44 protein-coding genes (2 of these 44 cut by a window edge) are annotated in these 57671 nt (G+C 58.2%); 38 read left to right on the forward strand and 6 right to left on the reverse strand.

What is annotated here, in order from left to right:
- The 5 genes from GT003_RS21955 to GT003_RS21975 all read left to right on the forward strand — a co-directional run.
- Positions 1 to 1101, forward strand: the 3' portion of a protein-coding gene (locus tag GT003_RS21955) for a DEAD/DEAH box helicase (protein ID WP_161701870.1). It extends 417 nt beyond the left edge of the window; the window shows 1101 of its 1518 coding nt (coding positions 418-1518); its start codon lies off the left edge, out of view; its stop codon occupies positions 1099 to 1101.
- A 358-nt stretch (positions 1102 to 1459) separates the two neighbouring features.
- On the forward strand, positions 1460 to 2527 hold the full coding sequence (locus GT003_RS21960; protein ID WP_161701872.1) for a Gfo/Idh/MocA family protein: 1068 nt from the start codon (positions 1460 to 1462) through the stop codon (positions 2525 to 2527).
- Between the two features lie 208 nt (positions 2528 to 2735).
- Positions 2736 to 3977: an S-layer homology domain-containing protein gene (locus tag GT003_RS21965; protein ID WP_161701874.1), complete on the forward strand. Its 1242-nt coding sequence runs from the start codon at positions 2736 to 2738 to the stop codon at positions 3975 to 3977.
- A 249-nt stretch (positions 3978 to 4226) separates the two neighbouring features.
- A complete protein-coding gene (locus GT003_RS21970; RefSeq protein WP_161701876.1) occupies positions 4227 to 4997 on the forward strand; it encodes an ABC transporter ATP-binding protein in 771 nt (256 codons plus the stop codon).
- Positions 4981 to 6225, forward strand: coding sequence for an ABC transporter permease (locus GT003_RS21975; RefSeq protein WP_161701878.1), 1245 nt, complete (start codon positions 4981 to 4983; stop codon positions 6223 to 6225). Before GT003_RS21970 ends, GT003_RS21975 begins: the two co-directional genes overlap by 17 nt.
- A gap of 1283 nt (positions 6226 to 7508) precedes the next feature.
- Here GT003_RS21975 and GT003_RS21980 read toward each other — a convergent pair.
- Positions 7509 to 8030, reverse strand: a complete 522-nt coding sequence (locus tag GT003_RS21980) for a GNAT family N-acetyltransferase (protein ID WP_161701880.1) — start codon at positions 8028 to 8030, stop codon at positions 7509 to 7511.
- A 390-nt stretch (positions 8031 to 8420) separates the two neighbouring features.
- Between GT003_RS21980 and GT003_RS21985 the strand changes: the two genes are divergently transcribed.
- From GT003_RS21985 to GT003_RS22030, 10 genes are all read left to right on the forward strand, one after another.
- Positions 8421 to 9299: a LysR family transcriptional regulator gene (locus tag GT003_RS21985; RefSeq protein WP_161701882.1), complete on the forward strand. Its 879-nt coding sequence runs from the start codon at positions 8421 to 8423 to the stop codon at positions 9297 to 9299.
- 380 nt (positions 9300 to 9679) lie between these two features.
- Positions 9680 to 10549: a transporter substrate-binding domain-containing protein gene (locus tag GT003_RS21990; protein WP_161701884.1), complete on the forward strand. Its 870-nt coding sequence runs from the start codon at positions 9680 to 9682 to the stop codon at positions 10547 to 10549.
- 21 nt (positions 10550 to 10570) lie between these two features.
- Complete coding sequence (locus tag GT003_RS21995; protein ID WP_161701886.1) at positions 10571 to 11359, forward strand: amino acid ABC transporter permease; 789 nt, start codon at positions 10571 to 10573, stop codon at positions 11357 to 11359.
- 1 nt (position 11360) lies between these two features.
- Positions 11361 to 12071, forward strand: coding sequence for an amino acid ABC transporter permease (locus GT003_RS22000; RefSeq protein WP_161701888.1), 711 nt, complete (start codon positions 11361 to 11363; stop codon positions 12069 to 12071).
- A complete protein-coding gene (locus GT003_RS22005; protein ID WP_161701890.1) occupies positions 12068 to 12820 on the forward strand; it encodes an amino acid ABC transporter ATP-binding protein in 753 nt (250 codons plus the stop codon). The genes GT003_RS22000 and GT003_RS22005 overlap by 4 nt, the downstream gene beginning before the upstream one ends.
- 69 nt (positions 12821 to 12889) lie before the next feature.
- On the forward strand, positions 12890 to 14041 hold the full coding sequence (locus GT003_RS22010; RefSeq protein ID WP_161701892.1) for an LLM class flavin-dependent oxidoreductase: 1152 nt from the start codon (positions 12890 to 12892) through the stop codon (positions 14039 to 14041).
- 18 nt (positions 14042 to 14059) lie between these two features.
- On the forward strand, positions 14060 to 15226 hold the full coding sequence (locus tag GT003_RS22015; RefSeq protein WP_161701894.1) for an amidohydrolase: 1167 nt from the start codon (positions 14060 to 14062) through the stop codon (positions 15224 to 15226).
- 160 nt (positions 15227 to 15386) lie between these two features.
- On the forward strand, positions 15387 to 15866 hold the full coding sequence (locus GT003_RS22020) for a DinB family protein (RefSeq protein ID WP_161701896.1): 480 nt from the start codon (positions 15387 to 15389) through the stop codon (positions 15864 to 15866).
- 38 nt (positions 15867 to 15904) lie between these two features.
- The gene (locus GT003_RS22025; RefSeq protein ID WP_161701898.1) at positions 15905 to 17236 is read left to right on the forward strand and encodes an LLM class flavin-dependent oxidoreductase; all 1332 of its coding nucleotides are present in this window, start codon (positions 15905 to 15907) and stop codon (positions 17234 to 17236) included.
- Between the two features lie 260 nt (positions 17237 to 17496).
- A complete protein-coding gene (locus tag GT003_RS22030) occupies positions 17497 to 18795 on the forward strand; it encodes an acyltransferase (protein ID WP_161701900.1) in 1299 nt (432 codons plus the stop codon).
- A 142-nt stretch (positions 18796 to 18937) separates the two neighbouring features.
- Here GT003_RS22030 and GT003_RS22035 read toward each other — a convergent pair whose 3' ends face one another.
- A complete protein-coding gene (locus GT003_RS22035; protein ID WP_161701902.1) occupies positions 18938 to 20242 on the reverse strand; it encodes an aminotransferase class I/II-fold pyridoxal phosphate-dependent enzyme in 1305 nt (434 codons plus the stop codon).
- Positions 20243 to 20471: 229 nt separating this feature from the next.
- On the opposite strand from GT003_RS22035, the gene GT003_RS22040 reads away from it, so the two are divergent.
- The gene (locus GT003_RS22040; protein WP_161701905.1) at positions 20472 to 21257 is read left to right on the forward strand and encodes a helix-turn-helix domain-containing protein; all 786 of its coding nucleotides are present in this window, start codon (positions 20472 to 20474) and stop codon (positions 21255 to 21257) included.
- Between the two features lie 43 nt (positions 21258 to 21300).
- Positions 21301 to 22227, forward strand: a complete 927-nt coding sequence (locus GT003_RS22045) for a glycoside hydrolase family 43 protein (protein WP_161701907.1) — start codon at positions 21301 to 21303, stop codon at positions 22225 to 22227.
- An 82-nt stretch (positions 22228 to 22309) separates the two neighbouring features.
- Here the strand turns inward: GT003_RS22045 and GT003_RS22050 are convergent, their stop codons facing one another.
- Entirely contained in the window at positions 22310 to 22942 is a 633-nt protein-coding gene (locus GT003_RS22050; RefSeq protein ID WP_161701909.1) for a pyridoxamine 5'-phosphate oxidase family protein, read from the reverse strand.
- 133 nt (positions 22943 to 23075) lie between these two features.
- Between GT003_RS22050 and pdxR the strand changes: the two genes are divergently transcribed.
- Together pdxR and GT003_RS22060 are read left to right on the forward strand one after the other, a co-directional pair.
- A complete protein-coding gene (gene pdxR, locus GT003_RS22055; protein WP_161701911.1) occupies positions 23076 to 24575 on the forward strand; it encodes a MocR-like pyridoxine biosynthesis transcription factor PdxR in 1500 nt (499 codons plus the stop codon).
- Positions 24576 to 24734: 159 nt separating this feature from the next.
- Positions 24735 to 25130 carry a hypothetical protein gene (locus tag GT003_RS22060; protein ID WP_161701913.1) on the forward strand — a complete coding sequence of 132 codons (396 nt, stop codon included), beginning with the start codon at positions 24735 to 24737 and terminating at the stop codon, positions 25128 to 25130.
- Positions 25131 to 25266: 136 nt separating this feature from the next.
- Here GT003_RS22060 and GT003_RS22065 read toward each other — a convergent pair whose 3' ends face one another.
- Complete coding sequence (locus GT003_RS22065) at positions 25267 to 26055, reverse strand: phosphatidylserine decarboxylase (protein ID WP_161701915.1); 789 nt, start codon at positions 26053 to 26055, stop codon at positions 25267 to 25269.
- Positions 26056 to 26202: 147 nt separating this feature from the next.
- Here GT003_RS22065 and GT003_RS22070 point away from each other — a divergent pair, with 147 nt between their 5' ends.
- From GT003_RS22070 to GT003_RS22095, 6 genes are all read left to right on the forward strand, one after another.
- Positions 26203 to 26493 (forward strand): hypothetical protein, encoded by a 291-nt coding sequence (locus GT003_RS22070; RefSeq protein ID WP_161701917.1) that lies wholly within the window; start codon positions 26203 to 26205, stop codon positions 26491 to 26493.
- Positions 26494 to 26601: 108 nt separating this feature from the next.
- Positions 26602 to 27753, forward strand: a complete 1152-nt coding sequence (locus GT003_RS22075) for a glycosyltransferase family 4 protein (protein ID WP_161701919.1) — start codon at positions 26602 to 26604, stop codon at positions 27751 to 27753.
- Positions 27754 to 28073: 320 nt separating this feature from the next.
- A complete protein-coding gene (locus GT003_RS22080) occupies positions 28074 to 29018 on the forward strand; it encodes a copper amine oxidase N-terminal domain-containing protein (RefSeq protein WP_161701920.1) in 945 nt (314 codons plus the stop codon).
- A 902-nt stretch (positions 29019 to 29920) separates the two neighbouring features.
- Entirely contained in the window at positions 29921 to 35938 is a 6018-nt protein-coding gene (locus GT003_RS22085; protein WP_161701922.1) for a glycoside hydrolase family 78 protein, read from the forward strand.
- Between the two features lie 174 nt (positions 35939 to 36112).
- Positions 36113 to 42052 (forward strand): WIAG-tail domain, encoded by a 5940-nt coding sequence (locus tag GT003_RS22090; protein ID WP_161701924.1) that lies wholly within the window; start codon positions 36113 to 36115, stop codon positions 42050 to 42052.
- A gap of 134 nt (positions 42053 to 42186) precedes the next feature.
- Positions 42187 to 43449 carry a stalk domain-containing protein gene (locus GT003_RS22095; protein WP_161701926.1) on the forward strand — a complete coding sequence of 421 codons (1263 nt, stop codon included), beginning with the start codon at positions 42187 to 42189 and terminating at the stop codon, positions 43447 to 43449.
- A 701-nt stretch (positions 43450 to 44150) separates the two neighbouring features.
- Here GT003_RS22095 and GT003_RS32160 read toward each other — a convergent pair.
- Positions 44151 to 44519, reverse strand: coding sequence for a hypothetical protein (locus GT003_RS32160; RefSeq protein WP_170312303.1), 369 nt, complete (start codon positions 44517 to 44519; stop codon positions 44151 to 44153).
- Between the two features lie 208 nt (positions 44520 to 44727).
- On the opposite strand from GT003_RS32160, the gene GT003_RS22100 reads away from it, so the two are divergent.
- From GT003_RS22100 to GT003_RS22145, 10 genes are all read left to right on the forward strand, one after another.
- A complete protein-coding gene (locus tag GT003_RS22100) occupies positions 44728 to 45429 on the forward strand; it encodes a glycosyltransferase family 2 protein (RefSeq protein WP_239565942.1) in 702 nt (233 codons plus the stop codon).
- Positions 45430 to 45433: 4 nt separating this feature from the next.
- Entirely contained in the window at positions 45434 to 46528 is a 1095-nt protein-coding gene (locus GT003_RS22105) for a glycosyltransferase (protein WP_161701929.1), read from the forward strand.
- A complete protein-coding gene (locus GT003_RS22110; RefSeq protein ID WP_161701931.1) occupies positions 46525 to 47274 on the forward strand; it encodes a glycosyltransferase family 2 protein in 750 nt (249 codons plus the stop codon). The genes GT003_RS22105 and GT003_RS22110 overlap by 4 nt, the downstream gene beginning before the upstream one ends.
- Before the next feature lie 19 nt (positions 47275 to 47293).
- A complete protein-coding gene (locus GT003_RS22115) occupies positions 47294 to 48016 on the forward strand; it encodes a sugar phosphate nucleotidyltransferase (RefSeq protein ID WP_161701933.1) in 723 nt (240 codons plus the stop codon).
- Positions 48013 to 49233 (forward strand): GT-D fold domain-containing protein, encoded by a 1221-nt coding sequence (locus GT003_RS22120; RefSeq protein WP_161701935.1) that lies wholly within the window; start codon positions 48013 to 48015, stop codon positions 49231 to 49233. Before GT003_RS22115 ends, GT003_RS22120 begins: the two co-directional genes overlap by 4 nt.
- Before the next feature lie 48 nt (positions 49234 to 49281).
- Complete coding sequence (locus tag GT003_RS22125; protein WP_239565935.1) at positions 49282 to 50625, forward strand: glycosyltransferase family 2 protein; 1344 nt, start codon at positions 49282 to 49284, stop codon at positions 50623 to 50625.
- A gap of 221 nt (positions 50626 to 50846) precedes the next feature.
- Complete coding sequence (locus tag GT003_RS22130) at positions 50847 to 51134, forward strand: nucleoside-diphosphate sugar epimerase (RefSeq protein ID WP_161701938.1); 288 nt, start codon at positions 50847 to 50849, stop codon at positions 51132 to 51134.
- Between the two features lie 24 nt (positions 51135 to 51158).
- On the forward strand, positions 51159 to 51497 hold the full coding sequence (locus GT003_RS22135) for an alpha-helical endospore appendage domain-containing protein (protein WP_161701940.1): 339 nt from the start codon (positions 51159 to 51161) through the stop codon (positions 51495 to 51497).
- Positions 51497 to 51844, forward strand: a complete 348-nt coding sequence (locus tag GT003_RS22140) for a hypothetical protein (protein WP_161701942.1) — start codon at positions 51497 to 51499, stop codon at positions 51842 to 51844. The genes GT003_RS22135 and GT003_RS22140 overlap by 1 nt, the downstream gene beginning before the upstream one ends.
- Entirely contained in the window at positions 51816 to 52088 is a 273-nt protein-coding gene (locus tag GT003_RS22145) for a hypothetical protein (protein WP_161701944.1), read from the forward strand. The genes GT003_RS22140 and GT003_RS22145 overlap by 29 nt, the downstream gene beginning before the upstream one ends.
- Positions 52089 to 52305: 217 nt before the next feature.
- Here the strand turns inward: GT003_RS22145 and GT003_RS22150 are convergent, their stop codons facing one another.
- Positions 52306 to 52518, reverse strand: coding sequence for a cold-shock protein (locus GT003_RS22150; RefSeq protein ID WP_170312305.1), 213 nt, complete (start codon positions 52516 to 52518; stop codon positions 52306 to 52308).
- 1259 nt (positions 52519 to 53777) lie between these two features.
- On the opposite strand from GT003_RS22150, the gene GT003_RS22155 reads away from it, so the two are divergent.
- The 3 genes from GT003_RS22155 to GT003_RS22165 form a co-directional block, all read left to right on the forward strand.
- Positions 53778 to 54878 (forward strand): CgeB family protein, encoded by a 1101-nt coding sequence (locus GT003_RS22155; protein WP_338046039.1) that lies wholly within the window; start codon positions 53778 to 53780, stop codon positions 54876 to 54878.
- Positions 54879 to 54895: 17 nt separating this feature from the next.
- A complete protein-coding gene (locus GT003_RS22160) occupies positions 54896 to 56023 on the forward strand; it encodes a CgeB family protein (RefSeq protein WP_161701946.1) in 1128 nt (375 codons plus the stop codon).
- Between the two features lie 186 nt (positions 56024 to 56209).
- Positions 56210 to 57671, forward strand: partial view of a glycosyltransferase family 4 protein gene (locus tag GT003_RS22165; protein WP_161701948.1) — the 5' portion only. The gene runs 74 nt beyond the window's last position; the window shows 1462 of its 1536 coding nt (coding positions 1-1462); it begins with the start codon at positions 56210 to 56212; its stop codon lies off the right edge, out of view.

Raw genomic sequence — 57671 nt, forward strand, 5'->3', positions numbered from 1 at the left:
AAGCTGAAGCTGCAGGGCATCCGATTCGTCATTATCGACGAAGCGGACCAAGTGTTCAATTTGGGTTCGACGGTCGAAGTGGAAGTGCTGCTCAAAGGCATGCTTCGCGACCGGCAGATCGCGTTCTTCTCGGCGACGAGGCCGCAGGCGATGGCCGAAGTAGAGGAGCGCTGGATGCGGGAGCCGAAGCAGGTGAACGTCACTCCCGACGCGCAGGCGAGCAGCAGAGTGGCGCATTATTTTGTCGTATGCGAGAAGCGGGACAAGGCGGACACCGCAAGAAGGCTCATCCATCTGCTGAAGCCGGCATCGGCGCTCATGTTTATTAACGAGACGGACGAAATCGCGAATTACGAGGCGAAGCTGAAGTACGAAGGCTTCTCCGTGGAGACGCTGTACGGCGATGCGGACAAGCAGCGGCGCTCGGCCACGCTGGCTCGTTTCAGGGAAGGACGCCTTCAAATTCTGCTGGCGACGGACGTGGCGGCCAGGGGACTCGATATCGCGGATTTGCCGCTCGTCGTTCACTTGGATCCGGCGCTGGATGCGGACCACTACGTTCACCGCTCCGGCCGTACGGGCCGGATGGGCAAATCGGGTACGGTCGTATCCGTCGTGACGCGCAACCAGCTGTTCATCATGGATAAATTCCGCAAGCAGCTCGGCATTCCGCTTCAGGAGAAGACGATGTACAAAGGCCAGCTGTGGACGCCGGGCGAAGAGCCGGGCGGACGGGCGGATGAAGGCTTGCGTCGCGGGAATGCGCCGCGGCGCGCGGAGACCGGAGCTGGCGCCGAGAAGTCCGGCACCCGTCAGGCGGACAGGCAGACGGAGAAGCGCCCAAGCGCTCGGCAGGCTTCATCCGGCGAAGCTGGAGCGGCGGCACCGATTGCGGTGCGACGGGCAGCGGAAGGACCATTCGGACGAACAGCGCGCGCGTCGGCCGGCCAAGGAGGAAGCGGCAGTGCGGGGGCGTCCCGCGCGGCCGATCCGCAGCGGTCAGCGAAGCCGGGGAAATCCAAGAAGGAACTAGAGCGGGAACGGAAAAACAAAGGGGCGCCGAAATGGCTGAAAGCCAAGCGCGACGGCGAACCGCAATAACAGGGAATCGAAGGACCGGAATGAGCCTGGAGCTCATTTCGGTCTATTTTACGTTTTTTACGTATTTTGCGTGTCTGAGAATGGTTAGATGAATGGCCGCATAAACGCGCGGGTTGGTTTCATTCATCCTTTTTCGAGCGAATTCATTAGTTGCCAAATTCAAGGCATTAAAGGTATGATAGCGTTTTCAGGACGATTTTCTCTCTTATGCTTGGGATGGAAAATTACCTGCACCATAATTACTCTCAGAAGCTGGACGAATCGCATTCATGCTCGGGTATCGGGCGGACGAGCTGTTGCCTAGCAGCCGCAGTCATGTACCGCTTCAACGAAATCAATGAGAGAGGGAGTTGTTGGCATGGCAGAAAAGTTGAAAATCGGGGTAATCGGAGCGGGGGGCATCTTCCAATGGGCGCACTCCGCGCCGCTGAAAGCACATCCGGAGGTTGAGATCGTCGCGATCTGCGACATCGATCTGGAGAAAGCGACGGCTGCTGCCGCGCAGCACGGCATACCGCAAGCGTTCAGCGACTACCGCGACGTTATCGCGCTCCCGGATATCGATATCATCGACATTTGCACGCCGAACCTGTTTCATTCGGAAATCGCCGTAGCCGCGCTGGAAGCGGGGAAGCATGTCTTCTGCGAGAAGCCGGACGCGGTGAACCCGGGCGAAGTGCTTCGCATGAAGGAAGCATCCGAGAAAAGCGGCAAAGTGCTGATGGTCATGCGCAACAACCGTTTCCGACCGGCTTCTCGTTACCTGAAACAGTGGATCGAACAGGGAAATCTGGGCCAAGCTTATGCTGGCCGCTGCGGCTGGACGCGCCGCCGGGGCATCCCGGGCAAAGGCGGATGGTTCACGACCAAAGAACTATCGGGCGGCGGTCCGCTGATCGACCTGGGTGTTCATTTTATCGATTTGGCCATGTGGTTCATGGGCAATCCGAAGCCGGTATCGGTCACCGGCGCGACGTATACCAAGTTCGCCGACGGTCCGGATATCGCAGGTTCGGAGCACAGCAAATTCGGCGAGAAAGCGGAAGGCGAAGGCATCTTCGACGTGGAGGACCTGGCGATCGGCTTTATTCGTTTCGACAACGGCGCTTCGCTGCAAATCGAATTCAGCTGGGCCTCGAACATCGAAGAAGAGGAGAATTTCGTCGAGCTGCGCGGCACGAAAGCCGGGTTTAAATTCAGCAACGGCAAGCTGGGCATCTTCGGCGAAAACAACGGCGTCGTTACCGACTTGGTCCCTCGTCTCGGGAAGGATACGGGCGGTCACGGCGAGAATTTGGCTCATTTTATCGACGTCGTGAAGGGCCGCGAAAAACCGATTTTCACCATCGACCAAGGCATCGATATGATCAAGGTGCTGTCCGCCATTTACGAGTCGGCCCGAACCGGCTCCGAGGTCAAGCTATAACGGCAGCTTCGCCATTTGTCGCCTCTCCGGGATGGCAGATGGCTCTTTTTTGCTGCCCGCGGTTATCGCCGACGGCATTCTGTCCGTATAGGTATGATATGACAAGTTTTTTCCGACGCTACCCCCTGAAAGCCTTTGCACTCTCCCGAACGATATGAGCGAACGTAAAAAGCGGCCTGGACCGCATCGCGAGGAGAGTGGCATCACCATGAAAAAAGCCATGTTGAAGAAGGCAGCAGTTACATCGATGGCGTTACTGACCCTAGCAGGAGGCGCCGGAAGCGCATTTGCCGACGGCAAGGGAAACGGACATAACGAACGCGACAATCACGGCGGCAAGAACGACGATAAATCCTACACGAGCAACGACAAGAATGGCGGAAAAGGCAACGGTTCCGGCATCAACCTTCACTTCAAAGACGAGCAGGACCTTAAGTGGGCGCTTGAATATATCGTTCGTTTGGCTTCGAAAGGCGTATTCAACGGCTATGAAGACGGCACGTTCAAGCCGCAGCAGAAAATTACGCGCATCGAGTCCATCGTGGCGGCCGTCCGCCTGATGGGCTTGAAGGACCAAGCGGAATCGCAAGCCGAAATGGGCACGAAGCTGAATTTCAAAGACGCGGATCAGCTGAAGAAGAAATATCCGTGGGCCGTCGGTTACGTGGCCGTCGCGCTGGAGAAGGATTTGTTCTCCGAGTCGGAAGACACGATCCAGGCTGACAAGCCGGCGACGCGCCTGTTCGCGGCGACGCTGCTCGTGAAGGCGCTGGGTCTCGAAGCCGAAGCGAAGGCAAAGGCGAACTCGACGCTTAACTTCCGCGACGCGGACAAAATTCCGGCGGGCTCTGTCGGCTACGTGCAAGTCGCGCTGGAGAAGAACCTGATCACCGGTTACCAGGACAACACGTTCCGTCCGAATCAACCAGTGACGCGCGCCGAGCTGGCTGCCCTGCTTGACCGCACGGACACGCAGCTCCCCGATCACGACGCTGCGGCCATCACGGGCAAGCTGAAAGCCGCTTCGGCGAACGGTTCGATCACGGTCGTGAAAGCGGACAACAGCGAAGTCGCGCTGGCGCTTGACCCGAACGTGTTCATCTTCCGCGATAATGTCAAAGCTTCCGTATCCGCGCTGAAAGCGGGCGACGAGGTGCTCGTGCGCACGTATCAGAACAAAGTCGTCTTCATCGAAGTGACGAAGAAGGCGCCGGAAGCTCCGCAGGCGACGACGCAAATCGGCGCATTCAGCTCGATGAAACTGAACGCGCAAGGCAGAATTTCCACGATTACGATCCTGAAGGCAGTCAATGGCGGCACGCAGGCTTCCGAATTGAACGTTTCCCCTGACGTTACGGTCATCGGCGAAGCGGCGCTGCTGGAATACGGGCATGCCGTAGAACTGACGGTTCTGAACGGTATCGTCGTTTCGATTAAAGTCGTTTCTTAATTAGCGGATCGGCCTTTTCAGTAGACCGCAATATTCGGCAGGTCAACGTACCTGTGCTGCAGGCGCGCTTCCCTTCTTCCATCGCGGACGAAGGGAAGCGCGCTATTTGTTATGCTGCGGCCGGTAGCTGAGTCTCTTCGGTCTTAACCTGGAGTGAAGGGAGAGCAGGGGAGCGGAAGAGCGGCAGGGCGGCGGCTTTTCGCATAAACCTTTTTTTCGGTATAATGGAAGGACGAGGTGAGTTATGCGATGAAGCCAATATTAGAAGTCAAAGGGCTGACGGGCGGATACAGTCCCAGGCGGCCCGTGCTGCATGATTTGAATTTTGAAGTCGCCGCAGGCGAAATGGTAGGCCTGATCGGCTTGAACGGCGCCGGCAAGAGTACCGCCATTAAGCATATTCTCGGGCTAATGCAGGCGCATGCGGGCGAGATCCGCATCGACGGCCATACGCTTGCGGAACAGCCGGAGAACTATCGGCAGGCGCTCGCTTACGTGCCGGAATCGCCGCTGCTCTTCGACGAACTGACGGTGGAGGAGCATCTGCGTTTGACGGGCATGGCTTACGGCGTCGAGGAACCGCTCTACGAGAAGCGCAGCGAAAGCCTGCTGGATGAGTTCTACATGACCCCGAAGCGCGGCGCATTCGCTTCGCATCTCTCGAAGGGGATGCGGCAGAAGGTCATGATCATGAATGCTCTTCTGGCGCGGCCGGCGCTGTACGTCATCGACGAACCGTTTCTGGGCTTGGACCCGCTCGGTATCCGATCGCTGCTGGATAAGCTGGTCGAGGTGACGAAGGAAGGCTCGTCCGTGTTCATGAGCTCGCACATTCTGTCCACGGTAGAGTCGTATTGCAGCCGCTTCATCGTGCTGCACCAGGGCGTCATCGTCGCGCAGGGAACGCTGGCCGACGTCTGCGAGACGGCGGGCATGACGCGCGACACCGGCGCTGGTTCGCTGGAGGAAGCCTTCTACCGCCTGGTGGCAAATGGGGGATCGCATGGATCGTTCCGTTGATGCGCTGTGGCGCAAGCGCGCCAAAGACTTTCGGCGCGGAAGCAGCCCGTACCTGCGCGACATGGCCCAAAGCGGGCTGCCCGGCGTCACGATCATGCTGCTCCTCGCCGGAATCGCAGGGTATGGCCTGCTGCTGCGCGACATGCCGGTGAATTTCCCGTTCACGCTTGTCGGCGTCGTTCTGTTGACGCCATTCATGAGTTGGAGCCCGCTGCGCACCTGGCTTCGGGAGGCGGATATCGTCTTCTTGGTGCCGCGCGAAGCGGAGATGCCCGCTTATCTTCGGCGCTCGTTCCGTTATAATACCTTTGCCTGCGCGGCTGCGGTCCTTATCGTTTGCTTGGTTTACTTACCGCTTTATCTGGCAGGGCCGGCTGCGACGCCGCCCGTCCTCATCGTTATCTTCGCGCTGCTGCTGAAGCTGATGAACACGGCCGGCGCCTGGCGCGAACGCCAGCTTGCGGGACGCGGACCGCGGCGCTTGATCCGGTTGCTCCGCTGGGGCGCGACCGCCGTCGCGGCTGGTGCGCTGCTGCAGACGGAGCTGTGGAAAACCGTGCTCTACCTGGTTGTGATCGCGGGCTTGTTTTGGCTGCTGTACGCGCGTTTGCCGCGTTATCCGCTGCCTTGGCTGACCTTGATCGCCGAAGAGCAAGTGACGCGCCGGCGGTATATGGCCTTCTTCAGCGCCTTTGCCGACGTGCCGACGGAGTCGGCAGCCGTCCGGTCACGGCCGTATATTTCGTGGCTGGCGCGATTTGTCCCGTATGGCAAACGAAACGCGTTTACGTATTTGTACGCGTATACGCTTGTTCGGACTGAACTTGGCGGCATTATTTTGCGGCTGGCGGGCCTCGGCATCGTCTCCGGCATGCTGTCCGCTTACGCCGGCTTGCTCCAGGGCTGGGGCTCGGCCTGCGTCTGTCTGCTGTTCGTTTGGCTCAGCGGCATTCAGCTGGGCTCGCTCGCGCACTCGCATCGGCATTCCGTCTGGCGGCTCGTCTATCCGCTGCCGGAGCAGACGCGCCGCGATGCCGTGCTGCGCGTCGATCGGATCACCGCGCTGCTCTGCGCCTTTGCGATCTGGCTGCCGCATGGCATTCTGCTGCCGGGGCAGGGCATGACCGTGCCCGCTCTGGCTGCGCTCGCGCTGTCTGTGCTGTATGTGCTGGCGCTCCGGCCGGCGCGGATGAAGAAGCTGTTGACGTTTGATCCGGACGACGATTAGAGGCTCGGTATTGCGATGGATGCTCTCGTGGTGCTCCGGTATTGCGATGGATGCTCCCGTGGTGCTCCGGTATTGCGATGGATGCGCTCGTGGTGCTCCGGTATTGCGATGGATGCGCTCGTGGCGCTCCGGTTTTGCGATGGATGCTCCCGTGGTGCTCCGCACCAAAGTCGCATCCATTCGCAAAACCTACGCACCAAAGTCATGTCCATTCGCCAAAACCTTCGCACCAAAGTCACGTCCGTTCGCAAAACCTTCGCACCAAAGTCACGTCCATTCGCAAAACCTACGCACCAAAGTCGCGTCCGTTCGCAAACCTTCGCTTGCAGTGTTTTTTGAGGGCCGGGGCTCCGAGGATTAGTGCTCCGGCTTTGTTCTAGGCGCTCCCGTGGTGCTCCGCACCAAAGTCGCATCCATTCGCAAAACCTACGCAGCAAAGTCACGTCCATTCGCAAAACCTACGCACCAAAGTCACGCCCGTTCCCAAAACCTTCGTTTGCGGTGTTTTTTGAGGGCCGGGGCTCCGAGGGTTGGGGCTCCGGCTTTGTTCTAGGCGCTCCCGTGGTGCTTTGCACCAAAGTCGCTCCCAGCTCAAAACCTTCGTTTGGTTTGTATGGAATTGGATAGATCGAAATAAGTGCAAATATGCACTTAATTCCGGCTAAAAGGTGGATTTGAGCGAAATAAGTGCAAATATGCACTTATTTCTTTACGTACACCCAAATGGATGATTTTTTGTGCGAAATAAGTGCTGATATGCACTTATTTCGAAAATCGTCGGGAAAATTGAGGAATTAGTTGCATATTTGCACTTATTTCCTCTTTAGCCCCTAATTGGATGGGGACGTTTCTTGTCTCATCATGCCAGATACATTTTGTAAAGCCGCAGGCCCGGGTAACCGTTATTTGTATGGTTGTGCTCTCTACTCGCCAAGCGGTGTCCAGCTGCGGGCACGCGATTTGCGAAACGGCGCCACGTGTGCCGAGAACGCAATCGCGAAACGGCACCACGCCTGCCGAGAACGTAATCGCGAAGCGGCACCATTCCTACCGGGCACGCAATTTGCAAAGCGGCGCCACGCCTTCCGCATTGCTGCCTGTGCATGAAATGCTACCTTTGTTCACTATGGGATCGCGGGAGTTCTATATCGCTCTTAACGACCTCATGCGCAGCTAATCAAAAAAGCACCGGCAACGCCTCATGCAGACGATTGCCGGTGCTCTTTTCTATGAATACATACGCCGGTGCTTCTTTTCTAGGCAACAAGCTGCCAAATGCCATGCTAGAGCAAGGCCGTTTGCCGCTTCAAATCCAGCCGATAGCCTTTGACCAGCGTCTCGCCGTTCATGATATCGGTATTGAATGCGCGCTCGAAGCCGAGGCGTTCGTAGAGGCTGACGGCGGACGCCATCATGTCGGACGTGTGCAGGTTCAGCCACTCGGCGCCCAGCAGGACGGATCTGGAGACGGCTTCGCGGATGAGCGCCGTCGCGATGCCTTTGCCCCGATGCGCGGGCGGCACGGCAAGCAGCCGGATGATCGGGTTCGTAATGCCGAGCTGGGGCGCTCCGTAGGCGGCTGCCGAGTCCATGAAGAGCTGGGCGGAGCCGACGATGCGGCCGTCCTCCTCCGCGACGATTTTTGCCGCGACTCCTTCGTTGTCGAAGGAAGCGAGAATAGAGTCGCGGTATGCCTCCCATCGGTCCGCGGACAAGGTTTCCGAGTACTGCGAATAAGCATCGATGCTGACCTGAATGACCGCGTCGCGGTCTGCGTCCGTCGCATCCCGAATGATGATTGTCATCGAATATTCCTCCCTATCGGCTGACGCCCGCCGGGCGCCTTCAAGTAAAACTCATTATACTCCGTAATTCCGACTGGATAAATAGGATATATAATAATTCAATATGCCAATAGAAGATATCGATAGAAGATAGGATTGAATTCATGATTGAACATAAGATTGAATTCATGATTGAATTCACTATTGAAATCAAAGATTGAAAGATAGTTAGTTAAGATTCGATAAAGGTTCCGATGCAGGAGGGTTTCTTTAGAAAACCAATTCCTTTCCATTCTCCCTCTGCAAGCTGCCGAAAGCAAGCCTCATTGACGCCGCGCGGGCAAAAGCTATAGAATACATATAATTCCCAGTTTGTTGATGCGAATAATAAAATATAAGGCGGTGCCGGATATGAACATCGAGAATATCGAGGCTTTTGTCTACGTGAATCATTACGGAAGCTTCAACAAGGCGGCCGAGGTACTGTTCCTTTCCCAGCCGTCGGTAACGGCCCGTATCCAAACGCTGGAACGCGAGCTCGACTGCAAAGTGTTCGACCGGCTGGGCAAGCAAATCGCGCTGACCGAGAAGGGCAAGCAGTTCCTCCCCTACGCGCAGCAGATCATGCAGACGTTTCAGAAAGGCAAGCTGCACATGCAGCAGCGCAAAACGGTTCCGCACGAGCTGCGGATCGGCGCGACGGTGTCCGTCTCGAATTATCTCATTCCGAGCCTGCTGCCCCGGCTAAAGCAGCGATACCCGGAAATCCATATCAAGCTGACGACCTCGAGCACGGACGATCTGGTAAACAAGCTGCTTAACAAGGAAATCGATCTCGCATTCGTGCGCAAGGTGGTGCATCCTTCCCTGATCTCTTATAAATTTTACGAGGATCCGATCAAACTATACGTGTACGAAGGGCATCCATTCACGCAGAAGAGCAGCGTGTCCATCGAAGAAATTGGCTTCCAGCCGCTCGTCTTCTTCGAATGCGGTTCGCTTGACTGGATGCGGGTGCACCGGGTGTTCGACAGCCTGGACCGTCAGCCGAACATCGAATACTTCGTCGACAATTCCGAGTCGGCCAAGAAGCTCGTGCTGGAGCGCGCCGGCATCTGTTTCCTGCCGGGGCTGTGCGTGGAGGAGGAAGTGCGGGAGGAGAAACTCTTTCCGATCGATTTCGAGGAAGTGAACGGCATCACGCTGCAGACGAACCTGATTGCCCGGAACGGCGAGCATGCCATGTTCGCGGAATCGCTGATGGAGATCGGTGAGTCGCTGTTCGGCTAATTCCAGGCATGCGAGATATTCGGAGTATGCGATGTTTGAGTGGTGCGTACATGCCGAGTTCGGCTGTGAATCGGCGGTATTACGCATTCCCTCTATGCTTGGTATGGATCGGCTCGTTTCTCCTCCGCATCGCCAGCAACTTAAACGCCCTCCCAGGCGACAGATCGAATCTCTCCATCGACGTATAGAAAATCTCTATCGAAAAGCGGATTGACCGATAACGGCCTCGGATGATAAATTAGTTTCAATCCAATTCCGATTAAAACGATTGGAATTATAAAATTTAGATTTGGCGACGATCTACCATTCCTGTGGAGGTCCGAAGGCACAGCCTTGGCCGGTACGGCAAAGGGAACATCACACAGCGGAGGTAGAGGGGTATGAAAAAGACAATGATCGGTACGGCAGGCTTGGCGTTGGTGGCATTAACGGTGGTTGCGACGGGGTGCAGCTCGAAGAACGAAACGAACGAGGCCAGCGCGAACGCTTCCGGCAATGCGAAGACGAATGATGCGGCAAGCGCAAACGCGGCGGCGGACGTGAAGAAGATCATCGTCGGCACCGGTACGCAATTTCCGAAGGTATGCTTCTTGGACGAAAACGGCAAGCTGACCGGCTTCGACGTCGAACTCGTGAAAGAGATCGACAAGCGCCTGCCGGGTTACGAATTCGAGTTCCAAACGCTCGATTTCTCCAACCTGCTGCTCAGCCTCGAAACGAAGAAGATCGACTTCGTAGCGCATGAGATGGAGCAGAACCCGGACCGCGCGGCCAAATATTTGTTCAACAAGGAAGCATACGCCCACTGGAAAACGAAGATCATCGTTCCGAAGGATAAAGGCGCCGCCTATAAAAACCTGGACGACCTGAAAGGCAAGAAGGTGCTGACGACCGCGACGAGCGCCGAGGCGACGCTGCTGGAAACCTATAATAAATCGCATGACGACGCGATCAAGATCGTCTATACGAACGGCGCGGCCAACGATACCGTCAGCCAATTGACTTCTGGCCGGGTGGATGCCACGCTCGGGGCGGATTTCACGCTTTCCCTGATCGATCCGCAAGCGAAGCTGGCGTCGGTCGGCGATACGCTGGAAGAAGCCGACGTGCAATTCGTGTTCCGCAAGGACGACCCGGACGGACAGAAGCTGGCCGATGCGGTGGACGGCGCCATCAAGGAAATCAAAGCGGACGGCACGCTGGGCAAGCTGAGCGTTCAATGGCTCGGCGAGGATTACACGCAGGAATAAGGCCGAAGGAGGGATAGGATAATGGGAGAAAAGTTCGACATCGGTTATGTCTTCACGTTTTTCCCCAAGCTCGCGGGCACGCTTCAGACAACGCTCATCATCGTGGGCGGAGCGCTGCTGACCAGCCTGATCGTCGGATTTCTCGTGGCGCTTCCCCGCCTCTATAAAGTACCTGTCCTGCAGCGGCTGTCCCAGCTCTATGCTTCGTTCTTCCGGGGAACGCCGATTCTGATTCAGCTCTTCCTGTTCTACTACGGACTGCCGGAGATCCTGAAGCTCGTCAACATCGACGTCAGCCGGGCGCCCGTGCTCGTATTCGTCATCCTGACCTACGGCCTGCATACAGGCGCCTACGTCTCGGAGACGATTCGATCGGCCGTCGCCTCCGTGGACCGGGGCCAAGTGGAAGCCGCCTACTCGGTCGGGATGTCCGGTTACCAAGCGTTCACGCGTATCGTGATGCCGCAGGCGCTCGCGATCGCGGTGCCGGTCCTCTCCAACGTCATTCTGGCGCTGCTGAAGGATACGTCGCTTGCCTTCTCGCTCGGCGTCATGGAGATGACGGGCAAGTCGCAGACGCTGGCGGCGCTGACGAATCATTTCGTCGAAAGCTATATCTCGCTCGCGCTGATCTATCTGGTCATCAGCATGGTGCTGGAACGGCTGCTCATTATTCTGGAGCGGAGACTGCTGCGGCACGAGAGCCGCGCAGCCGACCCGTTCCCGGTCTTCCGCCGCGAGCGGTTCCGCCGAATTCGCCAATGGTTCACCCGCGAACGCAGCGTTCGCCTTAGAGAGGAGGCGCAGTAGCATGAAGCTGGATCCATCGTTCATCTGGGAAGCCTTAGTCAAGCTGCTGCCCGTCATACCGACCTCGCTGCTCATCACGGCGGTGTCCGTGCTCTGCGGTTTCGTCATCGGTACAGTCGCTGCTTTCATCCGCATTTACAAGGTGCCGGTGCTTCATCCGATTGCCTCCGCCTACGTCACGTTCATCCGGGGCACGCCGATGCTGACGCATCTGCTCATCATCTATTTCGGATTGCCGCTGATGATCGATGCCTTAAGCTCGCAGCTTGGACTCGGATTTCGTTCGGCATCGATTCCGATGATCGATTTCGCGTTCATCGCGTTCTCGCTTACGGCCGGCGGTTACATGTCGGAGGTCGTTCGTTCCGGTCTGCTTACCGTGAACCGGGGCCAGATCGAAGCCGCCTACGCGGTCGGCATGACGACGCCTCAGGCGATCCGGCGCATCGTGTTCCCGCAGGCGATGGCCGCGAGCATTCCGAATTTGTCCAACGCGGTCATCGGGATGCTGCATGCGTCGACGCTCGCTTTTACCGTGTCGGTCGTGGAGCTGTTCGCCAAAGCGCAGATCGTCGCGTCGACCAACTGGAAATTCTTCGAGGCTTACTTGGCCGCCGCCATTATTTTCTGGGGACTCACGGTTCTGATCGAGCGCGTAGCCGTTTTCTTGGAGAAACGGGTCAATTCTTACAATCGGGGTGGGGTCGCATGATCAAGCTGACGGGCATTACCAAATCATTCGGCAGGCAGCAGGTGCTGCAAGGGATCGATCTTCAGGTGGAGAAAGGCGAGGTCGTCGTCATTTTGGGTCCGAGCGGCTCCGGCAAAACGACGCTCCTGCGCTGCATCAATTACCTGGAACGTCCGAACGAAGGACGAATCGAGATCGGGGATTTCGAGGTCGACTGCGGCCGCGCAAGCAAGAAGGATATCTACGCGCTGCGGGGCAAGACGGCGATGGTGTTCCAGCATTACAATCTCTTCAAGCACAAGACCGTGCTGGAGAACGTCATGGAAGGCCTCGTCATCGTGCAGAAGATGCCCAAGGAAACGGCGCGCCGCCGCAGCGTCGAGGTGCTGGAGAAAGTCGGGCTCGGCGAGAAGCTGGACGCTTATCCGAGCATGCTCTCCGGCGGTCAGCAGCAGCGCGTCGGCATCGCCCGGGCGCTGGCGCTGAATCCGGAGGTTATCCTGTTCGACGAACCGACCTCGGCGCTCGATCCCGAGCTCGTCGGCGAGGTGCTGGCGGTCATTCGCCGGATCGCGAAGGAAGGGATCACGATGATCGTGGTCACGCACGAGATGGGCTTTGCCCGCGACGTGGCGAACCACGTGGTGTTCATGGACGGCGGCGTCATCGTCGAAGAAGGCGCGCCGAGGGATATCTTCAACAAACCGCGGGAAGAGCGGACGAAGCAGTTTTTCAAGCGGATCATGCCGGAGCCGGCCTATTCCATCTAATTTCATGCCAGTTCAAGCCGATTTCACGCAATCAATCCAACCCAATTCAAGCTACCAGGAGGGAAAGCAATGGGAATTATTCTTAGCATCTTGGATCAAACGCCGATTTATCCGGGGGAGACGGCGTCGGAGGCTTTTCGCCATACGGTGGCGCTGGCGCAGCGGGTCGAGGCGCTCGGCTACAGGCGACTGTGGGTATCGGAGCATCACGATTCCGAGCATGTCGGGGGATCGTCCCCGGAGGTGCTGATCTCGCATCTGCTTGCCAAGACGGAACGGATTACGATCGGCTCGGGCGGCATCATGCTGCAGCATTACAGCCCGTATAAAGTCGCGGAGAACTTCAACGTGCTTTCGTCGCTGGCCCCGGGACGCGTCGATCTTGGCATCGGACGCGCGCCGGGCGGGCTGCCCCGTTCCACGCAGGCGCTGCAGCGCGGCATTCAGGATCCCCCGTCCTTGACCGATAAAATCGTCGAGCTGGAGAAATTCATTCACGGCAAGCTGGAGGAAGATCATCCGCTTGCGGGACTGAAAGCTTCGCCGTCGCCGGAAACGGCGCCGGAACTGTACGTGCTCGGCACGAGCGTGGGCAGCGCCGAGATCGCGGCTTCGCTAGGTCTGCCTTACGTGTTCTCGCAATTCATCAACAGCGACGAAGCGGTCGCGCTGGCTGCTTTCGCGGCGTACCGCGGGCAGTTCAATTACGAGAGCGGCCGGCAGCCGCAGGCGATCTTCGCGCTTGCCGCGATCGTGGCCGACAGCGACGAGGAAGCCGAAGGACTCGCGGGAAATCACCAGCTGGTCAAGATTCATCTCGAGAGCGGACGGACGCTGACGGTCGGCACGATCGAGCAAGCGGAGGAGTACGGCAGGCAGTCCAACGAGAAATATCGCATCGAGGTCAAAGCGCCCGAGATCACGAAGGGCTCCAAAGAGACGGTGCGCGCCAAGTTTTTGGAATTGCAGGAGAAGTTCGGCGTGGAAGAGTTCATCGTGACGACGAACGTGCCTCATTTCGAGAAACGGCTGCGCTCGTTCGAACTGCTGAAAGAAGCCTTCGCCGCGGAACTGGTCGCTCCGGACTGGGCCTCGACGAATACGGAGAACTCGGCGGACGCGCCGGACACGGCGAAATCGGCGGCAGCGAGGGCTGTCGATGCGCAATCGTTCGAGTCCGATCACGCATCATCGAATCCGTCGGTATCGGCGGCGGTCTAATAGCAGGAGGGAAACGACATGGTGGAACGTATTGCGGAAGCCGGCTTGCCCGGACTGGAAGAGAAGCTGGTTGGCATCCGCCGCGAGCTGCACCGGAATCCGGAGTTGTCGCTCGAAGAGTTCGAGACGACGGCGGCAATTCGGCGCTGGCTTGCGGAAGCCGGCATTCGGACCGTGGATTACGGTCTGCGGACCGGCGTGATCGCGGAAATCGGCGGTCTGCGGCCCGGCCCGATCGTGGCCGTGCGCGCGGACATCGACGCGCTGCCGATCCAGGAAGAGACGGGTCTGGCCTTCGCGTCGCGAACGCCGGGGCGGATGCATGCGTGCGGCCATGATTTTCATACCGCGGCGGTAATCGGTACGGCGCTGCTGTTGAAGGCGCGCGAGCATGAACTGCGCGGCACGGTGCGGCTGCTGTTCCAGCCCGCGGAGGAGAAGGCGAAGGGCGCGCAGCAGCTGATCGCCGCCGGCGCGCTGGACGGCGTAAGCGCGGTGTTCGGCATGCACAACAAGCCCGACCTGCCCGTTGGCACGGTCGGCATCAAGGAAGGGCCGCTCATGGCGGCCGCGGACGGCTTCGTCGTCGAAGTCGCGGGGCTGGGCTCGCATGCCGCGGTGCCCGAAGCGGGCATCGATCCGATCGTGGCGTCCGCCCATATCATCACGGCGCTGCAGACGATCGTAAGCCGAAGCGTCGGGCCCTTACAAAGCGCGGTCGTCAGCGTCACGAAGCTGCACGGCGGCACGGCCTGGAACGTCATTCCGGACAAAGCGGTGCTCGACGGCACGATCCGCACGTTCGACGAAGAGGTCCGGCAGCATGTGCTGCGCCGGTTCCGCAAAGTGGTCGACGGCGTCGCGGCGGCATGCGGCACGACGGCGGAGATTCGCTGGATACAAGGGCCGCCGCCCGTGACGAACGCTTCGTCGCTCGTGCCGCTGGCGCGGCGCGCCGCATCGGATGCCGGGCTTCAGGCTATCGTGCCGACGCCTTCGCCCGCAGGAGAGGATTTCGCGTTCTACCAACGGGAAGTGCCGGGACTCTTCGTCTTCATGGGTACGTCCGGGAACAGGGAATGGCATCACCCGGGCTTCGATATCGACGAGGGGGCGCTGCTGCCGAGCGCGAAGTTTTTCGCAAGCTTGGCCGAATCGGCGCTGCTGGAACTGACGGCAAATTGATATGAGAATGATTAATTTAAAGACGAATTGATATAAGACGGATTGAAATAAAGACGAATTGATATAAGACGGATTGATATAGCGGCTGATTGCGATGACCGCTCTGCTTGACCCTATATAGCTTTGGCTCTGCCCAAAAACGCAAACGGAGGAATACGCCATGACCGCGAACCAGATTGCTACGCTCTTATTCGATTATGCGGAGCTGCACCGGCAGTTGAAACAGAAGATCAACAACCTGAACGAGGATCAATTGACGTGGAAGGCCGCGACCGGCGTCTGGAGCGTGACGGAGGTGCTGTCGCATTTGGCGGATCACGCAATCGTAGTGGGCTTCCGGATACGCGAGATTCTGGCGGAGTCGCAGGCGAAGCTTCCGGCATTCAACCAGAATGCTTGGGTGGAGTCCTCGTCCGCGAGCAAAGGCTCGGTCGACGATATTCTGGCGTTCTATGATGCTTACTTAACGTACAATCTGCAGCTTCTGAAGCGAATCGCCGCGGAGGATTGGGAGAAGACCGGCGTTAATTTCAAAGACGAGACCGTCACGCTTCGCGATGTCGTCTGGGGCTTCGTCAAACACGTGAATCATCACGTCGGGCAGATCGAACGCATCACGGCCGCGTACGTCGTCGTCTAAGACGAGAAGCAGCCGCAAACTTGAAGGAGGAGATCTTCATGGGCAAATCCCGCAAACAATTAAAACTCGGAGCGCTGCTGCACGGCGTCGGGGGGAATCCCGCCATGTGGCGCCATCCCGACACGCAGCCGGACGCCAGCGTGAACTTCGGGCTCTATAAACAATGGGTGCAGAAGGCGGAAGAAGGCAAGCTGGACTTGATCTTCATCGCGGACGGCCTGTATATCAACGAGAAATCGATTCCGCATTTTCAAAACCGTTTCGAACCGATCTCGCTGCTCAGCGCGCTCGCTTCGGTCAGCAGTCATATCGGGCTTGTCGGCACGCTGTCCACGTCCTACAGCGAACCGTTCACGGTCGCGCGCCAATTCGGCTCGCTGGACGTGCTGAGCGGCGGCCGCGCCGGCTGGAACGTCGTGACGTCGCCGCTGGAAGGTTCGGCGCTGAACTACGGGAAGAAAGAGCATCCGGAGCATGATCTGCGGTATCGGATCGCGACGGAATACCTCGAAGTCACGCGCGGCCTATGGGATTCCTGGGAGGATGACGCGTTCGTGCGGGACAAAGAATCCGGCGTATTCTTCGATCCGGAGAAAGTGCATCCGCTGAACCACGAGGGCGAGTTCTTCTCGGTGAAAGGACCGCTTAACATCGCGCGTTCCAAGCAGGGACGGCCGGTTATTTTCCAAGCGGGCATGTCCGAGGTAGGGAAGAATTACGCGGCGAAGGAAGCGGATGCGATCTTCACGGGGCATGAGAATGTCGAAGACGGAATCGCATTCTACCAGGACGTGAAAGCACGGGCGGCGTCGTTCGGCCGTTCGGCGGACGAGGTGCTCATCTTCCCTGGCATCGGGCCGATCATCGGGGCAACGGAAGAAGAAGCGGAACGCAAGTATCAAGAAGTCGCCAATCTCATCACCATCGAGACGGCGCTTAACTATCTCGGCCGTTTCTTCGAGCATCACGATTTTGCCCAATACCCGCTCGATGAACCGTTCCCGGAGCTTGGCGACCTGGGGCGCAACAGCTTCCAGAGCGGCACGGACAAAATCAAGAGGGACGCGAAGGAGCGCAATCTGACGCTCCGCCAAGTCGCGATCCAAGCGGCGACGCCGAGAAGCCGGTTCATCGGCACGCCGGAGAAGGTCGCGGACGTCATCGAGGAATGGTTCGTGCGCGGCGCGGCCGACGGCTTCATGCTGGCCGAGGCCGTACCGAACGGGCTTAACGACTTCGTCGACCACGTCGTGCCGATCCTGCAGCAGCGCGGCTTATTCCGCACGGAATACGAGAGCGACACGCTCCGCGGTAATTTGGGGTTGGCAATTCCTGCCAACCGCCATTCGCTCGCGAAAGCGTCCATATAAACCGAGGAGGGGTACGCGTGAAGCAGCTTCGAAAGGCCGAAAGGCCTGCCGGAGCTGCTTCTTTTGGCGTTCAGCCGTATTGGCAGCCGCATTCGGCCGCCTCTCTATCATCGCTTGAACCGGCACTCCGAGTAGGAGGACGAATTGAAAGTACGGTAATCCGGCCGCGGCTCATAGTTTCAAATCATTTGGAAAACAGTATTAATATATATCAGATGGTCTCGGCAAACACGCTATAAAGGGAGGCGGCTAAACTTCAAATGACAACGACTACGATTGTCCCTGCGAGCGTGAAGCATAAAGAACGGGTACCGGAGCTTGAAATGCTGCGCGGCATCGCGATTCTAGGCGTACTGATGGTGCATGCCACTTCGTCTGCCGTCGTGACGGTGCAAAATTCATGGGTCCGGGACGCGTACACCATGCTCAATGCGTTCTCGCTGTTTTGCGTGCCGGCGTTTATTTTTCTATCGGGCTTCGTGCTGTTCTACAATTATTTCGATCGTCCGCTGACGGTATCCGGGCTCCGAACGTTCTATGGCAAACGGCTTAAAGGACTTATTCTTCCGTACGTCTTGGTGTCGCTCGGCTATGAGCTGGTGAAGCATATGCTGAACCATCGGGCGTGGGACCCCGCGGCGATGCTGAGGCTGTTCGGGGAGCACTTGCTGGCCGGCAATGCATATCCGCATTTATATTATATTCTGATCACGATTCAGCTTTATCTGCTGTTTCCCTTGCTGCTGCTGTTGTTTCGAAAGGTGCGCGGCTCGGTCGAATGGGCCATTCCGCTCGGCTTCGTCATCCAGTGGGCATTCTATCTGTTGAACCGGAATGTCTGGCATATGGGGGATAAAGGAAGCTGGTCGCTTACGTATTTCTCGGCCTTCCTGCTCGGCGCCTATCTGGGCATGCGCTTCGAGACATTCAGAAGATGGATGCTGGCCACCCAGGTTGAAAGCGCCTCGAGACGACCAGTACGATCGGCAGGAGCAGTTAGAGAACTACCAGCAACTCGAACAATACGAACCGTTCGAACCGTACAGGCAAGACGATCAATTCTGGCAGTGGTACTACTGTCGGCATGGCTGGCAGTGACGGTCGGCTTTATTTGGATGCATGTCGCGAATCGCAGCGGCGCGGCCGTCCCTGATGGATATTGGTTCGAAATCGGGTACAATCTATTTACGCTGTTTACCACGCTGCTCCTGTTGAAAGCCTGCGTATGGATCAGACGGCGAAAGGCGGCACGTCTGCTCTCGTCTATGCTCGCAGATTTGGGCGCATTATCATTCGGTATCTATCTCATTCATCCGATCTTCCTGCTCCTCTACCATCGCCATCCGCCGGCTTCCGCGCAGCCGGTCGTTTATCATTTGTGGACGGCAGGCGGCTACCTGTTTGCCCTGGCGGCATCGCTGCTCGTGTTGATTGCGGCGCATCGCTATATCCGCGGGGCTTGGATTCTCTTCGGTCCGACGCCATCCAGATTTCAGGCACAACCAGCAAACGAGCCGCAAGCAGCCATAGAGCTGGTCCTCGCGAAAGCAGGAAAATAGGTCGTGGGGGTCGGATGTGATTTGGTTATGGCAGGAAGTGGGCTATGAATTGGCCATGAACGAATTTGGAAAACGAACAAGAGGCAGCTCCGAACGACATGTTCGGGGCTGCCTCTTGTTGATGGTTACGCAAGTGCATGCTTTATTTGGCGGCGACTGCCACTTCCTGGACGGCTTTATAGATCGTGTCGAACAGCTCTTCGAGGTTCGCTTCCTCGATGCAGGAGAAAGCGACGCGCAGATCGGTCGAGCCAAGCGCGATCGTGCCGATTCCATATTCGTCGAGCAGGCGCGTCCGCACGGTTTCGGCGTCCGCGGCGTTCAGCTTCAGGCACATGAAGTAGCCGGAGTTGAACGGGTAGTAGGACCAAACGTCGCCGTAGCGGCCGCTGTCGAGCAGATCCTTCACCTTGTTGGCGCGGCCCTTCATGATGGCGAATTTCTCTTCCTTCTGCGCCTCGAAGTCAGGCGATTGCAGCGCCTTCAGGACGAAGGTCTGCGAAGGATGCGGGCCGCTGGAGATCGTCGCGCGGATGATGCCGAGCGTCTTCTGCTCCAGCGCGCTTAAGGTAGCATCGGAGCCGCCTGCGTAGGTGATAAAGCCGACGCGGAAGCCCCATACGTACTCTTCCTTCGTGGCGCCGTCGACCTTGATCGGCAGAATGCGCGGATGCAGGCCAGCCATCTGGCCGAACAGCGATTCCTGCAAGGAGCCTTCGAAGAACAGACCGAAGTAAGCGTCATCCGTGACGGTCACGACATTGATGCCGGCTTCCGCCGCATCGACGAGCGCCGCGAGGATCTCGGCGCCTTCCTCCTTGCCGGGCGTGTAGCCGGTCGGGTTGTTCGGGAAGTTCAGGACGACGATCGCCTTGCCTTTGCTCTTCTGTGCCAGCAGCGCTTCGCGCAGGCCTTGGCTGTTAAAACGGTTTTCGCTGTCGTACAGCGGATATTCAACGATTTCCGCCCCGCGGCGCACGCCGAAGGTCAGCTCGTAATTTTCCCAGTTCTTGTTCGGAATGATGACGGCGTCCCCTGCATCGGCGAACAGATCCGCCACGATGCTGAGGCCATGCGTAAGCGCATTGGTCACGACCGGATTGCCGTACGCCTTGTTCGCGAGCGACGGATTTTCCTTGAGCATTTTGGTACGCCATGCGGTACGCAGCTCGGGCTTGCCGGCTGGAGGCGCATACTCGTACAGATCCTTCGGATTGTACGCGGAGAGCGTATCCTGGATGACCTTCAGATGCATCGGCTGACCGTTCTCGATTGCAATGCCGATCGTTGCGTTGTATTTCTTCGCCTTCGCTTTTGCTTCGGCCGATTGGCTCAAAATGCCTTCCTTCGGGAAATAAATGGCTTTACCGAGTGCGGATAACATTTGGAAAACGTGGACGTTCTCGCGCTCAATCGTCGCGTTCAATTGCTGGGCAAGTGGGTTCATGGACTTTATTCATCCCTTCAGTGGTTCAGTCTCGTATTTGTTGATTTCCCATCGGAAACCGATTAGTCGATATTATACCACTTTAGAGGAGCGAAAGACTACGGCTGCCCCGTCACTTTTCAAACAATAATCGAAAAAATGGATCTCCGATGCATGTCACGTTGGCAAAGGATTCACAGTATTGTATGATGGCTTCGACATTGTTTTTGCTTGGGGGAGGAATCCGAGGATGCTGCACTGTTCGCCGTCATCGTTTCAATTGAAGCCCGCCTTCGCTAAAATCGTCTGCGAGCCTGGATGGAAATGGCAAAAACGCGAAAAGCCCTTGTCGAATTACGATCTATTCTATGTATGGAGCGGCAGCGGGGAAGTCATGCTGAACGGCGTGCCGGTTCCCGTAAGCAAGGGCAGCTGCTTCCTGTTTCGGCCGGGCGACTTCACAAGCGCGACGCATGATCCGCAGCGGCCGCTCGTTTTGACGTACATCCATTTCGACGTTACGGAACCGGTCGACATGATCCCGGAATCGTACCGGACGCTGGAAGAGACGGTCGACTTCGAATACTTGCTGGTTCGGTATGTCAGACTGTTCCTGGTCAAGACATACGCGGCAGAGGAAGAAGCGCAGCTGATCCTGAAGCAGCTGATCATCCATCTGCTTCGTGCGGACCGGGAAGCTCCCGTGGAACGCAAGTCGAGCAATCAGCTGACGGAAGCGATTCACGAGATCGCCAACTTCATCCGCCAGAATCCCGGCATCGCGCACCGCGTCGAGGATTTGGCGCTGCGCGCTCAGCTGTCGCCGCGGTATTTCTCGATCAAATTCAAAGAGATGATCGGTTCCTCGGTCCAATCTTATTTGATTCGGACTCGGATCGAACGGGCGCAGCATCTGCTGATGCATGCCGGGATGAACGTGACGGAGGTTGCGGACGCGCTCGGGTACCGGGATATTTTCTTCTTCAGCAGGCAGTTCAAGCAGTATACGGGCAAGAGCCCGTCGGAGATCCGATAGGGCGGCTCGACCTGAATTCGTACATCCAAGGAGGACGCAGCGCATGACAAACAAGACACACTCCGGCAATCCTATATTTCCAGGCTGGTATGCAGACCCGGAGGCGCGTATTTTCGTGGGACGCTACTGGATCTACCCGACGTATTCCGCGCCTTACGAGGAGCAGACGTATCTGGACGCCTTTCATTCGGACGACCTGGTCCATTGGACGAAAGTAGAGCGGGTTCTTCGGATGGAAGATTTCGCTTGGATCCATAAAGCCGTATGGGCGCCGTCGCCGATCGAACGCAATGGCAAGTATTATATCTACTTCTCCGGCAATGATATTCAAAACGACGACGAGCTCGGCGGCATCGGCGTCGGCGTGTCGGATCGTCCCGAGGGGCCATTCCTGGACGCGATCGGCAAGCCGCTCATCGACCGCTTCCATATGAGCGCGCAGCCGATCGATCCGCATGCGTTCATCGACGACGACGGACAAGCCTATCTCTATTACGGCGGCTGGAAGCATTGCAACGTGGCCAAGCTGAACGAGGATATGATCAGCTTCAGCCCGTTCGAGGACGGCGAGCTGTTCAAATCCGTGACGCCGAAGGATTATGTCGAGGGTCCGTGCATGATCAAGCGCGACGGGAAATACGTCTTCATGTGGGCCGAAGGCGGCTGGGGAACGCCGGATTACCGGGTTGCCTATGCGGTCTCCGACTCTCCGGTCGGACCGTTCGAGCGGTTGGAAACAGTGCTTCAGCAGGATCCGGAAGTCGCGACCAGCGCAGGGCATCACGGTTTCCTGCACATCCCCGGCACGGACGACTATTACATCGTGTACCACCGCCGTCCGCTGGAGGAAACGAACCGCCATCACCGCGTCGTCTGCATCGATGAGATGCGTTTCCGCGAGGACGGCACGATCGAACCGGTCAAGCCGACGTTCGAGGGCGTTGCTGCACGCAAGCTGGCGCAATCATAGTTAGTAGTTAGAAGCAGTAATGAAAGCGCAAAACGGAGCCCCGGGCGATAATCGCCTGAGGCTCCGTTTTTTGGTGCCGTGCCTACTCCCCGGTCGCTTCCTTGGCATGCGGACAGTAGCGGTTCATTAGCGCGATCGTCTCGGCATCCTGCGGCAAGCCGCGCTCCGCCAGCTGCGCGGTGATGGACTCGCGGTCAGGCTGCTTCAGGTTCTGGCCGAACTTAAATTTTCCTATCACCCGGTCCGCATCGATACGCACGACGGCTACGCCTTTCAGGCGCGGGATGTAATCGGGATCCTCGGAATCGATTTCCTTGTAGCCGCCCTCCGGCTGCAGCTTGCGCATGAGGGCTTCCAGCGCCGCTGCTTTCTCCGCGGGATCGTCGACGACGACGGCATGTCCGTCGACACGCACCGATTTGAAATAAGCCGTCGCCGGGCAGGCCATTAGCGGATCGCTGAAGTACGACGGGATGACGGCATACTCCTTTGCGGCCATGAAGGTGACACGCTGGTTTTTCTTTAGTTGGGTCATTTTCTCCCCGATCCGGCTGCCGTGAAAATAGATGGATCCGCCCACGTAAACGAAGTTGAGCGGCGTCATCGAGGGCTCTCCGTCAGGCGTGGCGGTACCGAGAAAGCCAAAGCTCATCTCTTCCAAGAAGCTTGTGATTTCTTCCTGATCTTCGTTGATTTCGAATTCCGCTCTGCGCATAGGGTTTCCTCCATTCTTCCAATCGAATGTTCCTAGCATACCGTGCACATTGACAATCCAAAAGATCCAATTATGATTACTTTTATTGGACCACTATTTGGAGAAGAGGCTGCTGAGAAAGGCAGGTGACAAGATGGATATCGATTTTCGCATGGCGTACGAACGTTATTACGAGGAGCTGGGACGCAAGACGGAAGCCGTATTCCAAGCGCTGCGGGAGAACATCGTGAACGGAACGCTGCCCCCCGGGACGAGGCTGCCGTCGAGCCGCAAGCTGGCCGATTTGTACGGCTTGTCGCGCGGCTCCGTGAACGCGGCGTACGATATGCTCATCGCGGAGGGGTTCGCGCGGGCGGAAGGGGGCAGCGGGACCTTCGTTTCGTTCGGCGTCCCGCTGCAAGGAAGCGGCAATGCTTCGGGTAAGCCTGCCGGAGCCGCGCCGCTCGCGCTGTCGGCTTGGGGCGAACGATTGGTGGTATCGAAAGAGCGGTTCAGTTTCATCGAGAGTCATCCGCTGAATCCGAACGACGGGCTTCGGGCAGGGATCAGCTTTCGCTTGCGGGAAACGGAATCGAATCTGTTTCCGGCCGGAGAATGGAAATCCGCCTTGTATGCGGAGATCAGGGACATGATGGAGGCGTTCCCGGCCATAACGGCTCCTCCGGATGGGTACCTTCCTTTGCGAGAGGCGATCGCGCATGACCTCCGCCGAGAACGAGGCATTCGTGCCGATGCCGCCAGCGTCATGATTACGAACGGTTCCATGCAGGCGATCGCGCTGTTGTCCATGCTGCTCGTCGAACCCGGCATGCCCGTAGTGGTGGAGAATCCGAGTTATTCCGGCATTAAGCGTGCCATCACCGCGCAAGGAGGGACGCTGCTGGCAGCCGCCGTCGACGATCACGGCATCGTGCCGGCGAATTGGGAAGCAAACCTGCTGCTCGTCACGCCGACCCGGCAGTTCCCGACCGGTGCCGTGCTGTCGGCTTCGCGGCGCGCTCAGCTGCTAGCGTGGGCATCGCGGCGTGGAGCCGTCATTGTCGAGGACGATTACGACAGCGAGCTGCGCTGGGGCGGACGGCCCGTGGAGCCGCTGAAGGCGCTGGATCGCGAGGGCCGCGTCGTCTACATCGGTACGTTCTCGAAGACGATGTTCGTGGATTTGCGCCTCGGTTATGTCGTTCTTCCGAACTCCTTGCAGGAGCCGTTCAGACTGGCGAAGGCGCTGCTCGAGCCGCATCCGTCGGCGCTGGTGGAGCAGCGGGCGATGGCGCGTTTTATCGGAGGCGGTGCCTATGCGAAGCATGTCCGGCGCATGAAGCGGATCATCGGGAGAAGGCTGCGGACGTTTCAGGAAGAGGTGGATGCGCGTCTCGCCCGCTGGTTCCGTTTCGTGCCTGCGGATGCGGGGCTGCATATGTTCGCGGAGTGGCGAGGGGATGCCCGGCGATATGCCGTGCTGAGGGAACGCTGCGCCGAACGGGGCGTCGATTGGTCCGTCGGGGATTCACTATGGGAGGGCGGGGCGCCTAGGTGCTCGGCATTGTTCGGGTTCGCGCATTTGCGGGAAGAGCAGATTGTACGAGGCGGGGCGATTATCGAGGCGGCGTGCATAGAGCTGGATCGTGGCTAAGGCTGGTATGGAATTATCGCTGGTCGGCTGTTACGCCGACCGACTAGTGCAGCCGCGGTTGGTCAGCGCAAAAGTATGCTATTCGAAAATAGGTGGATGAAAAATATTCCTTTCTAAGTTATGATGGTTAAAAAGAACTAGTCATAGCGAGGGGATCATATGTCTATAGAACTAAACGTTGCGCATTGTCCCGAATGCGGGAACATTTTTCAGAAGAACCTGCGCAATATGTGCTCGAACTGCATGGCTAGCGAGGACCAAGAGATCGACGCGATCGAGAGGGCGCTGCGGCGCAATCGTTTCATGACGAACGAACAAGCAGGGGAAGCGGCGGTCGTTCCCGTCCCGCGCATTCGGAGCCTGATCCGCCGAAACCGGCTGAAGCTTTACGAGTACCCCAATTTGGCAGACGCCTGCGACCTCTGCGGGGAAGCGACCCGGCAGGGAAAGCTGTGCGGGGCTTGCTTGAAGCGGATTAAAGGCGAGATCGAACAGGACCGGGAAAAGCTGCTTGTCAAGCGCGAGCAGGTATTCTTGATGAAGCATAGACGCTGATTCGGGATGTTCATATAAGCAAAAGCAAAGCACAAACGGCAGGCCACTTGGCCTGCCGTTTTCGTTAGCGTTGGTGCATATGCGATTTCCATGCTATACCGTATGGGGATTAACGCTGCTTTCTTTCGTCGCGACGCTAGCTTGGTACAAGCGTGCCGAGCTTCTCGCCCATGCGCACCTTGAGGCCGGTTTGCATGTCCGTTCGCGGTTTGAAGCTGTCGTCCTCCGTGAGGAGCACGACGGTGGAACCGAATTCGAAGTAGGCGAGGTCGTCGCCTTTCTCCATTTTGTCGCGCAGCGGCTGAACGTATTGAATGCTGCTGACGTTCATGGCGCCGACTTTGACGATCGCCGTCTCGGCGCTTGCATGGCGCATGTACGTGATCAGCCGTTCATTGCGGCTTAGCACGCGGCGCATATGGCGGAGACCGAAATCGTTGACGGGATAAACCTTGCCTTCGACATGCTCGCGTTCCACGATGGTGCCGGCGATCGGCGTATGTATGCGATGATAATCGGTCGGGCTTAAGTAGAGGACCATATAGTAGCCGTTCTTGTAATTCTCCATGCGCGGCGAGAGGTTCAGCAGTTCCTCGATCGTATAATCCTGGCCTTTGACGTTCAGGATCGTCCCTTGCTTAATCGGTCCGCAGCCGGTGACGAGCGCATCCACAGGACTGACGAGCGCGTTCGGGTCCGTATCGATCGGCCGTGAGCCCGCTTTCAAACGCCTCGTGAAAAATTCGTTGAGCGTGCGGTATTCATGCAGCTGTTTCTCCGCTTCCTGAACGGCGATGCCGTACATCCGGGCGAATCTAGGAATAAAGCGCCGGCTGGCCGGCGACTGGGCGAATCGACCGGTTATGCGCGAAATCCATTTGCGCGAGCTTAGCTCGGTCATGGATCGGAGCAGCCATTTGGTCATGCCGGAAGTTCACGTCCTCTCTTGATAGGGGCAGTTCTAGATGGTTTGGGACTAGTGTGACATATCGCGGGGCAATTATCAATAGACGACATTTCCAGATGTTTAAGCCGGCTCCCGTCTGCGAATGATGGGGATGAGGTGATTGCGATGCTAGGATTGGTAATATTGGCCGCCGTTGTCGGCGGGGTACTGCTGCTTTGGCTGAGGCTTGCTCACGAGAGTGCCAGGTGGCTGCTGGACGTGCTGGCGGTTGCGGCCTATTTGTTATTCTTTGGGGAATCCGCCCATGCCGTGATGAAGACGCTGCTCGATGATACGGTGTTCATGACCCAGGTGCACGAGGTGCTGCTAAGCCCGCTGTTTCTGATCAGCGGCGCCTATTTCGGCCCGTACGGCTTAAGTCTCCTGCTGGCTCAAATATGGCGGAGGGACAAATAGTTGGGCCGGCCGCAGTGAGGCGAAACAGGCGTATGGCGGTTGCCGGCTTGGCTTCGCCGCGTATGCTGTAACAGCACATTTTCTAATCGGAGAGGCGGTCTGCGCGCCATGGATAAACCCAAAGTCGCCTTTGTGACGCCGGGTACGTTTCCTCTGCCTTCCCCTACCAGCAGCTCCGTCGAGCGAGTCGTCGAGAAAACCGTGCCGCTCCTCGTTCCCTATGTCGATGCTCATATTTACGGGCGTCTCAGCCGTTCGCTCGGCAAGCGGGGGAACGTCGGCGGAGCGGCAATCGAGCGGTTTCCGGCTGCGAGCAAGCAGCGTTATATCCAGTGCGTCAGACGCGCGGTCGGCAAGCTGCGGCTTGACGTCCTGCAAGTGGAGAACCGTCCGCGCTACGTACTCAAGCTGAAGCAGGCGCAGCCTGCGAAGCAGATTTGGCTGAACCTGCATTCCAATACGTTCATTCGGGAGCGGGCCATCCCGTCGCAGACGTTGTCCCGTTGTTTTCACGCGGCCGACCGCATCATCGTGAACAGCGAGTTTCTAAAGGAGGATGCGGCGAATCGCGTGCCGGGGTGCGCGCATAAGCTGTGCGTCGTCTATCCGGGCGTGGACGTGGAGCGTTTCCCATCGCAATATTCGGCGGCGGGTTCGCTGCGAAGAGCGGAGCTCCGCAGGAGGCGCAATTGGCTCGGGCGCAGCGTCGTGCTGTTCATGGGCCGGCTTCAGGAGATCAAAGGGGTCCATCATCTGCTCAAGCTGATGCCACAGCTGATCAAAGAGCATCCATCCGTGCTGCTCGTGATCGTCGGCGGCGCGTTCTACGGCTCGAATCGGACAACCGCCTACGTCCGCATGCTGCACCGGCTGGGACGCACGATGAAGGGTCATGTGACCTTCGTCCCGTACGTGCCGTATTCCGAGGTGCCGAGCTGGTTTCTCGGGGCTGACGTCGCGGTCGTTCCGTCCGGCAACCGGGAGGCGTTCGGTCTCGTGAACGTGGAGGCGATGGCCTGCGGGCTGCCTGTCGTCGCGACCCGCGCGGGCGGCATGAAGGAAATTATCGATGACGGCGTGACGGGGTATTTGGTGGACCCGGAGCATGTCGTGACGGAGATGCGCTCGCGGCTGCTGGAGCTCTTGTGCAACGAACGGCTGCGCCAAGAGATGGGCTGCCAAAGCCGCAAACGGGTAGAGCAGCACTTCACGTGGCAGCATTCGGCGAACCGCTGGCTGGAGCTGTTGAGAGAGCCGTAATGGCAGGAGAGAAGCAGCACTGTAAAAATAAGGTTGATAATTGTCGGATGTGTGCGTAAAATAGGGAGTAATTCGAGAACTTATGGATCCTAAGCAACAGGAAGCACCTGATTGCAGGCTGGTTTATTCAGCTTGCAGCAGGTGCTTTTTTTCGTTTCTCGCGGGTTGGGGGACCTGGAGAAACTTTGGGGATTTTTTAAGAGGCAGGTCTCGTCGAAATCTAGCGAAGGGTGGTAGAATATGTTAATTGAGGCGGCGTAATAGTACGCTGCAATTGTTAAGCATGATCGCGAAACCGATTTATCGAGGAGGAAACAAAGATGAAGAAGATTAAATTGACGACTGCGGTACTCGCGGCACTGACATTGACAGGCAGCGCACTTGGAGGGGCTTCTATTTCAGCTGAGGAATCTACTAAAATGACGTACAGCCTACCAATAAAGTTGCTCTACAATGCACGCCAATTGCCAAGCGACGTGCAGCCAGAGAATGTAAATGGCACGACGCTTGTGCCTTTGCGAGTGGTATCGGACAAGCTTGGCGGCGATTTGACGCTGACAGGGAAGAACATTAGCATCGTGAAGGGGAAGAGTACCCTTGCGCTTACGATCGGGGCATCGACAGCCACGATTAATGGCATTACGACGAAGCTGTCTGTGCCAGTGAAGGTAGTAAAGGGGCGGACGCTCGTTCCGTTGCGTGTCGTGAGTGAAGGGCTCGGCGTGGCTGTGGAGTGGGATGCGGTGAATCAGTTTGTTTGGATTGGCAATAAGGATGTACCGAAGCTCGAGGATGCGATTAAACCGGAAGATATTAAGCCGTATGCGCATTATTATGCGAAGGATCCGTATTTTTTAAAAAATTTTCTGAGTGAAGGTGATAAACCATTCACTACGGCAAGAGTTGTTACACAACAGGACTTTCCATTGATTATTTCCGGTGATATTTATTACCGAATGGATCTTGCTCGGGATCCTAAAGGAAGAACATATACAAGGGCGAGTACGACGGATAAAGGCGTTATGGGGCGGACGTTTCTGTTTTTACAAACGGGGGAACATGTGAAGGTTCGGGGCGAAGTAAATTATTACCGTGAAAATATTGGGAAAGAGTTACGAATTCATTATAACGATGTGGTAAGTAAGGATGACTTTTGGAATCTTGGTATAAAGGATTACGAGAAGCTATCAATGAGAAGTATTGAATATATTGATATCTATGCGGACTCAGATGCCAAGATTCTATTCAAAAACCCTTGGAGGTAAATATGGGGCGATTACTGAAAAGAAGTCTTTCTCTTTTACTTCTAATTACTTTTTTGTTTCAATTCCTGTTCCCTGTAATATCTAGCAATATAGCTAATGCAGAAGAACTGGATTTTGGGAATGCCTTTATTAAACCTTATGCGGTAGGCACAAAGCGATATGCTGTTGGTTTCATGAGTTACGAAATATGGACAAACTCTGCAGGTGAGTGGACAACCTATGCGCCTGGTGAAGGAGTTCCTCCTAGCGACCTTTCTTGGTCATATTCTTTTAGTTTTCCAGGTAGGTCGGTTAAAAGTGTCAAAGCTTATAACTTTGACGGGAGTGATAGCCATGAAACTTATTTTAAAGAGTCTCGTAGTACCGATGATTTTGCATCTTACATGTTATATTTCGCAAACAATGCAGGCTCTCCTATAACAAGCGATCTTACAGGTAAAGGGACAAGTAATGTCAGTTTCAAGGTCAACTTACCAGGAAAACTAGAAACAAGTTCAGGACAATACTGGAATGTTATATTAAAGGATCACCCAAATGAAACCTTTGGTCTATTAGTCCAGGCTCGACGTTATTATTTTCCCATCGTGTTTGAATTCGAGCTGAAAGGTCACTATGAAACGCATAGTTTCTCGACAACCGGCGAGCAATTAGATAGCTTATCACCAAGCAAATCTGGAGATATGATTGCTGGCCAGTCTTATCCTCCCGCCCCGCCTGTCATTCCAGGATACACTTACGCGGGGAAGTATAAGAAAACCGTTGATGGTAGTGATCCACAAGCTTCTCCATTCATTACGGGGACGCCGTCATTTACCTACAATGGTGATTTCGACACCTACAAAGTAAACTACTATTACGATAAGAATTCTGCCGATGGCAAAGTAATCATTAAGCATTTAGACATGAATGATAACAGCCTGGACGGCGTCGCTGGACTATACGATAGGGAGCAGGTATTGAAAGAAGGAACCGCGTATTCATTCTCGCATGAAGTTCCGACCGGCTCAGGCTATACCTACTCCGGCTACAAGATATTGCCGAGCGGTCCCCTAATAACCGGAGAATACAATCTCGGGACATTTACGAAGGCTGCCTTTCCGAATCCCGTCATTTTGAACTATTACTACGACGTAGACTCGACCGCCTCGCCCGGCGAGATCAACCTCCGCCACATGGTTCGCGCAGGACCGACCGGCGTATACACCTTGGCGAAGCAGCAAACAGTTCCCATCGCTGCGCTGCCCTCCAGCGCCTCTTATGGGTACGATGCCGACTATGGGAACTTTATAGGCAGCAACTTATCCTATCTCTCTTATTCCGGCACGGTCACGCCGAAGACCAGTCAATCGGTGACCGTCAACGCGGCCACGCCCAAAGCGTATGTATCCTTTTTCTACGAGAAACCCATCTCCTTCACAGGCGATTTCGATGTCCTGCCGAACACCCTCCCCTATAAAGCTTCATTCGCGCTTCATCTCAAAAACTTTCAATTAAACGGTTGTATCTATCAATCCCATACGTTCAAAATCGAACGCGGCGGTACGTGGACCGGCAGCCCGGTCACCAGCCAAACGACGGACTCGACATATACGTACGGCTCCTATCCATGGGTTATTGGAGTCGGCATCCATAATGTCTACATGCAGATCGTGACGAGCTGCGGGACCTCCGACTGGATCGGCCCGAAGCCGCTCACCGTAACGGGGCCAACCGTCAACAATCCGCCGACGTTCAGTATCGGCTTCGTCGATCCCGGTCAACCGACCAAACCGCTGCACCAAGTCGTCGAAGGCACGACGCTTAATCTCGTCTACATTAATGATCCAACCGTGCCTACGCCAAACGATCCGGACGGGGACAATCTTTACTTCATGGGCTTCGACTACTCGGCGGGGTCGCCGTTCGTGCAGTCGATTCCTTCGAAGAGCATCGAGTATGTCGATGGTCAGCATAACCTCACCATGGATTCGCTCGGATTCCAGAACATCTGCGGCCAAATGCGTGACGAGTGGGGAGCGACAGCTAAAGCATGTACGTATATCGAGGTCGTGCCGAAGAACCCGGTCCCGGTCATCGACTGTCCGCCTTCGGTCATCGCGAATCATCCGATTCCGGCGGGGGCCATTAACGGCAGCCGGAGCTACAGTCCAATCTCGTACTTGAAGATCGATCATAGCCGCGACGAATGGACGAATAAGAAGAGCAGCTATCCGAATCCGGAGACGACGGATATCACGGTGCAAGTTTCGCTTTCCGTCTATGATGAGAACGGACTGAAATCACTGGATCCGGCCACGTGCACGATTATCGTCCAACCGGATCTGCCGCCGGTCGCCAAACTCGTCGTTCCGCCGCTCTCGGTGCGCGGCACGCAGCTGGACATGCTCAATAAATCGACGAGCCCGGACGGCGATGCGATCGTGACCGCGGCCTACAAATACAAGTACGACGCGAATAACAACGGTTTCTCCGACGACGCTTGGAAAACCGTGAGCGGTACGCTGACCAAGCTGCAGTTTACGCCAACGAAGGTCGGGAAGTACTTGTATTATTTGAAAGTCACGGAGGAATATGGCCAGTGGGACGATACGGACTCCGATCCGCCGGCGACGCTGACGCTGGATGTCGTGAACAACGCACCTGAAGTCTCTTTCGAGATGGAGGGTAATAATCCGCAGCCGAATTTGGATCCGTACACGCGCATTACTGCCGATGACATGTTAAAGTGGCCAACATACGTACCCGGCACGAATAATTTGGTCAACAATATCAACCATCTGTGGCGGTCAAGCGCAGGCAATCTGATAAGCGGCGAAGGCCGGAATTTTGGCAAACAGGATTCGGGTGTCTACGAATACTCGATGACGCGTTGGAGCGATACCAAGTCCCAATTCGATGCGTTTCCGCTCGCGAACAACGGCTACGGAAATAACGAGCTGTCGCCTTGGCGATCGACATTGAAGTCCGATGTGGTTACGAATCTGCTGAGCGATAACAACAGCATCATGCAATATTACAACGGTCAAAAGATGCCTAAAATCCGATCCACGAAGAAGCTACTTTTCTTCGATAAAAATAACGATTCGCAGTCCTACAACTACAATAACCAAACCTGGACCTATTCCTACGACGAGAAGATCTATGCCCTCGATCCGGCAAAGCTGTCGCCCATCGTCGACGTATACGGATCCAGCGTCACGCAGAAGTTTCAAAACGGAAGTCCCTATGCTTATATTTTATCGAACTACGACGTAGGCTCCAAGACGATTGATTCTTATAAATATGGCGGCTTCACGTACAAAGATATCTATGCCTACCCTAGAAAGATCAACGAGTACGAAATAGCGGATCAGTACCTCTATGTGCAAAGGACTTGGGAATTGCCGGGCAACATTGGCAGAGACAAGACGACCGGTGAGTTCGGAATCTACGACGCGAGAACGGGTGCTCCGCTGACCAGTACCTTCAATTCGCCAACTTTGGCAGCAGATATTAAAGCCGTCACAGGTTCGGATAATACGGACGTATTGGAAGGAATGACGATTTACGGTACGGAGGGAAGCAGTCTGATTTTGGAGAGTGCGGATAACTTCTTCGCTGCTCCAGGTCAACTGTACAAGACGTACTATAAATTGACCCGTGACCTGCATTTCTCGAAGATCAACAGCATTTACGCGCCGACGGCACATACGACGAAATTCGCCGATGATTACCATAACTCCGCGAGCTCGATCTACTATACGACCATGGGAGAGATGACCGACGCCACGGGAGCGATGTATCGCTATGAGGGTTGGACCTCATCGGGGAACTCGAATTGGTTCGCGGAACTAAGCGTCGCCAAATACAATGCGGATTTCACCTTGGCGTGGCGCAATTATTTGGGTGATGGCGTGAGCGGCCAAATCGCCTCTCAAGTCGCGCCGACGGCGAACTACTCTTGGAACGGCGCCTTTGTTTATCCGGAGGGGAAAACGGGTTTCTTCTTTAATCCAGTCACGAAAGAGCTCTATGCGAAGTATTACTACGATTACTATAAACCTTACGAAATGGTTCCCACCACCCAGGAAGCCGTTGCCGTTATCAACTCGGCAACGGGAGCGATCAAGCGTAAGGTCGACAGCTTAGCCGGGGATGATTTGACGCTTTATCATTATGGCGACTCCGATTATGGGTTTTCGGGCGATCCGGCGTTCTCGACGGATTTTGCGGGAACGATCAAGAACAAGGGACGTTTGTCTACAACCATCGATGGCTATCAGACGAGCATGAACGCGAGCGAAATGGCCTGCAATTCCGGATTTGCCGGCGCGTATAATCAATACGGGCAAAACAAGGTGCTCGACAAGAACGGGACGCCCGCCGGCACGGTAGGCATGGGATGCAACTTCTCCAATCCGCAGTACGGACAATACTTTATGGACGGGGTCTATGTGTCCCTTTCCCAGGCGTATCCGCTTTATAACGGCAAAGGTCAAGATCAATTCAGGCTGACCGTGTCCGTCGGCAAGCCGACGACGAATGCGCCGGTCATGCGCTCGTTCACGAGCGGCCAATTCTACTCGCCGTTCTCGCTGTCCGACGCGGAGATGAAATTCAGCTTCAAGATGGATGACGCGGACTACGACGACGAATGGCTGGGCTTCTCGTTCCGAATGAAAGACCGATTGAACGGCTATGCCCTCGAGACGGACGCGAAGAAAATCGAACTGGTCAAATACGTCGCCGGCGTGCGCACGGTACTGGCTACGCAGAACTACACGCTGAACAGTCAAAAAACCTATGCCGTCAAGCTGCAGACGAGCGAGGGCCATATTGCCGTGTTCCTGGATAACGCGCCGATAATGGAAGTGAATGACGCTGCGTATACCACGGGACGCTTCGGTTATTTTACCAACAAGTCCTTCGTAACGTTCAGCGGCGTGGCTTACAAGCCGATCGTGAAGAATGATGTCTGGTCGGATCAATATGCTATTTGGGACGAAGGATCCGCGGCGGCCGATGTACAGTACAACAACATCGTCTTCAGCGATCCAGAGAACGATCCGGCAGCCGGCGGCGTCTATGACTGGACGGTGAAGCATGCGCTTCGCTTCATTCATAACCAGGGCGTATCCGCGCTGAATGGAAAGACCTTCAAGAATGCGCAGCTGAAGTTCGATAAAGTCGGCGATTATATCGTCTCTTTGAAGGCGAAAGACGACCCGAATCCGGATTACCTCTCGCCAAGCAATACGTTCGATGCGTACCGGAAAAGCTCGAACGAATTTACGCAGAAGATTACCGTTCACCGGAGACCGATCGCCAAATTCACATTAGCGAGCGATGCCCAGCACAAAATCTTGTGGACGGACAGCAGCTATGATCCGGACCGTTACTTTAGCAGCACGGATTATTCGACCGAAGCAACGGGAATCGACTACAAGACGACGAAGGGAATTCTGCAGAAGCGTTTCTATTACGTCACGCCAAGCGGCGTCTATAAAGAAGAGAAGCTGACGGCTCCGCAGGAGCTCGGTACCTACGAGGTCGCATTGGCGGTCAAGGACGAGTACGGCGCATGGTCCGAATGGTACGTCGTTATGCTGCCGGTCACGGATCTCGCGCCGCCGAATAATCCGCCGGTGCCTGGCTTCACGGCGGATCGCGTAAATACGTTCCGCGGCGTTCCGATTACGTTCAATTCGACCGCGTATGATGTCGAAGACGGCGATCGCACGAAGCTGCCGCATGAATATTACGTCTCGAACACGTCAGCCGGCAGCACGGAGAGCTTTGCGAGCAATTCGCGGACAAATTGGACCAAGAGCTTCAGCAGCATGGGGACTTTCAATGTCAGGCAGACCGTTTCGGATGCCGATGGGGCAACGGCGGACTTCAGCTTGCAGGTCAATATCGTGAATCAAAAGCCGAAAGCCGTGATTACGGCGCCGGCAAGCACCGACCAAGCGAACCCGACGAAGCTGACCGTCCTGCGGCCGGACTTTCAATGGAACTATTCGGATGCGGACGGCGACACCCAAACGCAGTTCCAAGTGAAGATCTATAAATACGGCGGCGTGCTGCAGTACGATTCCGGCGTCAAGACCTCCAGCGCCAACGACTGGATTCCGGGCGGGGATCTTCCGGAGAAGGTCAATATGTACGTCATCGTCCGCGTCTTCGACGGTTACGATTGGAGCGGCAACAGCGATCCGCATTATTTCTATATCGAGACGAACCGGCCGCCGACCGCTGACTTTGATTGGTCCCCGAAGCCCGTTTATGAAGGCGATACGATTAAGATCACGCAGACGATCGGCGATCCGGACAAGGACTCGCTGAGCGTGCAGTATACCGTAAAGGATCCGAATGGGGCACAGACCACGTATCCGTATTCGCTCGCGAATCCGTATCCGACCAACGGACCCCTATTCGCTGCGCCGCTCGTCGGCACCTATACGGTGCAGCTCACGGTATCCGACGGCAAGGCGCCGCCGGTCGCGGTAACGAAGAACATCGTCGTGCTTCCGCTGTCCGTTTCCGGACTCGTGAAGCATACGGAGCTGTGGAACGAGCGGCGCAGGGAAAGTAATTTGAAGGCGAGCGGAGATGCGGAGCATCCGCGCGGGTACGGCGTATTTTGGGCAGGGGAGCGGTTCTTGCTCTCGGCGTCGACGACGGACACGTTAACGGAGACCGATGCGGTCGAAGTGAAGGTGACGTTGAATGGCTTGACGGCGAGTTTGACGCCGTCGGGACCATCCCGGGCGAGCTGGAGCGGCGAGCTGTGGGATCCCGAGTTCGAGAAGCTTCCGGACGGGCCGCTGACATTCGCGTTCAAAGCCTTATACAGCAACGGCACCGTGAAGTTTGCGACCGTGAAGGTCGTGATCGCAGGCAATGTGCAGCAAACGGTAGGCGTTCATCGCCGGAAATAAGCAGCGGATCGCCTGCCATTCGAACGGCTGGAAAAAGCGAAAAAAACCGGTTTATGAGAACTGCTCCCGCGAGGGGGCAGTTTTTTACATAGAATTTGCAGCCCGCCATGTGACCTGCCCATGGGTGAATGCATATGATACCTATGACAATTGAGGTGGAAGAAGGAGAGGGCTATGGCGAAGAGCAGCAAGGGAAAAAGCCCGAAAGGGCGAAAGCCGTTATTTTACGTCGATAATCCGAATGCTTCGGAGTTGAAATGGCTCGAGGAACTGAAGAAGACCAAAAACGTTGACGATAAGAACGGCGAGAAACGAACCGTTCAAGTGAATGCCGCATCGCAGGTTTTTGCACCGCCGCCGCAGGAATCCTTACCATCGGAAGCCGTTCAGCAAGAGCCTGCCAAGCAGGAAGACTGGAGACAGCCTGAACCAGAACAGCTTCCGGCTCAAGCGCAGGCGCTTCCGCACTATGAGTTCATCAGCACGGCCAGCGCACCTGAACAGCCGGCGGCGCCGCTGCTTTCCGCGGAACGGGTGCTGGAGCTGGTTCAGAAACAGGAGCAGGCGGTATTCGAGGCTCACCAAGCGGATGCGGCCGTGGAGCTTCCGTTGAACGCAGTCCAGGAGACCGTTCAAGAAGCGCTAATCGTGGAACCCATCGAGGAACCGGTCGAGGAACCGATTGCAGAAGTAATTCCGGAACCGGTCGAGGAACCGATTGAAGAACCGATCACGCAAGAGGCTTTCGTGGAAGAACGACGCATGCCGAATGCACCGCTTCCGTTCATTCATACCGACGATATTGCCGACGATGCGGTCACGACCGAGAAGCTGGCCTTTGGATCCGTCGATACGAGCCGCATTAAGCTGGGCGCGGTGAAGTCGCAGTTGATCGCGGATTACGCCGTGGAAAGCATCCATATTGCCGAAAATGCCATCAACACGTCCAAGATCGCGCCGGAGTCCATCACGGGCGAGCACTTGGTCAAGAATGCGATTTCCGGTGCCAAGATCCGCGACCGCTCCGTTACCGGCGACAAGCTGCGGGACCACAGCATTACGTCGGAGAAGCTGGCCGACCGCACAATCAGCGCCGACAAGCTCGCGGAAGGCTCGATCGAAGCGAAGCATCTGAAGCAGCTGATCGTAACGACGGAGCTGCTGGACGATCAATCCGTGACGACCTCGAAGCTCAGAAGCGCCGCGGTACGCACGGAGAGCATCGCGAACGAAGCGATCAGCACGTCTAAGCTGGCCGAAGGTTCGGTTACGCGTTCCAAGCTCCGCGATGCCGCGGTCACGAGCGAGAAAATCAGCCTCGGCGCCGTCGAATCCGGCCATTTGCAGCCGGGTCTGCTGCTCGCCGAGCACGTAGCACCGGGTGCGCTGCTGGGAAAGCATATCGCGCCGGGCGAAATCACCTCCAGCCACCTGGCAAAAGGCGCAGTAGGCGCAAAGGAACTGCAAGCCGAAGCCGTCACGTCTGAAGCCATCGCGCCCGAAGCGATCGGCTCCCGGGAGCTGCAGGACGGTGCCGTCAAGGCGCGGCATATCGGCAACGCCGAAGTGATAACGGACCATGTCCAGGACCAAGCGGTCTCGACATCCAAAATCGCCGATTTGTCGATATCGACCATCAAGCTCGTCGACCACTCCGTGACGTCGTCCAAAATCGCCGACAAGAGCATTACCGCGATCAAGCTGACCGACGACGCCGTGCAAGGCAATCATGTGAGCCCCCTCAGCATCGGCGGCGATAAGCTGGTCAACGACAGCATCGAGGAACGCCACTTGACCGAGCGCTCCGTTGGCGTGAAGCAGCTGATCGAGGGAAGCGTGCACGAGAAGCATTTGGCCCACAACGCCGTGACCGGCGGCAAGATCGCCGGCAAAGCGATCGGGGAAGCCCATATCGGCAACGCGGCGGTCGGACATTTGCAGCTTCAGGATGCCGCGGTCATCGAGCAGAAGCTGGCCGATGGCAGCGTCAGCAGCGCGAAGCTTGCGGAACAGTCGGTGCAGACGAAACATCTCGCCGACGAGTCGATTACGTTCGATAAAGTCGCGCCTGAATCGATTCGCGCGTTTCACTTGTCGGCCGGAGCGGTAACGGAAGAAGCGATTTCGCCGGAAGCCGTGTCCGGGGACCATTTGCAGCCGAACATGATCGATGCGATCCACATTCGCAAAGGGGCTATCGAAACGGGCGCGCTGCAGGATGGCGCGGTCAAAGCGGCAAAGCTGGCCAACGGCTCCGTATCGGAGCGGCACTTGGCAGCCGGAGCGGTCTACTCGCATCATTTGGCGGATCATGTGGTCAACTCGCTCAAGCTTTCGCCGGAAAGCGTATCGACGGATAAGCTGACCGACTGGTCGGTGACCACCAAGAAGCTGGCCGACAACAGCGTGACGACCTCGAAGCTGGCGGGCGGCTCCGTTGCGGGCGACCAGCTGGCGGAAGGCGCCGTAGCGGCGCGTCATCTCGGTCAGGGAGCAGTCGAAGGCCGGCATGTGGCGGATGGCGCTCTGACCGCGCGGCATTTGGCAGCGGGCTCGGTCGTCGGCGGCGCAATCGGCCAAGGTGCCGTAACCGGAGACAAAATCGCGCTCGGTGCCGTGAACGGCGTCCACTTGGCCAACGAATCGATCGGCAGTCAGCATCTGGCGGAGCAGTCGATCTACGGCGTGCATCTGTCGGCAGAAAGCATCCGGGACGTACATCTGGCCATAGATGCCGTAACCGAAGAGAAGATCGCGGAAGGCAGCATTGCAAACGGTCATCTGCAGAACGAAGCCGTCAGCTCGCGTTCGATCGGGTCTTCCGCCGTTCAAGGTCAGCATATTGCGGCTGCGGCGGTTGACGCCAATCATTTGGCGGAAGGCTCCGTCGGCAGCATTCATCTGAAAGCCGACAGCGTGCTGAAACAGCATCTGGGCAAGGCATCGGTCGGCACGGAGCAGCTGTGCGACGAATCGGTGACCGGCTCGAAGCTGACGCAGCTGTCCGTCACCAGCGAGCACCTCCAGCTGGAGACGATCGCAGGCAAGCATGTCAAGGCCGAAGCCATTCAGGGTTACCATATTCGCAAAGGCTCGATCTCGCAGGCGCACATGTCCCCGGAGTTCTACACGTTCGATAAAGCGCCGGACGGCATCATCCACGGCAGCAAAATCAAACGCGGCACGATCGGCAGCGAGCTGCTGTCGGAAGGAGCCATCGGCGCGGCGCATCTAGCGAACGGATCGGTCGGCACCGACGCGCTTGCAGAATCGTCCGTAGGAGAGGCGCAGCTGCAAACAGGCGCGGTAACGCTCGGTAAAATCGCCGCGCGTTCCGTCACAAGCGCTCATCTTATCGCAGGAAGCGTCGGCAGCGATGCGATCGCGGACGAATCGGTCGACAGCGCGAAGCTGGCGCTCGGGGCAGTCGGCGAGGAGCAATTGGCTGACGGTTCCGTGAATGCCAAGAAAATCGCGCAGCAATCGATCGACAACCTTCATTTGGCGCCAGGGGCGGTCGACAGCCGGGTAATCGGTAAAGGAGCGATCGCAGCCGCCAATCTCGGCGACGGATCGGTGACGGGACCGAAGCTCGCAGCAAGCGCGGTGAGCGAGAGCCATCTGCAGCCCGGTGCCGTAACGATGGGCAAGATCGCTGCCCGTTCGATTACGACGGCGCATCTTATTCCGGGGGCGGTAGAAAGCTTGGCGCTCTGCAACGGCTCCGTGACGGCGGAGAAGCTGTCCGAAGGCGCGGTAAGGACCGAGGCAATCGCCGAAGGAGCCATTACGGCGGATAAACTGGCGCCGGGCGTGCTGGAAGCCGTCGAGATTATCGTTCCGTTCGGCAGCGTATCGGCAGATTGCTTGGTGGAAGGATCGGTTACGAGCGAGAAGCTGGTTGACGGAGCAGTCACCGGCGTGCAGCTGGCCGAAGAGTCCGTCCAGACGAGCAAGCTGGCGAACGGTTCGGTGACGAACGCGAAGCTGGCGGAAGGCTCGGTTCAAGTGAGCAAGCTGGCCGACGGCGCGGTCACGACCGAGAAGCTGGCCGAGGGATCCGTGCACGCAAGCAAGCTGGAGGACGGCGCGGTCACGGGTGCAAAGCTGGCGGAAGGATCGGTGCAGAAGAGCAAGCTGGCAGACGGCGCGGTCACGAGCGAGAAGCTGGCGGATGATTCGGTGCAAACGAGCAAACTCGTCGAAGGTTCGGTCACGAGCGAGAAGCTGGCCGAAAGCTCGGTGCAAGCGAGCAAGCTGGCGGACGGAGCCGTCGGCAGCGCGAAGCTGGCGAACGACTCGGTGCTGACGGCCAAATTGGCAGACGGGGCAGTAACGAGCATCAAGCTGGCAGAAGGTGCGGTACTCGTGAGCAAGCTGGCCGACGGATCGGTCACGACCGAGAAATTGGCCGAGGGCGCGGTGCAGGCAAGCAAGCTTGCGGACGGAACGATCGGCAGCGTGAAGCTGGCGGAGGGCTCCGTGCAAACGAGCAAGCTGGCGGATGAGTCGGTCACGAGCGTGAAGCTGGCGGCAGGCGCGGTGCATACCGGCATTCTGGCGGACGGAGCCGTCGTCAGCGCGAAGCTGGCTGAGGGATCGGTGCAAACGAGCAAGCTGGCGAATGGTTCGGTTACGAGCATCAAGCTGGCGGAAGGCGCCGTGCAAGCGGGCAGTCTGGCGGACGGGGCCGTCGTCAGCGCGAAGCTGGAGGACGAATCGGTCACGTCCGCGAAGCTGGCAGAGGGCGCGGTGCAGACCGATAAGCTGGCGGACGGAGCCGTCGACAGCGCGAAGCTGGCCGAAGGCGCGGTGCAAACGAGCAGGCTGGCAGATCGGGCGGTCGACAGCGCGAAGCTGGCGGAAGGCGCGGTGCAAACGAGTAAGCTGATGGACGGGGCCATCGTCAGCATCAAGCTGGCGGAGGGCGCGGTGCAGGCGAGCAAGTTGGCGGACGGCGCGGTCGGCAGCGCGAAGCTGGCGGAAGGCGCGGTGCAGGCGAGCAAGCTGGCGGACGGCATAGTCGGCAGCACCAAGCTGGCGGAGGGCGCGGTACAGGCGAGCAAGCTGGCGGACGGATCGGTCACGAGCGCGAAGCTGGCGGAAGGCGCGGTACAGGCGAGCAAGCTGGCGGACGGATCGGTCGGCAGTTCGAAGCTGGCGGCAGGCGCGGTGAGCGAGAGCCAGCTGCAGCAAGGCGCCGTAACGATGAGCAAGATCGCCGCCCGTTCCATCACGACGACGCATCTGATTCCTGGATCCGTGGAAAGCGTTGCGCTCTGCAATGGTTCCGTGACGACGGAGAAGCTGGCGCAAGGAGCGGTCAGGACCGAGTCGATTGCCGATGGAGCCATTACGGCAGATAAATTGGCGCCTGGCGTGCTGCATGCAAGCGAGATTGAGGTTCCATTCGGCAGCGTGACGACCGATGGCTTGGCGGACGGATCCGTCACGAGCGCGAAGCTGGCCGAAGGTTCCGTGGATACAAGCAAGCTTGTGAACGGAGCAATCACGAGTGAGAAGCTGGCCGAAGGCTCCGTGGACGCAAGCAAGCTGGCGGACGGATCGGTCACGAGCGCGAAGCTGGCCGAAGGCTCCGTGGACGCAAGCAAGCTGACGGACGGAGCAATCACGAGTGAGAAGCTGGCCGAAGGCTCCGTGGACGCAAGCAAGCTGGCGGACGGATCGGTCACGAGCGCGAAGCTGGCGCCGCACAGCATCACGGAGGAGCATTTCGCACCGGGCATTCAGCTGGCTTTGCAGCAGCAAAGTCCGGCCGCCGACGGCGGAAGCTTGACGGACGGCAGCATCGGCGCAGCGAAGCTGAGCTTTACGCCGGTCACGACGCTGAAGACCGAGGCAGTCGTACTGCAGCAGTACGGTCTTGCGCCGTACAATTTCCAAGGCCAAGGCGAGCAGCTCGACGTCACGATCAGTTTCGATCAGCCCTTCGCGAACGGCGCGTACGTGTTCGTCGCAACGACCGATCAGCCTTCCTGCTACGCGGTCATCAAGCAGAAAACGGCAGCGGCCGTTCAACTGACCATCGTTCGTACGCGGATTACTCCCGAACCGATCGGTCTCGTCAACTGGATCGCGATCGGCTCTAAATAATCATCGGCTTCCCCTATAAACGGCCTCCCAGCTCGAGTTTCTTACGGGCTGGGAGGCTTTTTCGTCAACTGACGGGCAAGCATGTAACTTTTTTCCACCGTTTGCGTCTAGCGTACATAAGGAGATGAGTCCGCATGCCTATCCATCGTTCCGTCCGCGGCAGCCGGTCCCGTTACGGGCGGGTGGCCATTCGTTTCGGGCTGGCCGCCTTGCTGCTTCAAGGACCGGTGCAAGCTTCGCTCCCGCAGGATGCCCACGCTGCGGCGCCGCGTTCAACGCAGCAGGCAAACGCAGCGGCATTCGGCAAGAAGACCGCCCAGCCGATCAGCCTTATGCGCAAGGATGGGGAAAGCGAGCGGTCCGCCGATTTGAAGCTGCCGATCCTGTCCGAAGAAGGCCGCATGTATCTCTCGTTCCAGGATGTCCGAGGCGTATTCGGCGAGATCAGCCTGACGAAGAAAGGCAAGCAGATTCTGCTGGCTTATCCGGGTGTCCTCGCCGCGTTCACGCCGAATTCGCGGGAGGCAATGATTAACGGGCGAGCCGTTCGTTCGGACGCCGCGAGCCTCATCGTTCGGCGGAACGCGGTCTACTTGTCCATTCGCGAAGTCGCTTCGCTGCTTCATGCCGGCATCAGTTACGCGTCGAAGGAACGGAAGCTGACCATCGATTACAGCGAACGATACCTTGCGCAGGTTGACCCTGGGGCGCAGGATGCGGTATGGATGAATCGGGCGACGAAACAAGTCTACACGGCCGCTTCCGGACAACTCCCGGTACTGGCGGGCATATCCGGCGCAAGCTTGGAAGGCTACGGCGAGATGGAAACAGAACGTCTGGATGCGCAAAATCTCGCGATTACCGTTACGGATAGCTATGGCGAACCGAGTCTCGGCACCAACGTGATCAAATGGATCGTTCACAAGGGCAAGCTGGCGCTGGAAAGCAAGGCAGCTTACTACGGCGTCCGCCGTACGGACAGTCTGTTCCGATACGAAGGAGGGCTTGTCCTGGTGGACGGCGGCCGCGTCCTGCTCGCTAGTCCCGACGGTAAGGTGAATCAAGCGGCCGACATAGAGAAGCTGCTGGATCCGCGGGATGCGATTACCGTCGTCTACGCGGCCGACGATGCGCTGATCGTTCGTCTCTATCAGAATCAAATGCTCGCGCTGGTGAATCTGCAAACGAAGAAGGCCGCCATGCTGTACAAGCAGCTGCTCCCGGAAGACGATCAGAAGCGGATTCAAGAAAGCAGCCGATATGCCATGGATTTCGATTACGACGGAGACGGGCTGGAATTCGATAAGAGAGAAGGAGACGTCTTTTACTTCACGCATGCCGCTTCGGTCGGAACCGGCGAGAGCGTGCTCCGATATTCATTACGCGAACTCGATTAAGCAACGCACCTGCATCCTGCATAAATTCAGCCAACATATAAGTAAGCAACACAACTACGGCTATCACTAACCAACTACGGCTTTCACAAACCAGCCTTCTATACCCAGCCTTCATACCCAACCTTCATACCCAACCTTCTATACACAGCCTTCATTAACTCATGCAGCATATGATGCAGCCCATACCAATCCCCCTGCCGCGGACGGCAGGGGGATTTTGTTTTTTTGGAGCCAATGCTGCTTTCCCTTGCTTGGAATTAGGACAGCTTGTCTCCCTCCGAGCTTACCGATACTGCAAGGCTTGTACCTTCAAAGGACGCGCAGCGCACAAGGGCGGGAGCTGGGCATATTCGTCTCCCCGATAAACGATTCGTTTGCGCCCGCAGCTGGTTTGAATCATAGACGCGGAACCACGCTAAATCCGCTTGTTTCAAGAGATTTTGAGCGTGAGGCGGATGGCGATGTTCTCTATCATGCCGTATCCCCTCCTTTAACTCATAAACATATGAGTTTGATAGATTGTGTTGACGAGCATAGGGAGGACGTCAGGCAAGGCGAGCGCCTTAACGTACAACAGCCGTTCCTCTTACTCTTAATCGTCCATACACTAACTGGTAACAAGAAGATTCAAGGCAGGTGAAAAGGATGCTGCAGCCATATGGCTCGAAGAAAGCCCGTCGCAGGGGCGGGATGCTGCTATATCACGCACAGTCCCCCTTTCCGGCTAGGTCGGCAGGCGTCAAGCGCGTGCCTGCGCCCGCGCGCGCGCCGATGAAAGCGGCAGCCGCGCCGACGGCTTCAGGCAAGCCATCCGCCCGTTCCGGGAAGAAGAGGCTGCGTACGCGAGCCGGTGCGCAGAAGGCTTCCACGCGAGCGGTTAAACGGAACGCATACGCAAGCGAATCATCGATATCGCCCAAGTCGGCTGCGAGCAGATCGGCTTCCGCGGGCAAGCAAAGCGCGTCGAAGCGGCAGTTGGCGGCCAAGCAAGCGCCGATGCGGAAAAGGGCGGCGGTTCCGCCGGCAGCCGCACGGTTGACGAGGCAGGCCGAAGCAGCGGCGCCAGCCATCCCGTCCGCTGCTGCAACCTCTCCGTTCACGCCCCAAGGGTTAGGACATGAACAGCCAGTGCCGCCGATTCCGACGCATGCGCAGCCGGCGCTCCCGCCTGCAGCAGAAGCGGCACAGCATATACTTTCGCCGCAGCCGGCGCTGGCGGAACCACTAAGGCTGGCGGAAGCACCCGGAGACCCGCTCGTCTCGGTTATCATTCCGGTCATGAACGAGCGCCGGACGCTCGGACGCGTCATTCGGGAGGCGAAGCGGATCCATCCGAGCACGGAGGTGATCGTCGTCGCCAACGGTTCTACGGACGGTTCCGCGGCGATCGCCAGAGCCGGCGGAGCCCGCGTCCTCTCGTATGCCGAGCCGCTCGGCCATGACGTCGGCCGAGGCGTCGGCGCGAATGCCGCCCGGGGGAAGGCGCTGCTGTTCATCGACGGGGATATGGTTATTTCGGCCGCGCAGCTGAAGCCCTTCGTGACCTCCATCCTGCAGGGCGAGACGGACGTGGCGCTGAACGATTATTCCGGTCCGACGGATAAAGCGGCCGTCCACAGCGTCGTGCTTGCCAAGCATGCGCTGAATGCGCTGCTTGCGCGGCCGGATTTGAAAGGCACCTCCATGACCGCGGTGCCGCATGCCATCAGCCGCCGGGCGCTCGAGACGATCGGCGCGGAGGCGCTTGCGGTCCCGCCGCTTGCGCATGCGATGGCCGTTCGGCTCGGCTGCAAGGTGAGCGCGGTCAAACATATTAATGTCGGCAAGCTCAATCTGCTCCGAAGGAAGCGGGAACGCACGAACCCGCTGGAGTTCCTGATCGTGGGCGATCACTTGGAAGCGATCGACTGGCTGGCTCGGCATACCGACGAGCGCGGCGGATTCGGGGATGCGGGGCGAAAACGCGAATTTGCGAGGTGATAACATGCAATCGTCGAGAAGAAGCCGTGCAGGCAAAGGAAGAAGCAAACGCAGCCACGGAGGCGGCGGCAAAGCTTTACCGAAGGATGCCGGATCGCGGAGGCTGACGGGCAGGACCGGACATTCCGGTTCGTACAAAGCCGAATATGCGGCCGGTTTCGCCGAGGCCGCGGCGATTCTTCGCAACGGCGCCGCGCCGCTTGCCGGCCATGAAGCCAAGCTGCTCATGAACGAGCACTGGACGCGCCGCAGCCTGCAGGGCGCGCTGCGATCGGGCAGCCAGCAGCAGCGCGGCATGGCGTTCGCGGACGGGTTCGCGGCAGGCCTTCGCCTGCCGGGGGGCATGTGGGTGCCGGTCGCCCTGACGAGATCGGCGGCAGCTGTCGTGATGGCAGGTCCGAACGCCCGGCTCGAATCGGTCCAGCAGCTGCTGCGTCTGCCGCTGGATGAGATCGTTATCGTACAGGAGGCCGCGGGGGGAGAAGCGTTCAACCGGTTCCGGGCGCTGCCTGACGTGACGATCATCCATACGCGGGAGAAATTGGGCATGGATGTGGGGCGGACAGTCGGGGCGCGGCTGACGAATGCGGAGCTCGTGCTGTTCGTCGACGGAGAAGCCGCGGTCTCGGCGGAGCAGCTGGCGGTTCTGCTGGCCGAAGCTCAGGCCGGCAGCGATCTGGTCCTGGCCGACGTGAGCGGCCGCCTCGGCGCGTTCCGAGGCTGGAGCGACGCGGCGCGGATCCAGGCCTTCATGAACTGGTCGCTGGGAAAGCCGGAGCTGCAGGCTAATTCCGTCGCCGTACTGCCCCATGCCTGGTCGCGTCCCGCCATGGAGCGCGTCGGACTGCCGCTGCTGGCCGTGCCGCCGATGGCGCATCGGGCCGCGATCGAGCATCAGCTGCGCATACGCTGCTTCCCGGTCGCTGCAGCGAGTCCGGCTGCCCTAGGCACAGGAAGCATGGGACCGGCCGATGCCGCGAAGCTGTCGGCAGGCGATCATATCGAAGCACTGCGGGCCGCCATGCGAACGAAAGGTGCCCGGCTGTCGCTGCCAGACGGAGTCCGGCGCCGGTTAGCGGCAGGAAGGAGCGCGACATGAACGGCATGACCAGCATTATCATTCCGACGTACAACGGGCTTTCGCTTCTTCAAGCTGCGGTCGCGGCGATCCGGGACTATACGGATCCGAAGCAAACCCCGTATGAAATCATCGTCGTAGACAACGGTTCCTCCGACGGCACGCCGGGCTGGTCCGTCGAGCAGGGGTTGACTTGCGTGTCGGCCGCGCGCAACGCGGGATTTCCGAAAGCATGCAACCAAGGCATGCGGGCCGCGAACGGCGAGTACTTGCTGCTGCTGAACAACGACGTCACCGTCTCGTTCGGCTGGCTGCAAGGGCTGCTGGAGGCATTGAACAGCAGCGCCGATGTCGGCATCGTCGGGCCCGTCACCAACTATGCGAGCGGCAGGCAGCAGGTAGAGTATCCCTTCGGTTCGATGACGGATTTTCACCGCGCCGCAGCCGACGCCTTCGTGCGCGAAGCGCAGGGATACGAGCCGATTGCGCGGCTGGTCGGGTTCTGCATGCTGTTCCGGCGCGCGCTGTACGAACGGATCGGCGAGCTGGATGAGCGTTTCTCGCCCGGCCATTACGAGGACGACGATTACTGCTTTCGCGCGCGCATGCATGGATTTGCTCTGCTGATGTGCAGGAACGTCTTCGTTCACCATGAGGGCAGCGCCAGCTTCAAGCGCAGCAATGCCGCTCAGGTCGCGCAGCTGGTCGAACGCAACCGGGAGCTTTTCAAAGCTAAATGGCAGGTCGATCCTGCGAATTTCATGTAACCGTTAGGAGGTCATCGATTTGAAAGCTGTTATCTTGGCCGGAGGGACGGGAACGCGGCTGCTGCCCCTGACGAAATTGCTGAACAAACATCTGCTGCCGGTTGGCCGTCTGCCGATGATATGTTACAGCTTGATCAGCCTGCAGGCCGCGGGAATCACGGATATCCTGCTTGTCACGGCTCCTAAGGCGCTTGGGGACTTCGCTTCGTTTCTCGGCAGCGGCAAAGATTACGGGGTTTCGCTCACCTACCGGATTCAGGAAGAAGCGGGCGGCATCGCGCAGGCGCTGGAGCTGGCTCGGCCGTTCATCGGCAGCGACGACAAGTTCATCGTGCTGCTCGGAGACAATTTGTTCGAGGAGCCGCTGAAGCCGCATATGGATGCATTCCGTTCCCAAGCCTCGGGCGCCATGGTTCTGCTGAAGCAGGTGCCGGATCCGGAGCGCTACGGCGTGCCCGTATTCGACGGCGGCGGACGAATTATCCATATTGACGAGAAGCCTGCCGCGCCGCAAACGGACAGCTGCGTCACGGGCATTTACATGTACGACGGCACGGTCTTCGACCTGATCGCCGAGCAGTCGCCGTCGCAGCGCGGCGAGCTGGAAATCACGGACGTGAACAACGCCTTCGCCGGCAAAGGCAAGCTGGAGCATCGGCATCTGAGCGGCTGGTGGACGGATGCGGGTACGTTCGACTCGCTGCTGGAAGCGAATCGGAAGCTGATGGGGGATATCACATGAGCAATCGAAGCAAGGCGGCCGTTGCCGCGCGAGCTCTCCCGGCAGCGCCGTCGGCTGCCGGGGCGGGACGAAGCACGTCCGTTAATAGGGCGAAGGCGGTACAGAAACGCAGCGCTGCCTCCGCTGGCACGGGAACAGCCCCGCCGACGGGGAGAACTGCTGCCTCGCCCGGAGCGGCAGCTGCCCCGGCGCGTTCTTCCGGCGGCACGGTCAAGTCGCGGCAGGGCAGCGGGAAGAAGCGGACAAGAGCCCGCAAAGGCAAAGCGCCAAAGCGCAGATACCGCGGCCGCAAACTGCGCGTTCAACCTGCGGAAGGTACGTCCGACCTGCAGCAGGCAGTCGTCGAACCGCAGGAGGTTACGGACCTCGGCGTCCGCCCGAAGGATGCCGGTCAAGAGCATGCAGCGGCGGTGAGCTACCAGCTTGGCTTGTATGAAGGCGGAGAGCTGCTGCTGGAACAGGAGACGCCGGCCAATCTGCTGCTGCCGGAAATCAGCCTGCGCGAGATCATCGCGCGGGGAGCGGAACAGATTCGGGCGCAGTGCATTCCGCTCATGGACGTTCAAGAGGTGTTCATGGAGATGGAGGCGGCCATCGCCGAGCAGCGGCCCTGCGCCGTCGTGCGCCTGGGAGACGGCGAGCTGCTGACGCTCGCCCAAGGGGTCATGTACGATGAAGGGACCATTCAGCGCGAAGGGGAATTCCTGCCGTACGCCGGGGTGAATCCGCCGGATTTGAGAGCGCGGGATCAGCTGGCGCAGGCCGTTCGCCTGGCCCATATCGTCGGCGTGCCTTCGTCGCGGCGGAAGCATTTTCAGCCCTTGCTGCATCCGGTTTTCCGCAGCCACCATCTGGAGATGTCGCAGCTGAGGCTGACGAACTCGGCCGTCAATTATCACTTCCACCAGGCGGGCCTGCTGTATCGGCTGCTGACGGGCAAGCGGATCTTGGTCATCGGCAACGTGGCGCCGGCCCTTTCCCAGACATTAATGAGATGCGGATTTCAAGTGAACGGCATCATCAGCCCCGTCAAAGGCGTGAACGACGTCGACCGGGTCATGGGCGAAGTGAGAGGCGTCGATTTTAACTTGGCACTCGTATCGGCGGGCATCGCGGCCGTCATTCTCTGTACCCGGATCGCGCGCGAACTCGGGAAGACCGCGCTCGACTTCGGCCATATGGCGGACGGAATCGTCAGGGGCAAATATATCCTGTAACCGCGGCCTCCGCGGGCGGGCCGTCCATGAAGGAGTTGAATGAGGACCATGAGAAAGCAAGCGCGTTCCCAGCGCAAACGGCCGCAGGCGACGCAAGTCCGTTCCCGTCCCCGAACCCGCACGAACAAGCGGATCAAGAAACCACTTACGGGGCGGGAAGCAGGCTTGGCGGCGGGATACCAGGAAGGCATTCGCTCGGGCCAGGAGAGCTTCGGCACGTATTTTGACGGCACCAGCATTATTATTCCGAGCTACAATCAACTCGACTACTTAAAGAAATGCATCGCGAGCATTCATGATATGACGGCGTCCCCTTATGAAATCATCGTTGTCGACAACGCTTCCACGGACGGGACGGCCGATTACTTGCAAACCGCGGGCGGCGTCGTTCGCTTCCGGGTGCTGGAGCGCAATCGCGGCTTCGCCGGGGCGATCAACGTCGGCCTCATGATGGCCAAGGGAAGCACGCTGCTGTTGCTCAATAACGATACGATCGTGACGCAGAATTGGCTGGACAATTTATTGGCCTGCTTGAACAGCGATCCGGCCATCGGCATGGTCGGTCCCGTGACGAATTACATCAGCGGCGATCAGCGAATCGAGGTGCCGTACACGGACGAAAGCGGAATCCAGCCGTTCGCCCGGCGGTTCAATATCGGCAATCCCGCCAAATGGACGTTGACCGACCGGTTGACGGGGTTCTGTCTGTTGTTTCGGCGCGAGTTGTGGGAGCGCACGGGATACTTGGACGAAGGCTTCGAGATCGGCAACTTCGAGGACGACGATTTCAATATTCGCGTTCGCCTGCAAGGGTACGCGCTCGTCATTGCGCGCGATACGTTCATTCATCATTTCGGAAGCGTAAGCATGAAGGCGCTCGGCAGCAAGTTCGAGGAAGTGAATAATCATAACGAGCATGTTTACGTGGACAAATGGGGCAATCCCCATGATCTGATTCAAGCCGTTCGGCAGCTGGGCACCGGATTGCCGCCGCAAGGGGAAACGGCCTTCTTCCCGCAGGGAATCGTCGTCCGCGGAGCGACGGATACGCGCTACTGGATCGAAGGCGGCCTGCGAAGGCCGATCGTCGGCGAAGCACAGGCGCCAGTCGTGCGTCTCTCCCAGATCGACGTCCGGCGCTGGCCGGCCGGAGAGCCGATCGCCTCGGCGGATGTCGATGCGTCCTGGCAGGGCCAAGGGGGAATCTGGGAAGCGGACGGCATCCTCTACATGGCGGAGAACGGCGTTCGGCGCCGCGTGCCCGGCATGAAGGCCGCTGAAGCTTGGAGCTTGCAGCTGCGGCGGGGAGCGGCGCCGACTGCCGAACAGCTCGGGCAGCTCGTCGAGGGTTTTCCGGTCATCGCGCCGGTCCGCGTGGCAGAGAAGCTGTAGCGAAGGAGAGGTGCTGGGTCGAAGTGCCGGCTAGCCGCAGGCAGCCAGGCATCGCTTGTCGCTGCTGCTTCGTCTCCTGCCCCTGCCGGCAGTACCGCGAAGGGACTGCCGCGCATATGCTGATAAAGACCAATACCGCGATGAATGCCGCATGTCGATTGTGCGTGTGGTCGCGCTGACCAGTCATCATTCCCGGGAGTTCAAGTTAAGGAGGACGTGTCATGCAGCATATCGTGACGGAAATGATCGAACATATGTCCCATTCCCATGAACAGCTGTCGCGCATCCTGGAGGGCAAACGCCATGTCGCCGTCCGAATGGCGCAGCTCGTTCATGCGCTTCCGGATCAGCATCCCGGTTTCGGCGGCTTTGATGAGTTAATGGACAATTCCAAGGCGGTGACGGGCAGCGTCGTCGCTTATTTGAACAGCATCGCCGAGCTTCAGGAGTCGCTTGCCATCACGTTGAGCACGGTCATGAAGGAATTCGCAGTCGAGGACGAAGAGTAAGGCGGAGGAAGGGAGCGTCGATTCATGAGTCGGGAAAAGGCATATGCCAAAATGCTGGACGCCTCCGCCAAGCTGCAGTGGAACGTGGCGATGATATTGGAGGCTAAGGCGCTGGAGGCCGAGAAGGTGCGGTCGTGGATGCTGAATCATGTGACGCCGGATGCGTTCGCGGACCATCAGGATCATCTGAAGGCGACGATAAGGGTGCATGAGCAGCTGGTTGAAGTCATCGACGGGCTGACGAAGCTGAACATGGGCATGACGAACGTGCTGAAAGCCGCGCTGCGCCAACAAGAAGGCGAATCGGATGGCGGATTCGAAGGCATGCTCGGAGGCTCGTTCGATTTGGGGGAGAAACAGTAATGGACCGGAACCGGCTGGAACGCGAGGCGCGCACCGCGCTGATCGGCGCGCTTGCCCGCAGCCAGACAGCCGTCGCACGGATCTTGGAAAGCGTAGCGGATATGGCACGGAACGACCCCGGCATGGCCATGTCCATCAAGCGCAATATGAATTCGCTCGCGGCGATGCAGCAGACGCTCTCCGAGATGGTGCGCGCCATGGAGCGCCATCCGGCGCGGCGAAGCACGGGGAAGCCGGCCGGCAGGCCATGGCTGAACCGCGGCGCGGCATTGCCGGGCGGCAGCAAGGAGCCGCCGGAGCGCAAAGGAGGAAACCGAAGTGGTCGCAGCAGCCGTAAGGACGAATAAACGGCGCAAAGCAGCGGGGCCCAAGCGCAAAAGCAGCGCGAAGCCGCGGAACCAGGGCAAACGGAGCAAGTCCTCCCGCGGAAGAAAGTCGACGCCGCGCAGGAAGAAGCGGCAGCGCCAGCCGCAGACCGGAGCCGGCTATAATCAGGCTTTCGACGCCGCCTATAACCAAGGGTACAATCAAGGCTTCGCCAAAGGCTTCGAGGACGGCCATCAGATCGCTTACGAGCAGCAGAACGGTTAGATGCTTGAGAGCAGACCGAGCGGACCGGGAGCGAACCAAGGAGACTTGGCCGGACCGAGAGCCGTCCGGGAGGAACCGGATGACGACAAGAACCTCGATCTCCGCATGCTAGCGGAGGCGGGGTTCTTGTCGCGCCGGCATGAACGACAAAAAGAAAGCTCCCCCCGCCAAACGGATCGTGGCGGGAAGAGCCGGATCGACAACGACAGAGCCTGTCTTACTGGAAGCCGCGTTTCGTGCCGTTCGTTAAGACAGGCAAGTTTTTGGTTTCACTGGTCATGGTGGAATGACAGATGGGACAGGTCGGGAACTCTCCGAACGAGAAATCGTTCCTCATCCAGCAAGAGCAGCTTTCGTTGGTGCATGTCCAAATCGACGTTTCTTCTTCAGGGATCGGTTCCACTTGCTTTTTTGAGAAATGAATGATCAAGCCCTCCTTCGTTCGTACGCATGCCTTTATCTTCTTATAATATGTGATTGGACTGCCAAAAATATACTACTTTTTGTAATTCTGTCCTATAACCGATTGTTTGGCGATTCCAAGCCGCAAATATGACATGCGTTGAACGTTATTTGCACCGGCTATTGGCCAACGAATCGTGCAATTCTGATTCACGGCAAGAATGGCCAGGTCATTGTTAAATTATCCCTCACCTCCTATTTCCCCGAAAAAGCCCCCTTTAAAGCACCGTCTCCCGTACTCATTAAGCGTGTTCAAGCACCGGATTATTGAATTAAACAAGCCGGATAACATAGGCAGCAACCGTCGGCTTCTAGCGCAAGAGTTGCACCTCAGGCACTATGAAGCTCCAACGTACTTATGCAAATGCACCCATGCAGTTCGGTTGCGGGTCCCTGAAGGGACCGTAAAGGATTCTTGGGTGTATTTTACATGTTTGTATAGAAGCGCAGCTACCCTACAACTCCGGCGAAGAGCGACTTTGCTTTGGCCAACAGCGAAGCCGTCCAGCCGTTCAGGGCCGAAGCACAAGCGCCGGCATGCCGAAGGAGAGCGACTTTGGTGCGGATCACCACGGGAGCGTTCGTCGGCATAGCCGGCTCTGAAGCGCAGTTGCCCTGCCCTCTGCCCCTTAAGCGCAGCTGCCCTACAACTCCGGCGCGAAGCGCGGCTTTGCTCCGGCTATCAGGCGAAGCCGTTCAGCCGATTAGGGGCCGAAGCGCAAGCGCCGGCATGCCGAAGGAGAGCGACTTTGGTGCGGAGCACCACGGGAGCGCTCATCGGCATAGCCGGCTCTGGAGCGCAGCTGCCCTGCACTCTGGCCCTAAAGCGCAGCTGCCCTACAACTCCGGCGCGAAGCGCGGCTTTGCTCCGGCTATCAGGCGAAGCCGTCCAGCCGATTAGGGGCCGAAGCGCAAGCGCCGGCATGCCGAAGGAGAGCGACTTTGGTGCGGAGCACCACGGGAGCGCTCATCGGCATAGCCGGCTCTGAAGCGCAGCTGCCCTGGCCTCTGGCCCTAAAGCGCAGCTGCCCTACAACTCCGGCCCTAAAGCGCAGCTGCCCTGCCCTCTAGCCCCGAAGCGCAGCTGCCCTGCACTCCGGCCTGCGCCGCCCGAGTGCATGCGCCTTAGGGGTCATCAGCCAATTTTGTATCCCGCGCGGACAAGTGACCAAGAGCCTTGCCTGTCATTCGCATATATATGGTGACAGAAGATACGAACATTCAGAGGTGGCGACAGTGCAAATCGAGGAACAAATGAACGCCGAGGCGTCAGCGGCGGGATTCGCGTCAGGATACGAGAGCGGGCTGCGGGACGGCGCCTGCGAATATTTGGTCCGGCATTTGCAGCCGCCGGCGCCGCTGAAGAGGGACAGCCGCGTCCTGTACATTCCGCAGGGCTTCGAGGGCATCGATCAAGGCATTATCGAGGCGCTGCGCCTAACCGTGCGCGAAGTATACGTAGCGGATGCCACGAGGATGGCGGAGCAGGCCGCGCTCATCCGGCCGGACTGGGTGCTGGTGCTGAACGGGCTGCACGTCTTTCCGGCGAATCATCTGCAGCAGGTCGATACCGTGCGTTCGCTTGGGATACGGACGGCTATTTGGTTTGCCGACGATCCGTACGTCACGGCGGAGACCATGTACATCGCGCCGCGTTACGACGTCGTGCTGACGCATGAGCTGAGCACGATGCAGATGTACAGGGAGCGAGGCTGCACGAAAGTGGTTTACATGCCGCTCGGCGTCGACCACAACCGGTTCAAGCCGATGGCGGTCGAGGAGAAGTACCGCAGCGACGTGTGCTTTATCGGCCAAGCGTTCTGGAACCGGGTGGAAATATTCGATGCGCTCGTGCCGTATTTGAAGACGCGCAAAGTGTTTATCGCCGGGGGGCTCTGGGAACGGATGAAGCGGTTCAAGGAGATGGAGCGGTTCATCCGGCTCGGCTGGCTTCCGGTAGAGGAAACGGTCAAGCATTATAACGGAGCGCGCGTCGTGATCAACCTGCATCGGACAACCGAGGCGGGCAAGGACAACAAGAACGTGCTCAATTTGCCGGGACGCTCGATCAATCCCCGGACGTACGAGATTTTGGCCTGCGGCACGATGCAGTTGACGGACCAGCGGGAAGACCTGCCGCATTATTTCGTTCCCGGTCTCGAACTGGATACGTACGCCAATACCGTGGAGCTGCGCAACAAGCTGGAATTTTATTTGACGCACGAGGAGGAGCGAAGGACGATGGCGCTTCGCGGACTGAGGCGGACGCTGAACGATCATTCCTACCTGCGGCGTCTGCAGCAAATCGGGGAGGTGCTGGGATGGTAAGACCAGGGGGGAAGACGATGACAACGAGGAGAAAGCGGCAGCGCAGGAGGGGCACGGGGCGCGACGCGCATCAAGGCCGCGCGGAAGGCTTTCGGCTCGGATGGGAGCACGGTCACTGGTTCGGGCGCTGCGAGGCGGCGCTGCTAGCCGGCGCCGAGCCTCCCCCGCCCATCGTTCAGGCACATATCCTATTCGTGGCGTCGGGCAAGGGCTTTCCCTATTCGCCGCTGGATATTGCCATCGCCGATGCGTTCCGCGGCCAAGCGGCACAGCTGACGATTACCGACACGAAGCAGCCGGTGGCAGACTTGGCTTTGCGGATCCGCCCGGATTTCGTCATCGTGCTGGACGGCCTGGAATTCGACGTTGCCCATGTGGACCGCATGCGGGCGGGGGGGATACGGACGGCTATCTGGTTCACGGATGACCCCTATTACACCGACATTACCTCGAAGATCGCGCCGCACTACGACGTCATCTTTACGCTCGAGCTGATCTGCGTCGATTATTACAAGCAGATCGGCTGTCCGAATGTCCATTATTTGTCCTTAGGCTCGGATCCGTTAGCCTTCCGGCCGCGCAATCCGGAGCGCTCGCAGCGCCACGAGATTTGCTTTATCGGTTCGGCGTACTGGAAGCGGGTGGCGTTTTTCGACCAGCTGACCCGTTATCTGGCCGCCAAGGATACGCACATATCCGGGATCTGGTGGGAGCGGCTGAAGGAGTTCAATCTGCTCGCGAGCAAAATCGAGCTCGGCCGCTGGATGGACCCGCTGGAGACGGCCAACATGTACAACGGCGCCAAAATCGTCATCAACATGCACCGCTCCCCGGACGACGATACGTTCAACAACAACAGCGCGGGCATTCAAGCGATCTCCCCTAACCCCCGCACCTTCGAAATATCCGGCTGCGCGACGCTCCAGCTGACGGACGTCCGCGACGATCTCGTATCCTTCTATACGCCGGGCGTGGACATCGTTACCTATGCGTCGCCGCAAGAGATGATAGAGAAAATCCAATATTATCTCGCCCACGAGGAAGAACGTCAGGCCATCGCGATGCGCGGCATGATCCGGACGATGCGGGAGCATACGTACGCGAAGCGGATCCAGCGCATGCTCGGGCTGTTGTTCCCGGGATGAGTGGCGGTGCGGGATGGGTGTACGGCCGGGCGGGGCGACATTTTGTGCGTTTGCTGGCGGTTCAAATGACGTGCCGCGTCAGCGGCCTTCCAAATACTATATAGAAACTAGGATCAAAGAGTAGAGCAACACGGGACGGAGGTGAACGCCTGCTCCAGCTTAGCCGCTGACGAGCGAGGCAGCCGAATGAAGCATACCAAGCCGAAAATGCTGGTCTTCTCGCATATTTGCAGCCCCCAGTACGTAACGGGTGCCGAGAAGTTGTTGTTGTTTATGGTCCGAGAGCTGCTGCCGGTTTTCGCATGCACCCTGGTCGTACCGAACGAAGGCGTCATTGCAGCCGGTGCCAGAAGCCTCGACATCCCAGTAATCGTACAGGATATCCCCCTTGTCGTCCCGCTCTACTTGGCGCTCCCGCATTTGCAAGAAGAGATCGCGCAGCGGCAGCAGGAGCCTTCCTGGCAAGAATTGCTCGCGCTGCTTAGCCGGGAGCAGCCGAACGTCATCCTCGTCAATACCTGCGTGCATCCGCTGCCCGCCATTGCCGGCAAAGCGCTGGGCATTCCCGTCGTATGGTCCATCATGGAAGCGATCCGCGACACGCCTTACCGGGCGGCGGCCGCCGCGGTGTTCGAGCAGCATGCCGACTTTATCGTCGGGATCTCCGAAGCGGCGCTCGAGCCGCTCCGCACGCCGGGCATGATCCCGAGGACGAAGCTCGTGTACCCCTCGTGGCATCAGAACGAGCTGCAGCCGGAGAGCTGGCAGGAGCATCGCGTGAATCGGCGCAGGCAGCTCGGCATCGAAGATCATCACCGGCTGGTCGGGTACATCTCCTCGTCCATCTTCGAAGCCAAAGGGCTGGAGCATTTCATGCAAATGGCGGTCCGCAACGCCGTGCTCCATCCGAAAGCGATGTTCCTCATCGTCGGCAATCCCGTCGATCAGCCGTACTTCGAGCAATGCCTGGACATCGCGCGCAGGCTTGGGCTGATGGAGCGATTCCGCTGGCTGCGATTCGAAGAGCAGGTATCGACGGTTTACCCGGCGATGGATCTGCTCGTCGTACCGAGCATGGCGGCGGAAGGCTTCGGGATGACGGCGCTGGAGGGCATGGTGTTCGGCAAAGCAACCGTCGTCTACGGCTCCGGCGGTCTGGCCGAGATCGGCCGGATGACAGGCAACGCCGACTATGTCATCCAGACCGGCGATTACGACGGACTGGCGGGCAAGGTGTCGTCCCTGCTGAGCGATGACGTGGCGCTGCAGGCGGTCGGCGCCCGCAGCGCGCGGGGGGCGCATGCTGCATTCGGCATCGCCGTCTACCGGGAAAGGCTGCGGATCTTCATCGATTCGCTGAGGCTGGAAGGTCAGACGCCGAAGGTGCTGAAGGGAAGCGGTACTGCGATTTATCTGTTCGACCAAGGCAAGCTTCGGCCCTTTCGGACCATGGAGGCGTTCCTCGGCGTCGGCTACCGTCCGGAGGACGTGCGCATCGTGCCGGATGCCTACATTGCCTCTTGGCCGATCGGCGAACCGATCGGCCAAGAGAGACCGGCGCCGCGCGGAGCTCGCCTGAAGCGTCGGAAGCGCGGAAGCAAGCGGTTAGGGAAGCGGCTCGGCAAGCGGCGGGGCGGCACCAAGCGGA

Source organism: Paenibacillus sacheonensis (assembly GCF_009909195.1).
Taxonomy (GTDB): Bacteria; Bacillota; Bacilli; order Paenibacillales; family Paenibacillaceae; genus Paenibacillus_Z; species Paenibacillus_Z sacheonensis.

What these genes read in the sequence shown, in the direction of transcription:
- GT003_RS21960 (WP_161701872.1), top strand. Translation starts at nt 1,460, where the DNA reads ATGGCAGAAAAGTTGAAAATCGGGGTAATCGGAGCGGGGGGCATCTTC.
- GT003_RS21965 (WP_161701874.1), top strand. Translation starts at nt 2,736, where the DNA reads ATGAAAAAAGCCATGTTGAAGAAGGCAGCAGTTACATCGATGGCGTTA.
- GT003_RS21970 (WP_161701876.1), top strand. Translation starts at nt 4,227, where the DNA reads ATGAAGCCAATATTAGAAGTCAAAGGGCTGACGGGCGGATACAGTCCC.
- GT003_RS21975 (WP_161701878.1), top strand. Translation starts at nt 4,981, where the DNA reads ATGGATCGTTCCGTTGATGCGCTGTGGCGCAAGCGCGCCAAAGACTTT.
- GT003_RS21980 (WP_161701880.1), bottom strand. Translation starts at nt 8,030, where the DNA reads ATGACAATCATCATTCGGGATGCGACGGACGCAGACCGCGACGCGGTC.
- GT003_RS21985 (WP_161701882.1), top strand. Translation starts at nt 8,421, where the DNA reads ATGAACATCGAGAATATCGAGGCTTTTGTCTACGTGAATCATTACGGA.
- GT003_RS21990 (WP_161701884.1), top strand. Translation starts at nt 9,680, where the DNA reads ATGAAAAAGACAATGATCGGTACGGCAGGCTTGGCGTTGGTGGCATTA.
- GT003_RS21995 (WP_161701886.1), top strand. Translation starts at nt 10,571, where the DNA reads ATGGGAGAAAAGTTCGACATCGGTTATGTCTTCACGTTTTTCCCCAAG.
- GT003_RS22000 (WP_161701888.1), top strand. Translation starts at nt 11,361, where the DNA reads ATGAAGCTGGATCCATCGTTCATCTGGGAAGCCTTAGTCAAGCTGCTG.
- GT003_RS22005 (WP_161701890.1), top strand. Translation starts at nt 12,068, where the DNA reads ATGATCAAGCTGACGGGCATTACCAAATCATTCGGCAGGCAGCAGGTG.
- GT003_RS22010 (WP_161701892.1), top strand. Translation starts at nt 12,890, where the DNA reads ATGGGAATTATTCTTAGCATCTTGGATCAAACGCCGATTTATCCGGGG.
- GT003_RS22015 (WP_161701894.1), top strand. Translation starts at nt 14,060, where the DNA reads ATGGTGGAACGTATTGCGGAAGCCGGCTTGCCCGGACTGGAAGAGAAG.
- GT003_RS22020 (WP_161701896.1), top strand. Translation starts at nt 15,387, where the DNA reads ATGACCGCGAACCAGATTGCTACGCTCTTATTCGATTATGCGGAGCTG.
- GT003_RS22025 (WP_161701898.1), top strand. Translation starts at nt 15,905, where the DNA reads ATGGGCAAATCCCGCAAACAATTAAAACTCGGAGCGCTGCTGCACGGC.
- GT003_RS22030 (WP_161701900.1), top strand. Translation starts at nt 17,497, where the DNA reads ATGACAACGACTACGATTGTCCCTGCGAGCGTGAAGCATAAAGAACGG.
- GT003_RS22035 (WP_161701902.1), bottom strand. Translation starts at nt 20,242, where the DNA reads ATGAACCCACTTGCCCAGCAATTGAACGCGACGATTGAGCGCGAGAAC.
- GT003_RS22040 (WP_161701905.1), top strand. Translation starts at nt 20,472, where the DNA reads ATGCTGCACTGTTCGCCGTCATCGTTTCAATTGAAGCCCGCCTTCGCT.
- GT003_RS22045 (WP_161701907.1), top strand. Translation starts at nt 21,301, where the DNA reads ATGACAAACAAGACACACTCCGGCAATCCTATATTTCCAGGCTGGTAT.
- GT003_RS22050 (WP_161701909.1), bottom strand. Translation starts at nt 22,942, where the DNA reads ATGCGCAGAGCGGAATTCGAAATCAACGAAGATCAGGAAGAAATCACA.
- pdxR (WP_161701911.1), top strand. Translation starts at nt 23,076, where the DNA reads ATGGATATCGATTTTCGCATGGCGTACGAACGTTATTACGAGGAGCTG.
- GT003_RS22060 (WP_161701913.1), top strand. Translation starts at nt 24,735, where the DNA reads ATGTCTATAGAACTAAACGTTGCGCATTGTCCCGAATGCGGGAACATT.
- GT003_RS22065 (WP_161701915.1), bottom strand. Translation starts at nt 26,055, where the DNA reads ATGACCAAATGGCTGCTCCGATCCATGACCGAGCTAAGCTCGCGCAAA.
- GT003_RS22070 (WP_161701917.1), top strand. Translation starts at nt 26,203, where the DNA reads ATGCTAGGATTGGTAATATTGGCCGCCGTTGTCGGCGGGGTACTGCTG.
- GT003_RS22075 (WP_161701919.1), top strand. Translation starts at nt 26,602, where the DNA reads ATGGATAAACCCAAAGTCGCCTTTGTGACGCCGGGTACGTTTCCTCTG.
- GT003_RS22080 (WP_161701920.1), top strand. Translation starts at nt 28,074, where the DNA reads ATGAAGAAGATTAAATTGACGACTGCGGTACTCGCGGCACTGACATTG.
- GT003_RS22085 (WP_161701922.1), top strand. Translation starts at nt 29,921, where the DNA reads ATGAATGATAACAGCCTGGACGGCGTCGCTGGACTATACGATAGGGAG.
- GT003_RS22090 (WP_161701924.1), top strand. Translation starts at nt 36,113, where the DNA reads ATGGCGAAGAGCAGCAAGGGAAAAAGCCCGAAAGGGCGAAAGCCGTTA.
- GT003_RS22095 (WP_161701926.1), top strand. Translation starts at nt 42,187, where the DNA reads ATGCCTATCCATCGTTCCGTCCGCGGCAGCCGGTCCCGTTACGGGCGG.
- GT003_RS32160 (WP_170312303.1), bottom strand. Translation starts at nt 44,519, where the DNA reads ATGGCTGGCGCCGCTGCTTCGGCCTGCCTCGTCAACCGTGCGGCTGCC.
- GT003_RS22100 (WP_239565942.1), top strand. Translation starts at nt 44,728, where the DNA reads ATGAACGAGCGCCGGACGCTCGGACGCGTCATTCGGGAGGCGAAGCGG.
- GT003_RS22105 (WP_161701929.1), top strand. Translation starts at nt 45,434, where the DNA reads ATGCAATCGTCGAGAAGAAGCCGTGCAGGCAAAGGAAGAAGCAAACGC.
- GT003_RS22110 (WP_161701931.1), top strand. Translation starts at nt 46,525, where the DNA reads ATGAACGGCATGACCAGCATTATCATTCCGACGTACAACGGGCTTTCG.
- GT003_RS22120 (WP_161701935.1), top strand. Translation starts at nt 48,013, where the DNA reads ATGAGCAATCGAAGCAAGGCGGCCGTTGCCGCGCGAGCTCTCCCGGCA.
- GT003_RS22125 (WP_239565935.1), top strand. Translation starts at nt 49,282, where the DNA reads ATGAGAAAGCAAGCGCGTTCCCAGCGCAAACGGCCGCAGGCGACGCAA.
- GT003_RS22130 (WP_161701938.1), top strand. Translation starts at nt 50,847, where the DNA reads ATGCAGCATATCGTGACGGAAATGATCGAACATATGTCCCATTCCCAT.
- GT003_RS22135 (WP_161701940.1), top strand. Translation starts at nt 51,159, where the DNA reads ATGAGTCGGGAAAAGGCATATGCCAAAATGCTGGACGCCTCCGCCAAG.
- GT003_RS22140 (WP_161701942.1), top strand. Translation starts at nt 51,497, where the DNA reads ATGGACCGGAACCGGCTGGAACGCGAGGCGCGCACCGCGCTGATCGGC.
- GT003_RS22160 (WP_161701946.1), top strand. Translation starts at nt 54,896, where the DNA reads ATGACAACGAGGAGAAAGCGGCAGCGCAGGAGGGGCACGGGGCGCGAC.